Origin of the sequence: Amycolatopsis speibonae (assembly GCF_042647925.1) — a bacterium.
In the GTDB taxonomy this organism is placed as follows: domain Bacteria; phylum Actinomycetota; class Actinomycetes; order Mycobacteriales; family Pseudonocardiaceae; genus Amycolatopsis; species Amycolatopsis speibonae.
In genome coordinates this window covers 1,026-58,696 of the sequence record NZ_JBHRWK010000164.1, presented here as the reverse complement: position 1 = coordinate 58,696, position 57,671 = coordinate 1,026, and the positions used below count along the sequence as shown (strand labels likewise).

31 protein-coding genes and 1 pseudogene (1 of these 32 only partly in view) are annotated in these 57,671 nt (G+C 67.0%); 16 read left to right on the top strand and 16 right to left on the bottom strand.

The genetic code is table 11. The features are described 5' to 3' along the window. A protein-coding gene (locus ACFOSH_RS44535) for an alpha/beta hydrolase (protein ID WP_378247975.1) crosses the window boundary here: on the top strand, nucleotides 1-612 show its 3' portion. The gene continues 294 nt to the left of window position 1, outside the view; only the last 612 of its 906 coding nucleotides appear in the window; its start codon lies beyond the left edge, outside the window; the stop codon is at nucleotides 610-612. A gap of 719 nt (nucleotides 613-1,331) precedes the next feature. Beyond that, nucleotides 1,332-2,078: a TetR/AcrR family transcriptional regulator gene (locus tag ACFOSH_RS44530; RefSeq protein WP_378247973.1), complete on the top strand. Its 747-nt coding sequence runs from the start codon at nucleotides 1,332-1,334 to the stop codon at nucleotides 2,076-2,078. A gap of 445 nt (nucleotides 2,079-2,523) precedes the next feature. On the opposite strand, the gene ACFOSH_RS44525 is transcribed toward ACFOSH_RS44530, so the two are convergent. The 3 genes from ACFOSH_RS44525 to ACFOSH_RS44515 all read right to left on the bottom strand — a co-directional run bounded on the left by ACFOSH_RS44525 (nucleotide 2,524) and on the right by ACFOSH_RS44515 (nucleotide 5,492). After that, on the bottom strand, nucleotides 2,524-3,405 hold the full coding sequence (locus tag ACFOSH_RS44525; protein ID WP_378247971.1) for a cyclase family protein: 882 nt from the start codon (nucleotides 3,403-3,405) through the stop codon (nucleotides 2,524-2,526). A gap of 498 nt (nucleotides 3,406-3,903) precedes the next feature. After that, nucleotides 3,904-4,368 (bottom strand): MarR family winged helix-turn-helix transcriptional regulator, encoded by a 465-nt coding sequence (locus tag ACFOSH_RS44520; protein WP_378247969.1) that lies wholly within the window; start codon nucleotides 4,366-4,368, stop codon nucleotides 3,904-3,906. Nucleotides 4,369-4,559: 191 nt separating this feature from the next. After that, a complete protein-coding gene (locus tag ACFOSH_RS44515) occupies nucleotides 4,560-5,492 on the bottom strand; it encodes a DeoR/GlpR family DNA-binding transcription regulator (RefSeq protein ID WP_378247967.1) in 933 nt (310 codons plus the stop codon). Nucleotides 5,493-5,747: 255 nt separating this feature from the next. Between ACFOSH_RS44515 and ACFOSH_RS44510 the strand changes: the two genes are divergently transcribed. The 8 genes from ACFOSH_RS44510 to ACFOSH_RS44475 all read left to right on the top strand — a co-directional run bounded on the left by ACFOSH_RS44510 (nucleotide 5,748) and on the right by ACFOSH_RS44475 (nucleotide 15,174). Next, nucleotides 5,748-6,893 carry an SIS domain-containing protein gene (locus ACFOSH_RS44510; protein ID WP_378247965.1) on the top strand — a complete coding sequence of 382 codons (1,146 nt, stop codon included), beginning with the start codon at nucleotides 5,748-5,750 and terminating at the stop codon, nucleotides 6,891-6,893. Between the two features lie 3 nt (nucleotides 6,894-6,896). Further along, nucleotides 6,897-7,868: an N-acetylglucosamine kinase gene (locus ACFOSH_RS44505; protein ID WP_378247963.1), complete on the top strand. Its 972-nt coding sequence runs from the start codon at nucleotides 6,897-6,899 to the stop codon at nucleotides 7,866-7,868. Further along, nucleotides 7,865-8,788, top strand: a complete 924-nt coding sequence (locus tag ACFOSH_RS44500; RefSeq protein ID WP_378247961.1) for a DMT family transporter — start codon at nucleotides 7,865-7,867, stop codon at nucleotides 8,786-8,788. The genes ACFOSH_RS44505 and ACFOSH_RS44500 overlap by 4 nt, the downstream gene beginning before the upstream one ends. After that, on the top strand, nucleotides 8,785-9,750 hold the full coding sequence (gene nadA, locus ACFOSH_RS44495; RefSeq protein ID WP_378247959.1) for a quinolinate synthase NadA: 966 nt from the start codon (nucleotides 8,785-8,787) through the stop codon (nucleotides 9,748-9,750). Before ACFOSH_RS44500 ends, nadA begins: the two co-directional genes overlap by 4 nt. Continuing rightward, nucleotides 9,747-11,351: an L-aspartate oxidase gene (locus ACFOSH_RS44490; RefSeq protein WP_378247957.1), complete on the top strand. Its 1,605-nt coding sequence runs from the start codon at nucleotides 9,747-9,749 to the stop codon at nucleotides 11,349-11,351. The genes nadA and ACFOSH_RS44490 overlap by 4 nt, the downstream gene beginning before the upstream one ends. Continuing rightward, nucleotides 11,348-12,211, top strand: a complete 864-nt coding sequence (gene nadC, locus ACFOSH_RS44485) for a carboxylating nicotinate-nucleotide diphosphorylase (RefSeq protein WP_378247955.1) — start codon at nucleotides 11,348-11,350, stop codon at nucleotides 12,209-12,211. The genes ACFOSH_RS44490 and nadC overlap by 4 nt, the downstream gene beginning before the upstream one ends. A gap of 981 nt (nucleotides 12,212-13,192) precedes the next feature. Continuing rightward, nucleotides 13,193-13,972, top strand: coding sequence for a VOC family protein (locus ACFOSH_RS44480; protein WP_378247953.1), 780 nt, complete (start codon nucleotides 13,193-13,195; stop codon nucleotides 13,970-13,972). A 548-nt stretch (nucleotides 13,973-14,520) separates the two neighbouring features. After that, a complete protein-coding gene (locus ACFOSH_RS44475) occupies nucleotides 14,521-15,174 on the top strand; it encodes an NADPH-dependent F420 reductase (RefSeq protein ID WP_378247951.1) in 654 nt (217 codons plus the stop codon). Nucleotides 15,175-15,447: 273 nt separating this feature from the next. Here the strand turns inward: ACFOSH_RS44475 and melA are convergent, their stop codons facing one another. The 9 genes and pseudogenes from melA to ACFOSH_RS44430 form a co-directional block, all read right to left on the bottom strand. After that, complete coding sequence (melA, locus tag ACFOSH_RS44470; RefSeq protein WP_378247949.1) at nucleotides 15,448-16,752, bottom strand: alpha-glucosidase/alpha-galactosidase; 1,305 nt, start codon at nucleotides 16,750-16,752, stop codon at nucleotides 15,448-15,450. Next, nucleotides 16,749-17,171, bottom strand: a complete 423-nt coding sequence (locus ACFOSH_RS44465; RefSeq protein ID WP_378247947.1) for a hypothetical protein — start codon at nucleotides 17,169-17,171, stop codon at nucleotides 16,749-16,751. The genes melA and ACFOSH_RS44465 overlap by 4 nt, the downstream gene beginning before the upstream one ends. A gap of 11 nt (nucleotides 17,172-17,182) precedes the next feature. Continuing rightward, nucleotides 17,183-18,052, bottom strand: a complete 870-nt coding sequence (locus tag ACFOSH_RS44460; protein WP_378247945.1) for a carbohydrate ABC transporter permease — start codon at nucleotides 18,050-18,052, stop codon at nucleotides 17,183-17,185. Continuing rightward, nucleotides 18,049-18,975, bottom strand: a complete 927-nt coding sequence (locus ACFOSH_RS44455; RefSeq protein ID WP_378247943.1) for a carbohydrate ABC transporter permease — start codon at nucleotides 18,973-18,975, stop codon at nucleotides 18,049-18,051. Before ACFOSH_RS44455 ends, ACFOSH_RS44460 begins: the two co-directional genes overlap by 4 nt. A gap of 9 nt (nucleotides 18,976-18,984) precedes the next feature. Next, nucleotides 18,985-20,283 (bottom strand): ABC transporter substrate-binding protein, encoded by a 1,299-nt coding sequence (locus ACFOSH_RS44450; RefSeq protein ID WP_378247941.1) that lies wholly within the window; start codon nucleotides 20,281-20,283, stop codon nucleotides 18,985-18,987. 13 nt (nucleotides 20,284-20,296) lie between these two features. Continuing rightward, nucleotides 20,297-21,184 carry an endo alpha-1,4 polygalactosaminidase gene (locus ACFOSH_RS44445; RefSeq protein ID WP_378247939.1) on the bottom strand — a complete coding sequence of 296 codons (888 nt, stop codon included), beginning with the start codon at nucleotides 21,182-21,184 and terminating at the stop codon, nucleotides 20,297-20,299. Between the two features lie 400 nt (nucleotides 21,185-21,584). Then, nucleotides 21,585-22,787, bottom strand: coding sequence for a cytochrome P450 family protein (locus ACFOSH_RS44440; RefSeq protein WP_378247937.1), 1,203 nt, complete (start codon nucleotides 22,785-22,787; stop codon nucleotides 21,585-21,587). Nucleotides 22,788-22,882: 95 nt separating this feature from the next. After that, nucleotides 22,883-24,424, bottom strand: a complete 1,542-nt coding sequence (locus tag ACFOSH_RS44435) for an ABC transporter substrate-binding protein (RefSeq protein ID WP_378247935.1) — start codon at nucleotides 24,422-24,424, stop codon at nucleotides 22,883-22,885. 50 nt (nucleotides 24,425-24,474) lie between these two features. Further along, a pseudogene (locus ACFOSH_RS44430) lies at nucleotides 24,475-24,981 on the bottom strand (thioesterase II family protein); the annotation flags it as partial. Between the two features lie 472 nt (nucleotides 24,982-25,453). Between ACFOSH_RS44430 and ACFOSH_RS44425 the strand changes: the two are divergent. From ACFOSH_RS44425 to ACFOSH_RS44415, 3 genes are all read left to right on the top strand, one after another. After that, nucleotides 25,454-25,690, top strand: coding sequence for a hypothetical protein (locus ACFOSH_RS44425; protein WP_378247933.1), 237 nt, complete (start codon nucleotides 25,454-25,456; stop codon nucleotides 25,688-25,690). 688 nt (nucleotides 25,691-26,378) lie between these two features. Then, nucleotides 26,379-26,990, top strand: a complete 612-nt coding sequence (locus ACFOSH_RS44420; protein ID WP_378247931.1) for an alpha/beta fold hydrolase — start codon at nucleotides 26,379-26,381, stop codon at nucleotides 26,988-26,990. Nucleotides 26,991-27,330: 340 nt separating this feature from the next. After that, entirely contained in the window at nucleotides 27,331-27,813 is a 483-nt protein-coding gene (locus ACFOSH_RS44415; RefSeq protein WP_378247929.1) for a hypothetical protein, read from the top strand. Nucleotides 27,814-27,840: 27 nt separating this feature from the next. Here ACFOSH_RS44415 and ACFOSH_RS44410 read toward each other — a convergent pair whose 3' ends face one another. Beyond that, nucleotides 27,841-28,794, bottom strand: a complete 954-nt coding sequence (locus tag ACFOSH_RS44410; RefSeq protein WP_378247927.1) for a hypothetical protein — start codon at nucleotides 28,792-28,794, stop codon at nucleotides 27,841-27,843. Between the two features lie 721 nt (nucleotides 28,795-29,515). Between ACFOSH_RS44410 and ACFOSH_RS44405 the strand changes: the two genes are divergently transcribed. Then, complete coding sequence (locus ACFOSH_RS44405; protein WP_378247925.1) at nucleotides 29,516-30,958, top strand: cytochrome P450; 1,443 nt, start codon at nucleotides 29,516-29,518, stop codon at nucleotides 30,956-30,958. 776 nt (nucleotides 30,959-31,734) lie between these two features. Here the strand turns inward: ACFOSH_RS44405 and ACFOSH_RS44400 are convergent. Further along, nucleotides 31,735-34,038, bottom strand: coding sequence for a LuxR C-terminal-related transcriptional regulator (locus ACFOSH_RS44400; protein ID WP_378247923.1), 2,304 nt, complete (start codon nucleotides 34,036-34,038; stop codon nucleotides 31,735-31,737). 281 nt (nucleotides 34,039-34,319) lie between these two features. Here ACFOSH_RS44400 and ACFOSH_RS44395 point away from each other — a divergent pair, with 281 nt between their 5' ends. Continuing rightward, a complete protein-coding gene (locus tag ACFOSH_RS44395; protein WP_378247921.1) occupies nucleotides 34,320-34,565 on the top strand; it encodes a hypothetical protein in 246 nt (81 codons plus the stop codon). Next, the gene (locus tag ACFOSH_RS44390) at nucleotides 34,562-34,900 is read left to right on the top strand and encodes a hypothetical protein (RefSeq protein ID WP_378247919.1); all 339 of its coding nucleotides are present in this window, start codon (nucleotides 34,562-34,564) and stop codon (nucleotides 34,898-34,900) included. The genes ACFOSH_RS44395 and ACFOSH_RS44390 overlap by 4 nt, the downstream gene beginning before the upstream one ends. Before the next feature lie 1,937 nt (nucleotides 34,901-36,837). Here ACFOSH_RS44390 and ACFOSH_RS44385 read toward each other — a convergent pair. Continuing rightward, nucleotides 36,838-37,515 carry a type VII secretion system-associated protein gene (locus ACFOSH_RS44385; protein ID WP_378247917.1) on the bottom strand — a complete coding sequence of 226 codons (678 nt, stop codon included), beginning with the start codon at nucleotides 37,513-37,515 and terminating at the stop codon, nucleotides 36,838-36,840. Beyond that, nucleotides 37,508-56,221 (bottom strand): hypothetical protein, encoded by an 18,714-nt coding sequence (locus ACFOSH_RS44380; RefSeq protein ID WP_378247915.1) that lies wholly within the window; start codon nucleotides 56,219-56,221, stop codon nucleotides 37,508-37,510. Before ACFOSH_RS44380 ends, ACFOSH_RS44385 begins: the two co-directional genes overlap by 8 nt. Between the last annotated feature and the right edge of the window lie 1,450 nt (nucleotides 56,222-57,671).

Here is a 57,671-nt window from a genome sequence, read left to right as displayed (position 1 = left end):
CACTACGGCGAGGGGCGCCCCGGCGTGGTCCTGGTCGCCCACTCCATCGGCTCGGCCATCGCCGTGCACATCGCCGCGCGTCGCCCGCGCTGGCCACTGCTGGGCATCTCGATACACGGCGTCGGGGACCGGTCCCCCGAGCACATCGTCGGCGCGTGGCGCGCCATGCCCACGGACGAGCCGGTAGAACTCCCGCCAGAGCAGCGACGCGCTTTGTTGTACGGCCCGGCGGGGACCGTCGATGCCGACGTCGTGGAATTGGCGAAAGCCTCCGTGGAGACCGTTCCGCTCGGGGAGATGCTCGAAATCGTCGGGGACTGGCCACGGAACGTGGCGAAGCTCGCCGCCGCGGTCGTCGTTCCCGTGCAGTACACGCTGGCCGAGTACGACGGGTTGTGGATCGTCGACGAGAGCCGGGTGGCGACGTTCGCCGGGCACTTCACCTCCGCCCCGTGGGTGGACGCCAGGCTCCAGGCGGGTGCCGGCCACAACCTCGACCACCACCGTCTCTCCCGTGCACTGCACCTGCGGCAACTGGCCTTCGCGAGCGAGTGCGCGGCGCGGGTGCCCGCGGCCCGCGACCAGACGGTTGATTCCGCGAAAATCACGTGAAGCTCAGTGAGGCGCTGCGACTGTCTACAGAGGACGCTTTGCGAGTCGAATCGTCCGATTAGATGCAGTATGTCCATATAGTCAAGGTCGCGAAGGCCTCCTGCTTACCCTCAGAGTCAATGCCAGGAACTTAAGGTTGATGGCGTGGGCGTTTCTGACGTGTTTGCCCTGGTCAGACAGGGCCTTGGGAGGACGGTGGCAGGACCAGGACGGGTCTCCCGCGGGAAGTGAACATGCTCTCGCGTTCTCTAGTACGTGAAGGCCCCCTTCCTTGCGCCTGGCGCAAGGAAGGGGGCCTTCACACAGCAGAGGACTCGGACAAACGACGGCCAACCGGATAATTCGACGCGGCACGAGTCCTTTGTGGACAGCCCCGAGAACCTCAGGCGCTGCCCCTTAAGTTCCTGGCATTGACCCTCAGAGTAGGCAAGGAGGCCTTCACGACCTTGGTTCGCGCCGAAGCGGGTGTACGCGACCGAGACGGTCACGGCCGCCCGGCATGTCGAGTCCTTTGAGAGGGTCTCGCAGACCCGGTAGTACGGGTAGTCAATAATCAATCGGACAATTCGGCACAACTGGTGTCCTCCATGACCCGGTCAAGGGAAGGATTCCTTCGCGGGGTTGCACTTCACGCGATCTTCACGGAATCACTCATCTAGGATGACCGCCAGCAGCACAGATGGCCGGGCGGCGGCCTCACAAACCGAGGGGTGGATGTGGTGACCACGGAAGGCTCCGGGGCACAGGGGCGCTCCGGTGGGCGCCCGGAGTCCCGCCGAGGCGCCGCGCCCCGGCGCAAGCTGGTAATGAGCGAGGTCGTCGACCAGGCCATGCGACTCTTCGCGGAACGCGGCTACGACGGGACCACCCTGCAGGACGTCGCGGACGCGGTCGGGTTGAGCCGGTCCAACCTCTACAACTACGTCAAGAGCAAGGAAGAGCTGCTCGTCGCGATGGTCGAGGCGACGGCCCAGGGCGCGGCGAACTCGTTGCGGGACGTTCGGCAGCGCACGGATCTCGACTCCGCAGAGAAGCTGCGCATGCTCGTGCGCGCCCTGGTCATGCGCCGCGCCGAACGGCCGGAGCAGTTTCGTACGCTCGATCGCAGCGACCAGGCGCTCCCGCCGGAGGTCGCGAAGAAGCACCTTCAGGTCCGTCGGGCCGTTCTCCGCGAGATCACCGCCGTCCTCGAGGAGGGAGTCACCGCGGGCCTCTTCCGCCCCGTCGACGTGCGCATCACGGCACTGTCGATCATCGGCATGTGCAACTGGGTGGCCTGGTGGTTCCACCCGTCTCCGGCGCATCCAGCCGAACCGGTGGCCGAACAGATCGCCGACAACGCGGTGGCAATGGTGGCCAGGGACGCCGGGCGAACCCCGGACGCCCCGACTCCGCTCGGGGCCGTTGCGATGCTCCAGCAGGACCTCGACTACCTGACCCGCCTCCTCACCTCAGGCAACGAGTGAGGCGACCCTCCTCAACCGGTACAGCGCCATGGAGTAGTGAACGTGGTCACCGGCAAGCCCGCCGTTGCGGCACGGTCGTGAGTCGTCATGGCCCAACCAGGAAACGGCACGACACCGCCGAGCACCGGTATCACGTCCTGACCTGTTCCGGCGGGAGCATCGGAGCCGACTCCCCGACCAGGAAGCCTGAATGACGAAACAGACACGAACCGCTGGCGGCCAGTTAGTGGGGAGTCATCTGGCCGTGCGCCCGGTTACGTAGCATGCCTCTCGGCAGACGTGGCCTTAGCCCGTGGAGAACTGCCCGCCCGTCGGCTGGAGTGGCTTCGATCTGTCGTTGCCGGCAGAAGAGTGCGTTGACGAACTGTCTGATGCGGACGGACCACTGGGGCGCAAATACGTCGGTCGGTCCGCACTTTCTGCGGTGATCGACGCGGTTGCGCGATCAGAACACGGCGATGGGGTTGACCGTGACGCCGGTCAGACCATGGATGCGCGGCGGGCCGACGGTGAGCAGGAAGCTGTAGCGCTTCAGCTCCGCGCACAGCGCCGCGAGGTCGTCGAGCTGTGAGCCGTCGATCAGCGGCATCGCCATTCTGCCTAGCGCGACGCCGTGCAGCGGGGACGGTCCATCAGGGTCGAGCGCCGGGTAGGCGTCGCCCCGGTCGCCCGTGTAGAGGGCGACCCCGCGACGGTGCATCCAGCGCACCGCGTCGAGGCTGATCCCCGGTGTCGGCCTGCCGGGAAGAAGCGGGTCGGCGGGCCAGCCGAACCGCACCACCAGCGCGTCGCCCGACCGTACCTCGACGCCTTGCCGCCGCTCGGCGTCTTCGAGGTCGCGCGAGGTCACCGCGTGCCCGGACGGGAGCGGCTCTTCGACAGCGAGATCGAGCAGAACCCCTCGCGTGACGATTCCCGCGGCGAAGGCCGTCGTCGAGCCGAAGGTGACACCCGCGGCCGTCACGACCTCATCCCTCGGTCGACCGGGGTAGACCTCGTTGCCGGTCGACCAGTGCGCCAGCGCGTCGATGTGCGTCGACTTCGCGTGGTGGTTCGTGACCAGCATCAGATCTGCCGCCACGCCTACCCCTGTATGGGACATCAGCTGCTGCACGGGAGAGACATCCACCGTCGTGGCCGCGAATGGGCTGCTGATCATCGGGTTGGGCGTGATCGGCTGCGCCAGCGACGCCCATCGACCGGTCCGCACCTCCGCAGCCGCTTTCGCGCGCACGTCGTCGGTGATGAGGTTGAGTGTGCCGAGTTCGTCGTCGGATCCCCACCGGCCCCAGTTGTCGGGCAGGTCAAGGTCTGTCGGATCGGCCATGTGGCTGGCCCCTCTCATCACGATCCACCGGGACGACGGTCGCCTCGCTACCCCGCAGGGGCAGGGCGGTTCCGCGTGTCAAGATCGACGGTACTTCATCGAGCACGACCAGGATTTGCGGCGGACGGTCCCGCCGGAGAACATGTTGGGCATGCTCGGGGACTCTTGGGCACCGTTATCGAGAACGTGTTCTTACAACGACACCGAGCCGCAACGACCTTGGCAAATGACGGATCCCCGTGCAACTGGCCGCTGGCATGTCCATCCAAAATCCGTGGCGGACCTCAGGGTTCCTTGCTCGAACACAAAAGACCAGGTCAGGGCCCTGGAAGAGCTCCGCGAGAAGCTTCCCAGCCTCGATACACCCGAGCCGCCCTCGGTCAAGCTGTCGGCCTGCCGGTCCACCACTCCCGGCAACAAACTCACTGATACCGCCCTGGAACAAGGTGTTCCGCGAAGGCGACCGATAGCCACCGCAAGGCCAGGTGATCAAGGTGGTCACCCCTCGTCTCCTTCCGCGAGCAGTGCGACAAGCCTGCCGGTCGCGTCACGGAGCACCCGGGAAGTCGTGGCGAGGTCGGCTTCGGAAACACCTTCGAACGCGGTCTCGAGAATGAGCGCGATTGGATCGGGGAGCTCACGCCACAGCGCGGCACCGGCCGGTGTCATCGTCAGCACCTTCTGGCGCTGATCAGCGGCATCAGGTGTCTGCCTGACCAGACCCTTGCGCACCAGCGCCGCGACCACACCCGTGAGCGTCGCGCGCTCGACCTGCAGTATCAGCACCAGGTCGCGCTGCGCGGTCGCCCCGACGGTGCCGAGTTGGTACAGGACGTACCACTGGGTGGGGCCGAGTTCATAGGGACGGAGCACCGACTCCATCACCATCCGCGTCGTCATGTGGTACTTCTTCGCCCACGCCCCGGCGGAGTCGTGCTGCACGTCAGCTTGCTTGTTAGCCACCTTACAATCATACAGGCACAGGTCACCGAAAGCACTCTCGGGGCCGATCTCCGTGCCCTCGGACTGAGCATTGCACTGACCGGTGCCGCTGTTGCCGGACGCGGTCGTGCACGCCGGTTCGACTTCGCCGACTTGATCCACTGCGGTGTCTGCGACCGACGACTGGACTCACCCGAGTCGAAGTTCGTGCCTTAAGCCCGCGTGGGGCTGAAGGGGACTTTCCCCTCGTCTCGCGCGGTGAAGGGCGCTTTACCCGCATCGCATGCGGGGAAAGTCCCCTTCAGCCCCACAAGAACTTGCGCGAGCACATCGACGACCGTCACCCGCACTCCCACCGCACGAATCGCCGCCACGCTGCCCACGTCGGCCGATGAATCCGTGATCAGCTCGTCGACCTCGGCGATGTCCCCGATCCGCGCCAGCGTTCGCTTGCCGAGCTTGCTGCCGTCCGCGATGACGACCACCCGTTGCGCACGGCTGAGCATCGCGCGGTTCGTTCTCGCCTCGTTTTCGTCGTGGGTGGTGATGCCACCCGCCGCGTCGATGCCGTCGACCCCGATGAAGGCCGTGCCGATGTCGATCGACGCCAGCACCTGCTCCGCCCACGGGCCGACGAGCTCGTAGGACCGCGGACGGGAGACGCCGCCGACGACGACGAGCTTCACCCGGGGCCGCAGCACGATCTCCATGGCCGCGTTCAGTGCGTTGGTCACCACCGTGAGATCCGCGCGGTCGGGCAGTTCCTTCGCCAGCTCGCCCGTGGTCGTACCGCCGGTGAGCGCGATAACGTGCGGACCCGCGGGCAGCCCGCGCACCGCCTGCCGGGCGATCGCCCGTTTCGCGTCCCTCGACCGGCCTTCCCGGTACCTGACCGGCAGCTCGCAGGCCACCCCCTGAGCCAGCGCGCCGCCGTGGGTCCGGGTCAGCAGCCGCTGCTCCTCCAACGCGGTCAGATCCCGTCGCAGCGTGGCCTCGGAGACGCCGAACCGGCGCGCGAGCTCACCGACTCGCAGGCGGCCCGTTTCGCCCAGTTCGCGCACCATCTCCGCCATTCGTTCGGACTGGGGCACGCGACCTCGGGGCCGCTCTTCTCCCGGCGGATCGGCGACATCAGAAACGTTCATACTTGCACATTATACGACCATTTCGAGCACTTTCGCGCATCGAACCGACAACTTATCTGCGGCAACGCCTAATCTAGTCAGGTCCGATTGTGCAAACGAACATCCGCGATGCCCGTTTCGACGGCAACTCTTGCCCACCTGACGCGGACGACGTACCAAGTGCAGACCGCCGATGGCTGGCGACCTACCTGGTGGAGTCGGCCGAGTTCCGGCGCACCCGGTCCAGGCGAAAGCCACCGACCCGAAAGGTGATGTGTGTCAGTGCACCAGAAGCAGCCGGACGAAAGCCGCACTGCCGACGAGATCCGGCAGCAACCCGGCACGTGGCCCGCGGTGGCGCGGACCGTCGCCGCCGCGCGGACCGGCATCGACCGCCTGCTCGGCGACGCGCTCGTCGATCCGCGGACCCGGATCATCCTGACCGGCGCGGGGACCTCGGCCTACATCGGGGAAGTCGTGGCCCCCGATCTCACCCGGCACCTCGCCCGGCCGATCGAACCGATCGCGACGACGGACATCGTCGCCGACCCGCACTCCGTGGTCGTCGACGACCGGCCGGTGCTGCTGGTGTCGTTCGCCCGCAGCGGCGACAGCCCCGAGTCGATCGCCGCGGCCGAACTGCTGCGGCGGCTCACTCCCGCGCTGCACCACATCGTCATCACCTGCAACCCCTCCGGCGCTCTCGCCCGCCGCTGGGCCGACGCCAAGAACGCCGTCGTGCTGACGCTTCCCGGCCAGTTGAACGACCGCGGCTTCGCCATGACGTCGTCGTTCACCGGAATGACCTTGGCCGCCTTGCTCGCCCTGGGCCTCGATGTCGATGTGGAGGGCGCGGCCCGGGCGGCGTCCGCCGTCCTCGTCACCGCGGCGAGCCGGGCGGAAGCGGTCGCCGCCATCGATCCCGCCCGGCTGGTCTACCTCGGCTCCGGCGCGTTCAAGGGACTGGCCCGCGAGGCCGCGCTGAAGTGCCTCGAACTCACCGCCGGCGCGGTCGTCGCGGTCGCCGACACCCCGCTCGGCTTCCGGCACGGCCCCAAGTCGGTCCTCGGCGAACGGACCGTCGCGATCGTCTTCCCGTCCGGCGATCCGTACACCCGCCGCTACGACGACGACATCACGCGCGAACTCGTGGAGGCCCTGGGGCCCGGGCGAGTGCTGGTGATCGGCGCCGACGCGGACGGCGACGCCCCGGCCGGCGCCGGCGAGTGGCCGATCCCGGGGATCACGCACCTGCCCGGCGCACTACGAGCCATCGTCGCGGCCATTCCGGCGCAGTCGATCGCCTTGGCGTGTTCGCTCGCGCGGGGCCTGACCCCCGACAACCCGTTCCCCGGCGGCGAAGTCAACCGCGTGGTCCGAGGGGTCGTCATCCACGAGTTCCCGAACCCGGCGGAGGGTTGAGCCATGTTCCTCGGTGTGGACGGCGGCGGGACGAAAACCGCCTTTTGCCTGATCGACGCGCGGGGACGCCTCGTCGCGGAAGCCCGCACGACCGGCATCTACTACTTGCAGCAGGGCATCGACATCGTCGAACCGCTGCTGCGCCAGGGAATCGCCGAGGTTTGCGCCACCGCGGGCATCGACGTCGCCGACCTCTCCTACGCCTTCTTCGGCATTCCCTGCTACGGCGAGATTTCCGCCGACGTGCCCGTGCTCGACGCGCTCCCCCGTCGTTTCCTTGGCGAAGTCGGTTACGCGTGCGGCAACGACATGATCTGCGGCTGGGCGGCCTCCCTCGGTGGCGCGGACGGGATCAACGTCGTCGCGGGCACCGGGTCCATCGCCTACGGAGAACACCGGGGACGGCACTGGCGAGCCGGCGGCTGGAGCGAACTGTTCGGCGACGAAGGTTCCGGCTACTGGGTGGCGATCCAAGGTCTCGGTGCGTTCTCCCGGATGAGTGACGGGCGCCAGCCACCGAGCGCGCTGGCCGATGAGATGCGCCGGACGCTCGGCGTGACCACCGACCTCGACGCCATCGACATCGTCATGAACCGGTGGCACGGGGACCGAGGGAGGATCGCGAACCTCAGCAGGGTCGTCACCCGCGCCGCGGAGGCGGGCGACCCCACCGCGGCCGTCATCCTCGGACGCGCCGGGCGGGAGCTCGCCCTCCACGTCGAAGCCGGTGCCGCCGCGCTGGGGTTCGAACCGGACCAGACCGTGCCGGTCTCCTACTCCGGCGGGATGTTCGGCTCGGCCCACCTCCTGGGTTCCTTCCGCGAAGCGCTCCAGCACGGCAGCCACGGCTACGAACTGCGAGAGCCCTTGCTGCCTCCGCACGTCGGCGCGGCGGTCTACGCCGCCCGGCTGGCGGGCCACTCCGTCCCGCTCGACCGGCTTTCCGCCGTCCCCACCTTGGAGGGGCTGTCATGAGAGCATCGAAGCGCCGCGCCGCCTGGATTCCCTACGCCGGCCTGCTGGTCCTGTTCTGGGGTGTCTGGGGCGCGTTCTCCAGCCTGCCCACCTCCCGCTACGGCTACCCCGACCCGATGGTCTACGTCATCTGGTCGATCACCATGCTCATCCCCGCGTACTTCTCCCTGCGCGGGCAGAAAATCGACCGCCGCCCGATCGCCGCGGTCCACGGCCTGCTGATCGGCCTGACCGGCGCCGGCGGGCAGCTGGCGCTGTTCAAGGCGCTCACCATCGGGCCGGCCTACATCATCTTCCCGATCGTGGCGCTCTCCCCGGCGATCACCGTCTTGATGGCCTTCGCGGCCCTGCGTGAACGGCTCACCGCGCTCAGCTGGATCGGCGTCGCCCTCGCCTTGGTCGCCATCGTCCTGTTCTCGGTGTCTTCGGGCGACTCGCAGGAGACCAGCGGGACCTACCTGTGGCTCGCGATCCTCGTCTGCATCGCCTGGGGCGTACAGGCGTACTTCATGCGCAAGGCCGCCGTCGTCGGGGTCAACGACGCGACGACCTTCGGCTGGATGACCGTCAGCGGGCTCCTGCTGATCCCGGTCGCGCTCGTCATGATGGGCGGCCTCCCCCTGTCGTTCCCGTGGCAGGCTCCCGCCTTGACCGCGATCACGCAGTTGCTCAACGCCGTGGGCGCGCTGTTCCTCGTGATGGCCATGAGCCGGGGCAAGGCCACGATCGTCGCGCCGATCACCAATGCGCTGGCGCCCGTGCTGACCATCGTGCTCTCGCTGATCGTCTTCCGGACCATGCCGACCGGTTTCCAGATCGCCGGCATCGTGCTCGCCCTCGTGGGCTCGTCGTTCATGGTCTACAGCACGGAGAAGAGTGGCGAAGAGCCGGCCGCGCAGCTGTCCGAAGCCGCGTCGTGACCACGCGAATCCGGATCGCCGAAGACGCCCTCCCCGAGCCCGGCGAGAGCACGAACCGGAAGATCCTCACCGTCACTCTCAACCCCGCCATCGACGTCACCTACCGGGTCGCCAGGCTGGCGGTCGGCGAGACCGTCCGCGTGGCGAGCGTGCGCAGCCGCGCCGGCGGCAAGGGCGTGCACTTCATGGCCGAGACCGCGAAGATCCTGGCCCCGCTCAAGACCGTCCTGATTCCGGACAAGCGGGCTGGCTGCTCGCTGGCGGACTCGATCACCGGGGCACAGCTACGTGAGTGGAAGCTCCAACACCCCGGGGCGATGGTGGTCTCCTACGTCAACACCACCGCAGAGGTCAAGGCGGAGACCGACATCTGCTGTACGTCGTCGAACGCGGTGGACGTCGTACGTTCGGTCCCCGAGGATCGCGACGTGCTGTTCCTGCCCGACCAGTTCCTAGGTGCACACGTCAAGCGCGAGACGGGCAGGGAGAACTTGCACGTCTGGGCGGGTGAATGCCACGTCCACGCGGGCATCAACGGTCCGGAACTTGCCGCGCGCGCGGCGGCGGACCCGGACGCCGACCTGTTCATCCATCCTGAATGCGGATGCGCGACCTCGGCGCTCTACCTCGCGGGCGAAGGTACCGTCCCGGCGGAGAAGGTGAAGATCCTTTCGACCGGCGGCATGATCGCCGCCGCCCGCAGCACCAATGCCAAGTCGGTCCTGGTGGCCACTGAGATCGGCATGCTGCACCAACTGCGCCGGGCCGCGCCGGGGGTCGACTTCCGGGCGGTGAACGACCGAGCCTCGTGTCGATACATGAAGATGATCACGCCTGCCGCTCTGCTGCGCTGCCTGCGCGAGGGCAAGGACGAGGTGCTCGTCGACCACGAGACCGCCGAACGCGCCCGGGGCGCCGTGCAGCGGATGATCGAGATCGGTCAGCCCGGCGGTGGCGAGTGAATGCCCCGCGCTGGGAGGCCCAGGTCGACCTGGTGGTCGTTGGCACCGGAGTCGCAGGACTGACCGCCGCACTGCGCGCACGTGAACTGGGGCTACGTGTCCTGGTGGTGACCAAGGCGTGCGACGCGGACGGCAATACCCGCTGGGCCCAGGGCGGCGTCGCCGTGGTGCTGCCCGGCGAGCATGACGAGGGCGACACCGTCGAGGCGCACGTACGCGACACGCTCGTCGCCGGAGCGGGGCTGTGCGACGAGGCCGCAGTCACCGCTATCATCGCCGCCGGCCCGTCAGCGGTAAGCCGGCTACGCGAACGCGGCGCGGTGTTCGACCCCGCGCCAGGCGGAGGGCTTGCCCGGACCCGCGAGGGCGGGCATAGCGCGTTCCGCGTAGTGCACGCCGGCGGCGACTCGACCGGCGCCGAGATCGAGCGCGCGCTGTTGGCCGCGGTGACCGATGGCCACGTCCCGATGCTGGAGCAGCACACCGCGGTCGATGCCGTGCGTACCCCTCTGGGCCAGGTGTGCGGGCTGCTGCTGCTCGACGGCAACGGCGTCCCAGGTGTGCTGACCGCGCCTGCTGTGCTGCTGGCCAGCGGCGGGCTCGGCCAGCTCTACCACGCAACGTCGAACCCCACCGGAGCCACCGGCGACGGGCTGGCGCTGGCGCTGCGCGCAGGCGCGGTGGTCGCGGACCTGGAATTCGTCCAGTTCCACCCGACCGTGCTTTACACCGGGCGCGGCGCGCGCGGCCGGTGTCCGCTGGTCACCGAGGCGATACGCGGCGAGGGCGCGGTGCTGGTCGACGCGACTGGCGCACGTGTGATGCGCCATGTGCACCCGCTGGAGGATCTTGCGCCGCGTGACGTCGTCGCGGCGGCAATCACCCGGCACATGGCAGCAGCGCCCGGCGGCGTCGACGACCATGTGTTCCTCGACGCCACAGGCATCTCCGACTTCGCCACGCGTTTTCCGACCGCGCACGGGGCATGCGCGGCGAGGGGCATCGACCCGGCCCGCGACCCGATCCCGGTTACGCCGGCAGCGCACTTCTCGTGCGGCGGCATAGTGTCCGACGTGCATGGCCGCACCGGCGTCACAGGGCTGTACGCCGCCGGCGAGGTGGCGCGGACCGGACTACACGGCGCGAACCGCCTCGCGTCCAACAGTCTGCTCGAGGGGCTGGTCGTCGGTACCCGTGCGGCTGAGGCGATCGCCGCGGACTTGGCGACGAGACCGCTGGTCCGACACGGGGAGACGCCGGAACTGCCGTTCGCGCCGGTGGCCGACCGGGACACGCTGCAGCGCGCCATGAGCCGGCACGCGGCGATCGGCCGCGACGCCGAGGGGCTGGCCGCCGCCGGCTCGGTGCTCGATCTCTCCGCTGTGAATCAAAAGCTGGACAGTCGGCAGCGGGTCGAGGACGCGGCACTGACCGTAGCCGCGCGGGCGCTGATCACGGCAGCGGCAAAACGCGAGGAGTCACGCGGGTGCCACGTGCGCACCGAGTTTCCCGAGCGGGACGACATGCGCTGGCAGCGCAGCCAGGTGATCCGGCTCGACCCGTTCGGTCAGCCCGTGCCGGCCGATCTGGTAGTGGCGTGAACGCCGGACGCCGACCTATCGGGGCGGGCATCGGACTCGACATCGACGACGCGCGGCGAATCATCGCGTCCGCGCTGGCGGAAGATCTCCGCTACGGCCCGGACACCACAACAGTGGCCACGGTGCCTGCGGCCGCCGTTGCGGTCGCCGAGCTGACGCCGCGCGCGTCCGGTGTCCTGGCCGGGATTCCGGTGGCACTGGCGGTATTCGAGGCAGTCACCGACGTTGAGGTCCTCGACCTCAAACCGGACGGCGCCAAGGCCGTGCCCGGCGAGCCCGCGCTTGTCGTTCGCGGTCCGGCGCCAGGTCTGCTTACCGCCGAACGGACAGCGCTGAACCTGCTGTGTCACCTGTCCGGCGTCGCAACACTGACTGCCGCATGGGTGCACAAGATCGCCGGGACCGGCGCGGTCGTACGGGACTCACGCAAGACACTCCCAGGCCTGCGACTGCTTGAGAAGTACGCAGTACGCTGCGGCGGCGGCACCAACCATCGCCTCGGGCTGGGTGACGCGATCCTGATCAAAGACAACCACGTCCAGAGTGCCGGATCGGTGGGTGCGGCGATCCGGGCGGTCCGGGCGCACGCACCGCACCTGCCATGCGAGGTGGAGGTAGACTCGTTGGCACAGCTGGACGAGGCTCTCGACGAGGGGCCGGAACTGGTGCTGTTGGACAACTTCAGTGTCCCCGACTGCGCCGAGGCGGTGCGCAGGGCGCGCGGCGTAAAGCTGGAGGCGTCCGGCGGGCTGACCCTCGATGTGGCTCGGGCCTACGCCGACACAGGTGTCGACTACCTCGCCGTCGGCGGGCTGACCCACTCCGCACCGGCGCTCGACCTGGGCATGGACCTGTGCTGAATAGACCGTCGCACCCCTTGGCGACAGCCCACGTTTCGGATGGGTGACGTCGCCCGAAGTCAAGTTGAGACTGATGCATCCGGGTGCCATCCGTCCTCAACCACGCGAGATCGCCGTCCGTGGAACGAAACCCAACGTCAAGCAAGCAGGATCACGGAACACAAGTGACCGGAAGGCCTTCCGTACGCGACATGCGCAGCGTCACACCCAGTACGCGAAGGTTGTTCACGACGGGCACTTCACCGCCATCGTGGCCGCCCTGATCGAACGTGCCGTTGGATACGGCGAGCGGAATATCATCACTATAGGGGTGCTCGTTGTCGGCAAGCCATTTCCGTGCGCGCGACGCGCCACGAGTGATTCGGAAACGAGAACAGATGCCATCGAGACCCCAGCGATAGGCGCGGCGTGTGACCTTCGGTGCGGATGCGACCGAAGGTAGGTGCGTGGGGTCAACATGTCGATCTTTCGGCGTGGAGACGCGGACCACTTTACGGCGGCGCAGTCTGTGGCGACAGTAGACTTTCGTCTATCTATTCACTGCCGCACACAGACAGTTCGGCCTTACTATTTGCCGATGTCAGTTTACTGATGATTGCCAACAGGGCAGGGCGTGGCCGATACCCGGGAACCTGGCACTGCCACGGCATGGCCTGACGGGTTCTTCATGTCACCGGCATCGGCAACCGCCACACAGCGGAACCATAGTTCAGGAGCCTTTGGCGCGCCTGCGGTCCGGCGAGGTTGACCTGTCCGGCTGGTCGAGCCACGTTCGGTTCATTCAGCAAGGCTGCCCTTGGTCGGCGGGCAACCGACTGCTGAAAGGCGACCCTCGCGGCCCCAGTTCGGAGTTCGTCGCGCCTCTCGATTCCCCGGGCCTGGTTGGCTCCTCGGATCATCCGAACGTGCGCCCCGGGATCTGGCGATATGAACGGTATAGTCACGATGCCTGTGCACCCCCACTCGACAGGAGGGAAACGGATGATCGGCACCGATTTTCGCAGCGGGGCACCCATCTGGATCGACCTCGGGAGCCCGGACACGGACGCTGCCACGGCCTTCTACGAAGCGGTTTTCGGATGGCGGTTCGTCTCCGCGGGGCCGGATGCGGAGGAGCACAGATACGGGTTCTTCCAGAAGGACGGGAAGACCGTCGGTGCCCTCGGATTGCTGACTGAGGAAGGGGCCACATCAGCCTGGATGACGTATTTCCACAGCGATGACATCCAGGCCACTGCCCGCGACGTCGTCGCCCGCGCCGGCACGGTGCGCGGCGAGCCCTTCGCGGGGAGGAGAGGGTGGGTCGCTCAGTTCACCGACCCCCAGGGCGCCGAGTTCGCCGTACTGCAGCCAGGGCACGGCCTGGAGAAGGCGTCCGAGGACGACACTCTGGGGTGGGTAGAGCTGCGCTCCGGCGTGCCGGAGACATCGATCGCCTTCTACAGTGGCCTGTTCGGCTGGCGTTCCGAGGAGATGCAAACCTCCGGCACGACATACCGGATACTCAGCGTCAAAGACGGCGACCAGCAGGAGGGGGCTTTCGGTGGCGTGGTCCAGATCCAGGGCGATGAAGAGGGCCCGCGCTGGGTGCTGTACTTCGCCGTGGCCGATGTCGACGCGACCGTCACGGCGGTGCGGGACAATGGTGGGGCGGTGCTCGTGCCCGCCGCTGACATTGCGGGAGTCGGGCGAATCGCCTGGCTGGCAGACCGGAGCCAAGCGGTGTTCGCGGTGCTGAAGCCGAGCCCGCCCCAGGGCTGACTGCCAGCAGCGTTGACCTTGAGGTTTTTGGGCGCGGTGGAGATGTCGATGTCGGCCTCGCACATCGTGCCGGCGGCTGCCGGGTCGGTCATCGTTGAGGCCTCGCGGAGGACGCCGTGGGGTCGGCCGCATGGGAAGGCCTGGAGGATGTTGATGTCGACGACGGGTCTGCCTTGGCTGCCTTCATGCCTGCGCGAAGCTCAGACCCGCGGTTCCCACCGAACCGCTCACCGCCGGCCAGTTCGAACACGGCCGACGCGCCGGCGGGCTTGGGCTGACTCGATTAACCACGTGTCCACATCGGACAGACCGCGCTCGGTGAACGCGCGTTGCCCGGCCTTCCAGCGCTCGGCCAACTCAGTGATCACCCGCGGGGAGAGGGACGCCGCCCGTGATTGGACGGACGACACACTCACAGCCGAGTGACGGCGCTGGACCAACGGCAGCGACAGACGTACCCTGATCCGCGGCCGCGCAAAAGGTGCACAAGAGGTTTGGTGAGTACGACAGGCTCGCCGTCGGCACAAATCCATTCTTCGAGGAGACTCATGAGGATTGCTGTCCTTGGTACCGGCGAGGTCGGACGCCGCCTGGCGTCGCGGTTCGTGGAGACCGGTCACGAGGTGATGCTCGGCTCGCGTACCGCTGACAATCCCAAGGCGACGGCCTGGGCCGCGGAAAGTGGCTCCGCGCATGGCACGTTCGCCGGCGCGGCGGCGTTCGGCGAGGTGGTGGTGAACGCGACCGGCGGGATGGTGTCCCAGGCAGCGCTGGACGCGGCTGGGGCGGCGAACCTGGCGGGGAAGGTATTGATCGACGTCTCGAATCCGCTGGAGTTCTCCGAGAGGTTCCCGCCGAAGGTGGTGACGTTCGACGGCCTCGGCGTGGCCGAGGTGCTGCAGCGCCGGTTCCCGGACATGCGGGTGGTCAAGACGCTGAACACGATGGACAACACGGTGATGGTGAGGCCGGACCGGGTGCCCGGCGACCACAACGTGTTCCTGTCGGGCGAGGACGCTGACGCCAAGGCGGTCGTGGCAGGGTTGCTGCGGGACTTTGGGTGGCGCGACGCGCAGATCATGGATCTCGGCGGGATCGAGACCTCGCGCGCCGTCGAGCAGCTTGTCATTCTCTGGCTCCACGTCAACACCGCGCTCGGCCCGGGGCAGAACACGTTCAACTACTCGGTGCTGCGGGGCTGAGACTGACTGGTGTCAAGGATATGGCCTAGCTTTTGCTACGCCATATCCTTGACACCTCGGCCGCGGTCAACGTGTCCGGGTGTTCCTCACCTGACAGACGCATCTGATTTTCGTCTGCCACGAGCATGGGACCACCACCGGTTGTGTCCATGTGGCGTCCCGACCTCCGATCGTGGTCCGGCAGCTCACGCGGGACGCGCGCCCAGTAGTCCGGCTGGCTGGTGGTCTCGTCGAGGACGTGGGACATGGTTCCCCTGTGTTCGAAAGGCCGGTTCAGAGGACGGCGCGCAGCGCGGGCTGGAGCCGATCGCCGTGCGCGCGGACCAGGTCGTCGCACAACTCCCAGATCCGCTCGACCGGCAGCGCGGCCGCCGTGGCGGGGTCGGTCATCGCGGCGTGCCGGATATGGCGCGGGTCGTCCTCGATCGCGGCGCGCACGACGAGGTCGTTGGCGCTCAGATAGGCGCGGTTGAGGGCGGCGAGTTGCGGCGGCAGCGCGCCGATCCGGGTCGGCCGGACGCCGGTGCCGTCGACGAGGCACGGCACCTCGACCACTCCCCCGGACGGCAGGTTGTCGATCAGGCCGCGGTTGACGACGTTGCCGTAGACCGTGCGCGGTGTGCCGGTGACCATGCTGTGGATGATCTGCGGGGCGTACTCGCTGGTGCCTTCGACGGGCAGCGGCTCGCCGGCCGCGACCGCACGCCGGGTCCGCTCGTACTCGGCCTCGTTCTCCGCCACGATGTCGAGATAGGCACCGACCGGCAGTCTCAGCCGCTCGATTTCGGTGTCGTGCTTGAGGTACCAGGGCACGTACTCGGCGGAGTGCTCACTGGTCTCCGTCGGGTAGAAACCGAGTCGCAGGAACATGTCGAACCGGACCCGCCGCCGCAGCTGCTCGTCCGACCCGGCGAGTTCGGCCAGCCTCGGGTAAAGGTCGGTGCCGCGGTGCTCGAACCGCAGCACCCAGGCCTGGTGGTTGACCCCGGCCGCGACGTACGTGACCTCCTCGAACGGCACGCCGACCAAGTCCGCGAGCCCGTGCACGGTCCAGTACACCGAATGGCACAGCCCGACGACGCGGGTCGACCCGGTCACCTCGGCCAGGTACTGGACGTTCATCGCCATCGGGTTGGTGTAGTTCAGCAGCCACGCCTCCGGGCACACCTCGGCGATGTCCTCACCGAGCTCCTTGAGGAACGGGAAGGTGCGCAACGCGCGGAAGATCCCGCCGATGCCGAGGGTGTCGCCGATGGTCTGACGCAGGCCGTACCGCGCCGGGACGTCGAAGTCGACGCGGGTCGCCTCACCCATCCCGATCTGCACCATGTCGACGACGAAATCCGCGCCCGCCAACGCTTCCCGCCGATCGGCGTGCGCGGTGAGCACCGGCTTCACCCCGCGCTCGGCGGCGATCCGCTTGGCCGCGGCCAGCGCGGTCGCCAGCCGTTCCTGGTCGATGTCGTGCAGTGCGATGTGCACGTCGCCCAGCTCCGGATAGCCGAACAGGTCGGCGAGCAGACCTTGGGTGAACACGACGCTCCCGGCGCCGACGAAGGTGATCTTGGGGGCGGTCATACGAGTTCCGATCCAGTGCGTTCGAAGTGGACGAGGACGTCGTCCCACGTGGCCTGACCCGGGGTGCCACCGCGGGCGCGGACGGAGAAACCGCCGCAGACGACGCCGCGGCGCAGCGCCGTACCCAGTGGCGACCCGGCGAGGAATCCGGCGTTGAAGTTGCCCACCGCGCCGACTTCGCCGCCGCGGTGGGCGGACGCGCCCTCGGCGCCGTCCTTGACCACTACAACGGGGCCGCGCGCGGCCAGCAGCCCGGCCGTTTCCTTCGCGTCGGCGGTGATGGCGCCGGAGCCGCCGGGGGTGAGGACACCGGATTCCGCGAGTTGTTCCCGCCGGCCGAATTCCGGGTCCGTCCTCAGTGGACCCATGATGACGTCGGGGTTGGCGTCACCGACCACGAGCAGGTCGAAACGGTGCATGAAAGGGCGTCCTAACCTTTGAGGCCACTGGATGTTATGGACTGGATGAAGGTCTTCTGTGCGCCGAGGAAGGCGAGCAGTACCGGCAGCACGGTGATCACGTTGCCCGCCATCACCGCGGACCAGTTCGTGTGGTGCTGGCCCTGGAAGGTAGTGAGGCCCAGCTGCAAGGTGTAGCTGGTGTCGTGGTTCAGCGCGATCAGTGGCCACGTCAGGTCGTTCCAGGTGCTGAGGAAGGTCAGCACGGCCACGGTGCTCAGCGCGGGCCGCGACAGCGGCAACACGATCGTGAGCAGCACACGCAGCCGCGAACAACCGTCGATCCACGCCGCCTCTTCCAGCTCCCTCGGCAGGGAAAAGAAGAACTGGCGGAAGAGGAACACCGCGAAGGGTGTCACCAGCGACGGCACGATCAGCGCGCCAAGACTGTCGATCAGGCCGAGCCGTTTCATCACCAGGAACATCGGGATCATGGTCAACTGGAATGGGATCGCCATCGTGGCCACCATCAGCGCGAACAGCACGCGCGAGCCGGCGAACCGCATCCGCGCGAAAGCGTACCCGCCCAGCGTGCCGAAGACCAGGTTCGACAGCACGGTCACCGCGGACACGATCAGCGAGTTCGTGAACCAGCGCGGGAAAAGCGCGTTTTCGAGCACGTATCGGTAACCCGAGAAGTCCACTTCGGACGGCCACAGCGCTGGCGGGAACCGGTTGATCTCGGCGTTGCTCATCACCGAACTGAGCAGCAGCCACACCAGCGGCCCCGCGAACACCACCGCCAGCGGCACCAACAGCAGATGCCAGGGATCGAACGGCAACCGGGGCCGCCGCGCGGCGAGCAGGACACGCGGTGCAGACCCGCCGATCCGGGCGGTCATCGGAGCGCCTTCCAAGGACGGCGGAGCACGCGGACGACGAGCACGACCACGAGCAGGGCCAGTGCGAGCACATACGCCGAAGCCGCGCCGTAACCGGCCGTGAAGTTCTTGAACGCCTGCTCCCAGACGAAATAGACGATCACCGTGGTGGAACCGAGCGGACCGCCCTTGCTCGTCACGTACACCACGTCGAACACCTGCAGCGACGTGATCAGCTGCCACAGCACGAGAAACGCCGTCATCGGGGTGACCGCGGGCAGCGTCACGTGCCACAGCACCCGCCAGGTGCCCGCGCCGTCCAGCCGCGCGGCCTCGATCAACGACGGCGGAACATCCTGCAACGCGGCGAGGTAGACCACGACACAGAACCCGGTCCCGCTCCACAGCGTGATCCCGACCAGCACCAGCAGCGCCTGCCCCGGATCGGTCAGGAATCCCTGCGGTGACAGACCGAGGTGGCGCAACAGGGAGTTGGCCGCGCCGAACTGCGGGTCGAGGATGAAGGAGAACAGCACCCCCTGTGCCGTCGCCGACAGCACGAACGGGACGAACACGAGCGTCCGGTACAGCCCGATCAGCCGGATACGCCGGTTCAGCGCCTGCGCCAGCAGGAATCCGAACAGGATGCTCAGCGGAACGTAGAGCACCGTGTACAGCACGGTGTTCCCGACAGCCTGGGCGAAATGCGGGTCCTGAGCGAGGGCCGAATAGTTGTCGAATCCGACGGACCGGCTCGGCGTCACGAGGTCGTCGGCCTGGAACGACAGCACGAACGACCAGGCGACGGGCACCACCCCGAGACCGAGGATGATGAGCACGGCCGGTGAGACATAGGTCCACGCCATCGCGGTTTCGCGGCGTCGACGGCTTTTCGCGGTTCGTCGTACGGGTATGACGGTGATCGGTCTCGGCAATCCGGGCATGACGGCTCCCTATCGGGGGATGATCAGAGCGGCGTCCGCCGCTTTCGCGCATTCGCGCAGCGCGTCGGCGGGTGTGGCCTCGCCGAGCAACACGGAGACGATCGCGGTACCGAGCGCCGCCGAAACCTGCGGGTAGGCCGGATGCACCGGCCGGACCTTGGCGTACTCGAGTGTGCCGACGAACACCGGCAGACCCGGTGTTTCGGAGGTTTTCTCCTGCCATGCGGGCAATTCCTGCGTCCGGCGGCTGAGCGGGAGGCTACCCGCGCCGATGTCCCAGCGGACGTCCTGTGCCGGATCCGTCAACCAGGACAGGAAGGTGCGCGCGGCCTGGACACGGTCCTCGCCGTTGTCGAAGACCGTCCAGGTGTCCGGGCCGGAGATGGTCATCGGACGGCCGGAGAAGCTCGGCAGCGGCACGATCTCGTAGTCCATCCGGGCTTCGGTGATGTCGGGCAGTTGCCAGGGCCCGGTGACGACCATGCCGATGTTGCCACCCGTGAACGCCTGGTACATCTGCTCGCCGCCGGGCTTCGGGTCGACATAGACGCATTTCGCCGCGGCGAGGTCGCGGACCACCTCGAGCGCTCGCACGCCCTGGTCGGCGAACCCGATCCCGCGGCCGCCCGCGCCGATGACGTCACCGCCGAGGTCCCACACCATCGGCCACAGCCGCCACACGGTGTCCTCGTCACCCGATCCTGGCCAGCCGGTGCCGAAGGTTCCGCTGCCGGCATCGGTGAGTTTCCTCGCCGTGTCGACGAATTCGGCCCACGACCATCCCGCGGAAGGCAACGGCGTCCCTGTCTTCTCGAACAACGCCTTGTTGCACGCCACCGCCAGCGAATCGAGCGCCGACGGCACGGCCCGTATCCGGCCGTTGACCGTCACCGCGTCCCGCGCCACGGCCCAGAAACCGGGTCCGGCGTCGACGAGATCGGTGACGTCGACGACCTGCGGGCTCCGCGCCACACTGGCCAGATCCGGACCGAAGACGTAGGCGATGTCCGGATAGGATCCCGACGCGAGCGCCGCGGTGATCTTCTGCAGCATCGCGTCGGCGAGCACGCCGCCGCCGAGATCGATCCGGATTCCGGGATGGGTCCGGTGGAAGTCCGCGACGAGCACGTCGAGGACCTTCTTCCCGGTGTCGGTCTGGCCGTGCCAGATCTCGACGGTGACCGGGCCTCCGGTGCTTCCGGCCGGCGCCGGGGCACAGGCTCCCATGGTCGCGCAGAGTGTCAGTCCGCCGAACCCGCGCAAGAAACCCCGCCGGTTCAAGGCTGCGGACGAGCCACGGACGTCCATCACATCCTCCTGGTCAGCAGGTCTTGCGGACGTAACCGGACGCGCCCGCGGGGAGGACATCATGGTCACGGCGGACGATGCTGAGCGAACCGCCCCACTTGTCGCAGGCGTTGGCGAGACCGGCGTCGGTGTACTCGATGGCGATCACGTTGTCTCCGTACGCGGGGATGTATTCATCGCAGTTGTCCTGCTCGCCGCACTCTTCTACGACGGCGAAGTCCAGCCCGTTGGCCTGGCGCTGCCCGGCCAGTTCCGAGGCGTTCTTCTGCCCGATCGCCAGGCCCTTTTCGTGAGCGTGAGCGGAAAGCAACCGGATGTAGGCCTGGGCGTCGCCGTCCGACAGCAGGCCATTCGAGCGCGTGAAACTGTCGAAGTTGTCGAGCTCGATCGCCTGGTAACCCTTCGCCGCGCAGTCATCGGCCCAGCCGTTCACCTTCGCCGCGACCTGCTGCCGCTTGTCCGTGGTCCGCAGATCGAGCAGGGCTTCGCCCCATTCCACGTCCATCACGATGGCGCCGTTCGCGCCGCGGAGCGCGAGGTCTCCCCACTCCCCCTCGGCGCGAGGCTGGGCTTGGAAAGCGTTGATGTAGCAGATGTTGTAGAGGCCCGCCGCGGGCGGGGCGGTGTGGTCGCGGCTGACGACCCGAACCCCGGATGGCGGCGCGTAGGGGCTGCCGATCTGATAATCGAAACCGGCCTTGACCGGCGGCGGGGCGAAGGCATGTGCGGGCGTGGGTGCAGGTGCGGGCGGGGGTGCGGGCGGGGGTGCGGGCGTGGAGGTGGGTTCGGGTTCGACCGTAGCCGAGCAGGCGGCGCCGGCCACGACGACGACGGCGCACAGGGCGGCGACGGCGAGAACGCGGGAAGTGTGCATCATCGAACTCCGGATGAGGGTGGGCACGACCCCGCCTCAGACCACATACACGTCCTGGCGACTCAGTCCGGGCTCGCAGCGAAGGCCGACATACCGGCTGGGCGTACCTCTGACGTCGGGGCGTCCATTCCGACGTGCTCAGCAGTAAATATGAGCATCATCGAAAATGTCAAGTGCTCGATAGTGCACTTTTAGGTGATCCTACGGACATGTTCGAGCACAATGGGTGATTTCTTGGGTGATCCATCGGCCGCTGACGATCTGCGACCGCGTCGGTCGGCCACAACCCTGAACGCCATGAGCGACCGTCCCGAAGTCACGGACGTCGGTGTCCTGGCCGCCGAGCTGCACGACTCGTCCGATCCGGCGTCACCCGGCCCGGCGGACAGGAACGAACCGGGGATGAGCCACTGCGTGAAGTCGGCGGTCATCGCAGCCTCAGCACCAGGGATTCGAGGCCGTGCATGGCCGTGCTGTCACGCCAGCGCAGATCGTCCACGGCGGACACCACCTCGATGTCGGCGAACCGGTCCAGCAGACACCCGAAGGCGATCTCGCCCTCCAGCCGGGCCAGCGGCGCCCCGAGACAGAAATGCACACCATGACCGAACGCCAGATGCCCGCCCCGCGGCCGGGTGATGTCGAGCCGGTCGGGGTCGGTGAAACGAGCCGGATCGCGATTGGCCGCCAGCCACGACACCATGACGAAGTCACCCGCCGGGATCACCACACCCGCGATCTCAACCTCTTCGGTGGCGTACCGGGGTGAAGACAGGATATTCGGCGTCTCGTGCCGCAAGAACTCCTCGACCGCTGCCGGCATCAGACTCCGGTCCCCCCGCAACAGCGCGAGCTGGTCAGGATGGCGAGACAGGCTCAGGACACCACCACTGATCAAGTTCACCGTGGTCTCGAAACCACCGATCAGCAGCACGACCGAAACCGCGATCAACTCCGCCGAATCGAGCCGGTCACCGTCCTCGGTGGCATACACCAGCCGCGAGAGCAGATCGTCGGAAGGACTTTTCCGTTTGGCCGCGATCAACCCGTACAGGTAACCCGCCATCTGTCTCGTCGCCGCGCCCGCCACCTCGGTCACCCCGCCGTCGACCATCGTCTTCGACCACGAAGTGAACCGATCGTGGTCCTCGAACGGCACACCCAGCAGCTCGATGATTACTCGGATCGACAGCGGGTAGGCGTACGACTCCAGCAGCTCCACCGAATCCCGGCCCGACATCGCCTCGAGCAGTTCGTCCGCGATCTGCTCGATCCGCGGCCTCAGCGGCGCGATGGCCCGGCCGGTGAACGTCTTCGCGACCAGCTTGCGCAGCCAGGTGTAATGAGGCGGGTCCAGATCGAGCAGATTCATCGCGAAGTCCCCGAAAAACGGACTCTCCTCGTACCCGCCCAACGCCATCCGATGCATCCGGTCGTACACCCGGTGGCTACTGAAACGGGGATCGGCCGCGACAGCCCTGGCCTCCTCGTACCCGGTCACCAGCCAAACGGGCATACCGCTGGGCAACACGACAGGGCGGATCGGTGCGCACTCACGCAGCTTCGCCCCGACTCTGTGCCCGTCCTGAACGAAGTCGTCACCGAGCACGAGCGGTCCAGTTTTGTTCATGGCTTTCTCCTTATGCTGCAACGGTTCAACCACGACGAAAGTCAGCAGCGCCACCAGGACGACGCATGCCGAAAGCCGTCGCGGGAAAGAACGGATCACACAAGGCCGGCCTTGCCGAGGTAGGGGTACTTGGCCTGATCGCGGACTTCGATCCCCGCCACGGTCTTGCGCGCGAGGCTCAGCACGTCGGCCTGGCCCCACACCACGGTGTTGCCCCGGTCGAACATGACCTCCTGGACTTCGTCCCACGCCTTGGCACGTTCGGCCTTGTCCGCGCTGGCGATGGCCTTGCGGAAGGCCGCGGTGAACCCGTCGTCGTTCAGAGCGAGCGACGGGTCAGCGCCGAGCCTGCCGTACATCACCGCCAGCGGGACCGCGCCGCTGGAAAACGCGATCCCGTTCGCGGCAGCGACCGCGCTCGGCTCGAGGAACTCCTGCGGACTCACGATGTCCACTCGTATCTTCAGCCCGATCTCCTTGAGCTGCTCGGCCAGCAACTGAGTGGACGCGTTGTAGCCGACTTCCCACTCCGCGGTGCGGATCACGATCTCCGCGACGTCGGCACCGGACTCTTTGACCAGCCCCCTGGCCTGGTCGACGTCGCGAGCCAGCGGTGCGCGCGACATGAAGTGCTCGGACTCGGCGCACAGCAGGTCGTTGCCGGGCGTCCCGTAGCCCAGAAGGACGGCGTTCACCAACTCTTGCCGTGCAACCGCCAACCGCACCGCCTTACGCGCCCGCGGGTCGTCGAACGGCTTGATGGTCGTGTTGAGCACCCACCCGTAGGCCGTCCGGTTCGTCTCCCCCGCCGTGCGAATCTCGAAGTCTTCAGGAAGACTGGATTTCCCCATGGCGAAAGGGATATCGCCCGCGTAGTCGGCCTGGCCGGTGACGACCGCGTTCACCCTGGCCCGCGGGTCGCTCAGGCTCAGCAGCACCAGTTCATCCGCCGGGGCCTTGCCCGCCCAGTGACCGTCGAACCGTTTGAGGCGTGACTCACGGCCGGCTTTGAAAGCCTCGACCTGGTACGCGCCGGTGCCGATGGCCGTGGCGCCGGTGAAGGTGGCTCCGTTCTTCACCATCTTGCCGGGAAAAGCCGCCAGGAACAGAGCCGGATCGCCTACCGGCTGACGGGTGGGGACCACGACCGCGAACCGGTCGCGGATCTGGGCCTTGTCGAAGTCGAAGTACGCCGAGAGCTGACTGAGGTAGGCCCGATCGGGGGAACTCATGAAGCGGAAGCTGTAGATGACGTCGTCGGCGGTGAAAAACGAACCGTCGTGCCACTTGACGCCCTCACGCAGCCTCACCACGAACGAGGTTGCTCCCGGACCGACCTCGACCGCTGTCGCCAGCGCGGGTGCGACCCTGCCGCGTCTCAGTGTGAACAGCGAATCGAACACGACGTCGCCACGGACGAAGTCGGCGGGCGAACCGCTACCGAACGGGTCGAGGCTTTCGGCTGCCCCGCCCCCGGTGAAGACCGCGCCCAGCGCACCTCCTTGACGGGGCACGGCGGGACCGGTGTTCTCCCCCGGTCCGGTCGTGGGAGTGGCCGCGCTGCAGGCGTTGAGCAAAATCCCCGCGCCTGCCGCGAGCCCGGCCGTTCGCAACACGACACGACGGTTGATGGACATGGGAATTCCCTCCGTGAGTTCAGCGGGGCGGAAAGATTGCGCCGTGCGGCCCAGCGCTCCGCCTGAGCGACGTTCACCTCGGTGTCTTCGCTCCCGATCACCGAGGTGACAGGGCAGCTGGGCTCCATACCCGGCACCTGCCGGTATGTTTCGGCGAGCCGTAAGTCCTCACGGATCGCAGGCATGAGGACCGACCGGGCGTCCGGGTCTTCCAACAGGGCCTCGTCCGTGCCGTCAAAGCCGACGAGTTCCTTCACCACGGCATCGTCCGGCATCAAGTGCATCGCTCCACCCTGCGGATCCGATGGTGCTCGACGTCCTGAAACCACGAGCCGCGCGGACGTCACACAATGCCGGAATTCCAGGGTCCGAGCCACCTCATAGGCCACGAGTGCGCCGAGGCTGTGTCCGAAAAGGACGATCGGCCGGTCGTCCAGCGAGACCAGGTCCGAGGCGAGGTTCTCAGCGAGCGTTGACATCCCCGCTGTGAACGGTTCGACCAGCCGGTCCTCCCTGCCGGGGTGCACCACGCGAGCCATGGCCAATGGCCGGGGCACGCGACAGCGCAACCACTTGGTCCGCCTGATCACAACAAGTCCCTCTCGAAGGTCACGCACAATGATCAAGATTTTCACCGTGCCGAGCACCGTCGCCCGCTATCTGACAAGAGTCGATTTCATCTACTGTGGCGGTGAACACGTCGGAAATCCCTCGACTTGTCAACCTCCCGACCGAATCCTTTGCACGCCAAGAGATGCGATCCCTCCGGGCGGACAGTCCGCACTCAGTCGAACCATGCGGAACCCAGGTTGGCCCACGCAATCAAGCGCACCCGTCATGACAACCCGTCCGGTCCAGCGATTGGGGACTATCGGGCAAAGAGGCATGCTCAAAGTGCAACTTTTGTGCGCGGGTCATAGACCGGTCGAACACCATCAAGTGCTGACGCGCCCGCTGTGACACACAAGTCTGTTACGGACGAGGCGAACGGGCCGACCTATCAGAATGACCGACAGGAGGAGCCGGTAGATGGGGACGGATCGTGTTGTCCAGTTGCTTTGGGCCCCTCGCTCTGTTGCGTTCGACAACACCGACGGCACCCGGGAAATCTTGGCCTACTACGGCTTCGCTCTGGTCCGTTCCTGTTCCGGCCGGGCAATCGCCGCGACCTGGGTGCCCGTCGGAGAGAATCCCACCTTCGCCGACGACGAAGCCTTGATCACGACGCTACGCGCGGCCTGGGCCTGGGGCGGCGGGGTTGCCTGAACCATGAGCTTCGCGAAGTTGCGCTCGCTCAACCGATCGGCCGCGCGTGACTGGAGTGCTCCCACGACCGAGATCAGTGCTACAGTCCCGATGATCACGACAGGCAGCGCCCAGAACGCGAGGTTCCGGCCCACTGCCTACAGCAGAGCGACGATCACCACCACTGCGGTGAGAGAATCGTCAGGTCGCGCGAACAGTTGCCGCGGTCAACGCGTCGACAGGTGCCGGACGCTCACAAGCCACCTGTCCGAATCCCGGAGTGGAGCCATTGGTGCAGCTCCTCTCGACCTTGGTGCACATCGGCTGTCAGAACCGGGTTTTGCGGCGCCGGATCTGACAATCTTGCCTTGGACAGGGAAACGCCGGGGCGGATCTTTCGCCTGGGAGGAGCGCCCATGGAGAATCTCGATCCGGCCTGGCACACGACCGAAGCCGAAGGGGCCGTCGGAACCGAGCCTGCCGAGCCACACCAGAACGCACCGTCGCAATCGACTGGAGTTCGTCGACTCGGGTTGCTGGCCAGCCTGGTCGCGATCACACGGTTACCTTTGTTGCACGAGGCTCAAGCGGTCGTTCAGCGCCATGCGCTCGAACAGCACGCCGTGTGGCGTTGTCCACCGTCGAACATGGCGGGTCTCCCGTTCTGCTGGTGGGAGGGCTGGGCAGCACACCAGCCCTGTTCACTCCCATGCGAGATCTGCTGCGACGGCTCGATTGTCAGGTCGCGATCGCTCCGGTCCGCCTCGGCATCGGGTGTGGCGAGATGACCGCGCGCATGATTGAGAACGCCTTGGCGGATTTGACCGAGGCGGAGTCCGCTCCGGCCGTGGTCATCGCGCACAGCCGCGGCGGACAGCTCGCCCGATCCGTGGCGGTACGGAGGCCAGAGCTTCTGCGGGGCCTGATCACCCTGGGAGCTCCGCTGACTCGCATGCTCGCTGTCCATCCGTTACTGCTCGCGCAGGTCGCGGTCCTTGGTATTGCTGGGGCACTCGGCGTGCCCGGGCTCCTTCGACCCGGCTGTCGTTGGGGGGCGTGTTGCGCAGGCCTGCGGGCCGACCTCACCGCCCCGTTTCCGGAGTCCTTGCCTTTCCTGTCGATGTACTCGCGGGACGACCGCGTCGTCGACTGGAGAAGCTCTTGCGATCCGGCCGCACGTCACCGGGAAGTACCTGCGAGTCATGGCGGTCTGATCTGGGATCCCAGCATCCTGGCGACGGTCGTGGACGAACTCGTGCACATGGTCACCGGCGTGTCGCCCGCCGTCCACGACGGCGCCGATCGCCGGTCCGCGGCCTGATACCGCTGCCGAGCACAAGAGTCAGCAAGGGCAAGGGGTGGTCCCCTTCACGCCACAGGAAGCCGGAGTCGAAACCTCGCACCATATTTGACTGACAGGCCGCCATCTCCGGTAACACCGTGTAGTCGACCATTTCGCCAATCGATGGCTTCTCACTCCTCTCGATCATGCGCCCGAGTGGCTCAGCGCTGTCAGGCGCTTGGGCACGGAGCGGATTAGAGAGTCCATGAAGAACCATCGGTCATCTTGGTTTCAGTCCCGGAGCAGCGACGCACTTGCGATGAGTGACCACGGGCCGGCATTTCAACCGCACGCCTGACACAGCTGAATGGAGTGGAAGATGACCAGCCTCGCATCAGTCAATGCCGACATCAACGCCGCCGTCCGGTCGGCGACGTTGAGTTACTGGAGCGATTTCGGCTGGCCTGTCCGGGCCGCCGGAGCCGCCGTCCTGCTTTCGTTGCCGCCCACCATGGCGGCACTGGCCGTCTCCGCCGACCTGGCACGACCGTTGCTCGAAAGGGTCGAGTCAGCCGGCTTCCACGGTGGAGTACTCCGCCTGATGGAGGAAAACAGCCATTGGGTCTTTCTCGTCACCCGTCCACGGCACTGGCGCGTGGCGCCCGGCCAGGCGATTCAGTTGCTGCCGGAGAGCAGTGATCTGCGACTTCCGTGCGGACTCGAACTGCCCAACGCGGCGGTTTGGCTGCGAGAGCCACAGTCCACGGACGATGCGCTGTTCGACGGCGATCTGCTGCTTGGCGAACTGGCCGACATAGTCGCGGAGTGGCCTGTCTGGCACGCCGACCGCAGCGCCGCGTAAGACCCGAGCACCGGTTCATGCGCTCTCTCAGCCACCGAGTGGGCGGCCGGTCTCGATGAGATGACTCACCTCGGGTGCGAGTTGGTTGACTGCCCCGAATCTTTTGATCAGCTCGGCTACACCGGCTGTCCGCAAGCCCGCCGTTGTCAGCTCACCATTGAAACGCATGCAGTACGTGCGGGGCGCGTGAAAGGCATGTGCCCCTCGCAAGGCCTCCTGCTGGCCGGCGATCATGCTTCGCCAGGCGTCCCCCACCGACAACCGGGACAGCGCCAGGCGATCGGGCAGAACAACCTCGAGCGCCGCGTGGTACTGGTGCTCGGACGCCTTGCGATGCGACAGTGACCGGGCACTGTGGTCCGCTACCTCGCCAGGGTCCTCGTAGGGCTCGAAGAGATGGCGACGGACTTTGAGGATGCACGGATCCTGTGCCAACCCCGGCGCGAACTCGTCCGCCACCCAGGCGTGGAACGCGTCCGGTGTCACACCGTCGGCGCGTTGAAGAAAAACCATCAGTCGCAACACGCCAGGGTCACCGCACGGCGCCGGGTCGGCGAGGCGGTCGACGACGGTGCTCGAGCCGTCGCCGAGCGAGCTGTAGCCGACGGTCTCCTCGAAGATCACCGGATCGTCCTGGATGAGCGGCCCGATGTTGGCGACAAAGCGGGTGACGTCCTCGTCGGTGAGGAACGTCGGCTCGGGAATACCGTCGAAGCGCAATTCCTCCGGCAGCCACCAGTCGACACCCGGAACCCTCGGCCAGAGGTCGCCTTCGTCGTAGGAGACCCAATGGGTCCACAGGGAGTGGATACCGGGAAGCCGACATGCGACCTGCACGTGGACGTCGCGCCAATAGGCGTAGAAGTGGTCGACCGAAACCGACCGGCGACGACGCAATGTGTAGAGCAGGGTGAGCGCGGTGTGGGGATCGCGGCCGTCCGCCGGGACAGCGCCTTCGGCCTGGTGTAGTGCGGTTGTCATCGATCCATTCCTCCTTGGAATGCGTCGGCGATCGCGCGCTTCCGCCCACGGTGTTCGCCGACACAGAGGTGAGCTTGACGATCATGTCGACGTCGTCCGCGGTCACGATCGAGTAGCCGATGCCGATCCATCCGGGACGGTGGCGTCTGAAGCGCCACGCCCAAGCGGTCTGGGGCGTCGTTCACAGAACGGGACAGTGCGGCGCCGATCGGCAGGCCGGAACCCGAGTCGCTGATCCATTCGGCTGAAATAACGGCCCGCACTGCGGTGCAGACCGGTGAACGCGGGTTCCTCGGCGAGATGTAATGGATGGCCGTTGGTGCGAGTGAAGCCGGAAGTCGGTGCAACGCCATATCTCCGTCCCCTCGACAAAGCGGCGACGCAAAGCTAAACCCGTGCCGTGCTCCAGAGCAAGAACACCAGACCAAGTGAACCGCTCCGGGTTTCGATGGAGGCTCCTCGTGTGAGTGAGGCGCGCTTTTGTGCTCGGAGTGACAGAATAGACCTGCTCAGGTGACTGCCGCACGGCCGCCTCGCACCGCTGTTCGACGGGACCGCTGTTCGACGAGACGGACGTTCGCGGGTCGCGGCTTGATCCACAATGGAACGCGATGTATCTCGACCGAACGCTTTGACCGCAACAGCCAGATACTCGACACAGACAAGAAGAAGCCCGCGACCAAAAGGTCGCGGGTCGCATCCTCCGGACAAGGAGTGATCCGTGAAGACCGACCGTGCGATTCCCCTGGCGCGGGGAGCAGTCCCACTTCTTGGCCACGCACGGGCACTGTCCCGTGACCCGATGCATTTCCTGAAGTCCCTTCCCGAAGATGTCGACTTGATCGGACTCCGACTCGGCCCCAACCCCGTCGTCCTCGTATGTGACCCCGAACTGACCCAGCAGGTGCTCACCGACGACAGCACCTTCGACAAGGGCGGGCCACTCGTCGATTTGGTCGCGCCGCTGGTCGGCGACGGCCTCGCGACCTGCCCGCGAAGCCGGCACCGACACCCGCGCCGTCTGCTCCAACCGCTGTTCCGCCCCGGCCGCTTGGAGGACTACGGCGAGAAAATGGCTGCCGCGATCGACTCCGTCATCGGCGACTGGCGCGACGATCAAGTGTTCGACGTACCAGCCGAGATGCGCAGGCTTACGATCCGCGTCGCGGTGGAGGCACTGTTCTCCGGTACCCTCGCCCCCGCCGTAGCCGATCAAACCGCAGACGACTTCACCGCGGTTCTCGTCGGAATCGCCCAACGAATGGCAAGGCCACCCGTCGCCGACCGGCTCCCGACCCCGACCAACCGTCGTTACTACGCTGCCCTCAAGCGTGTCCGGGAGACCGTCCGTGACGCCGTCGAACGTCGCCGGGCCGACGGTACCGGCGAGGACGACGTGCTGGCTCGGCTGCTCACCACAGGAGCCGACGGCAAACCTGTCCTCAGCGAAAGCGCGATAGTCGACCACGCCATCACCTTCCTCATCGCACCCACGGCGACGATCGCGAGCGTGCTGGGATGGGCGTTGCACGTACTGGCCGAGCATCCCGATATGCAAGACCGGCTACACGCCGAGATCGACGTCTTGCTGGCCGACAAGCCTGCTAGCTCCGACGTTCTGGCCAAGCTCGAACTGACTCAACGCATCGTCACCGAGTCCCTCCGGATGTACCCGTCGCTCTTTTTCGCGCCACTACGCATCGTCACCACCGACACCGACCTCGGGCAGCACCGCCTCCCGGCCGGCACGGTCCTCGCCTTCAGCCCATGGCTCGTCCATCACCGAAGCGACCTGTACGAAGATCCGGAGCATTTCGACCCCGATCGGTGGAAGAACACCGAGTTACCCATGCCCTCCCGCAACGCATTCATCCCGTTCGGCTCGGGCGCCCGTCAATGCATCGGCCTCGACTTCGCTTACCAAGAGATGGTCCTCGCCCTTGCCACCATCGCGTCGCGCTGGCGCCTCGAACCGGTGGCCGGCAGTCCTCTCCCTCCTCGCGCGGCGGCCAACTTGACAGCACGAGGCTTGCGCGTGCGCACTGTCCTTCGGCGACCGTCCGGAGCGGAGAAGTGCTCGAGGCCCGTCGACCTCGACGGTCGATCGGTTCGAACACCTGACGGAAACCACAGGCCGACCCAGCGACCGGGATGGCTCATCTAGTGTCGCGAGTCGGAAGTTCGCGCCGTAAATGGGTGATGGAGTCTGGTCACTCGTCGCTGGATGAACCCCACCTGCCGCTCGCGGTCCTGTCAGGACCCGAATTCGCCGACAGCGCCGGACCTTTCGCGACACGTGATGGGTGGCTGGGCGCGCGGTACGCCGAACAGTGTGGCGTAGTGCCGGACCGCGGCCCTCGCTGTGTGGATTTTGGTGCGTTGGATGATGCTGTTGGCGAATTCGTGGCCAAGCGAAACTCTCCTGGCGTGTTGCTGGGGACCACGCGCGTGACTGGACGGCGATCACGTGTGTTCGGACGGAGAACTCGCGTGACTGGATGGAGAACTCGGCCGCGGTCGGACTGGGCCGCGTGTTCTCCACCCAGTCACGCGTGATCTCCGCCATGACACGCGTGATCTCCCTCCAGTCACGCGTGTCATGGCGGAGATCACGCGACGACCCGGAGGTCCTTTCGCTTAGCCACGAATTCGCCAACAGCATCGTTGGATGACCCGAAATCCACACAGTCCCGGGCGAGGAGCCCGGTGGCCACCTGGTCCGGAGGGGGTGTGTGGAAATAGGGACACTCAACGTCCCTATTCCCACACACCCTTCACCCGGCGTCACCTTTGCCTTGCCCAAGAACCCGAATCGCCACTCACGGTAGCGAATCATTAGTGGTCGCGGCCCATCCGGCGAGCTGATGTCCCTCTCTGGAAGCTTCGAGCACCGGTTCCCGCGACAGTGATGACGGTCTTACGACAACGCGAGATCTGTCATCACCGGTCCCGGTCTCGTAGTTGCTCGGTGAACCACCCGGCCAGTTGGATGCGGTTGGTGAAGCCGAGCTTGGCCAGGATGTTCTGCACATGGCCCTCCGCAGTGCGCTCGGCGATCACCAACCGAGTGCCGATGTCCTTGTTGGACAACCCTTCGGCGACCAACTCGGCGACCTGCCGCTCCCGCCGGGTCAGCGACCCCAGCGGATCGTCAGCGGTAGCCCGTGGTGGTGCCGGGGCAGCGGGCCGGGGGACCTCGCCAAGGGCGCAGGCGATCGCTTGGGCGCGCTTGAGACCGGCGCCCCTGTCGAATGCGGCCTGGAACTCCTGGTCACCCAGGGCACGGCGCGCCTGTTGCTCACACGCGTCGTGCGCGGCGCGGAACTTCGGAAAGTTGGCCAGCGGCTTGCCGCCGGCCGACGGGTAGAGCTTTTGTACCGCTCCCAGCAGCAACGCGGCCTTCTCGCTCTCACCGCGGGCGCTTGCGATCCAGGCCAGCCGCTCGACGAGCACCGCCGCTCCCAAGGAGTCCTCGAAGGTGAGCATGCCTCGCAGGGCCTCCTTGGCGTGCGTGCTCGCCGACGCCAGCTCGCCCCGCTTCCACTCCGGCAGGGACAACGAGAACAGCGTGTATGCCCGTGCCCACCGCTCGCCGTACTGGTCGCAGAGCGCACATGCCTTCTTTGCCAGCGCGATCGCGCGGTCGAGGTCACCGCTGTATGCGAGTATCCCGCTCAGCCGGTGATGGGCGAGGATCATGGTGCTGCTCGGCTTGCCAAGGGCTTCGAACTCGGTCAGGGCTTCCTCCAGCAGAGCCCGCCCGCGCGGCAGGTCACCTCCGGACCATTCCGCGGTTCCCAGCGTGAACAGGGTCTGGGCCAGCACGGTCTGATCACCGTGCGACCGGGCCCACTGCCGGCACTCGGTGGCCATGTCGATGGCGGCGACATGGTCCTGCGCGACCGCGAGGTCGGCGGCGGCCCACAGGGCGGTGGCCCACGCCTGGCTCGGCGTGTCGTCCAGCGCGAGCATCTGGTCCAGCCAGTGCCGTCCCTCGGCCACGAGACCGCAGCCGAACCAGTAGAAGTGCAGGGCCGCGGCCAGCCTCAGCCCCACCTGGGACTCGCCTGGGGTGCTCGAGCAGAATTCCAGGGCAAGCCGCAGGTTGGCATGCTCACGCCGGGTCCGGGTGGCGATCTCCAGCTGGTTGGCACCGAACCAGTCGGCCGCGCCCTGCTCGGCCAGCGCCAGGTAGTAGTCCCGATGCCGCCGACGCAGCATCTCGTCGTTCTCTATGGCCCTCAGCTTGCCTCTGCCGTAGTGGCGGACGGTGTCCAGCATCCGGTACCGAATCCTCGCGCTGTGCGCGTCGTCGTCCCTGACCAGAATCGACTTGTCCACCAACCCGGCCACCAGGTCGATCACCTGGTCTTGCGCCAAGCCCTCGCCGGCACACACCGTCTCGGCCGCGTCCAGATCACACCCGTCAGCGAACACCGACATCCGTACCCACAGCTGTTGTTCTACAGATGAGCACAACTCGAAACCCCAGTCCAGCACCGCCCGCAGCGTCTGATGCCGTGGCAGCACGACAGGACTGCCCGAGGTGAGCAGCTGGAACCGGTCATCGAGCCGGAGCAGGATCTGCTCCGGCGTCAGTATCCGCACGCGAGCCGCGGCCAGCTCGATCGCCAGCGGCAGCCCGTCCAGCCTCCGGCAGATCCGCGCAATGGTCGTCCGGTCGGTCTCGGTGACCTCGAACTCGGGCACCACCGCCGTCGCCCGCTCCACGAACAGCCTGATCGCGTCATTGGCAGCCAGCTCACCCGACGTGACCAGGTCCGGATCGAGCAGCGGCAGAGGCAGCACCGGCAGGATGTGCTCGCCAGGGGTGTGCAGAGCCTGCCGGCTGGTGGCCAGGATCCTCAGCCGCGGTGCCGCCGCCAGCAACTCACCGGCAAGCACCGCGCACCCGTCTCCCAGATGCTCACAGTTGTCCAGCACCAGCAGTACTTGCTTGTCTCGCAGGTGGCGCACCAACGCCTCACGCAGCGACCGCGCGGACTGATCACGAAGTCCCACCGCGTTGGCCACGGTCTGCTCCAGCAAGGCGCCGTCCTGTAGCGGGGCCAGCTCGACAAGCCACACCCCATCGGAGAACGCCCGATGTGACTGCGTGGCCACCTGCAGTGCCAGCCGGGTCTTGCCCACCCCGCCCGCGCCTGCCAAAGTCAGCATCCGGACCCCGGGCAACACCTTCTTCACCGCGGCCATCTCCCGCCGACGCCCGACGAAGCTGGTCATCTCGGCCGGTAGGTTGCCCCTTTGACGTGTGGACACCACTCCGCAACACTAGCCCCGAATTCGACGCGGCGCAGTTCGCCCTGACGAGCCTGTTAGGACAGCCTCGCCGACCGGAGCATCGCCTCTCGAACGACCGGCTACCCGGACTCAGCCTACGCAGGCCAGGTAGGTACTCAGGTAGGTACTCAGGTATCTCCACGGTGGCGCCTGGACGCTGTCCAAACGAGACTTGATCCAACTTCCACTGGTCACGTTCGAGGTTGAGGTCGGAGGCGAGAGAAATGACCGTCGCGTCTTTCAACGCCGTGATTGAGATGAACTCGTTGTACCTGAGCCGACCCGGCACGGGCGCCTCGGACGAAGCCGTTGCCGCCTGGTATCGAGCGAAGGGCAGGCTGCACGAGAGGGTCGCTGCCCAGGGCGGGTCAGATGCCGCTCAGGAACTGGCCTACGCCGCGACCAGTTACGAGCATGCCCGCCGCCTCGAGCAAGGGTCCGCCGCGAAGCAGTCGAGGTGGGCGGCATGAACGCGCTGCAAGCCCGGCTGGCGTTCGAGGACCGCGTCGAGGACATGGGCGTACTCGACGCCGACGATCGTGTCACGTGTCACGTACACGGCAGGTGGATCCACCAATGCGTGGCCTCCCCCATCCACGTCAACCCGGTCACCAGGCACCGGTGGTGCCGTGACTGCGAAAGGGCGTTGACCGTCGTCATCGACGAGCTCGCCGGCGTCGTGACGATGAATTGCTCACGTTGTGGTGGCGGAGTGAGCGGGGCCACTGCCCACCTTCTCACCGCCTGCCGCGCCAGCCTTCGAGCCTCTGGTCGAGACGCCCGCTCCACGGCCGAGGCGGCCTAGCTTGAGTGTCCTGTAAGTGGTCGAGCTGCGGAGCTCCGCGATCAGCACCTCGTCGCCCTGGTCAATACGCGCTTCTCGTCAGCGTCGGCATGGGGTTCGACACCCACTGCGATGATCGTCCAAGCATCGGCCTGAACCGGGAGCAGTGGCGACGACGGTAGCGGGGCCGTCCGGCCGCAGGAGACCGGGTGATTCAGCGGCACTCGTCGCCATGACGGTCTTCGGCACTTGACACGTTCGACATCCCCTTCGCCGGACCGCGCCGAGCGGGGTCCAGGAAACTTTGCCGGGCGCTTCGCATGGCTTCCAGCGCATTCTCCAGAGCTGAAGCTCGCCGAGAGCGCACGCGGACTGGCTCTGGTGCACGAGATGCCCTTCGCGGGCGTCCACGCTCCTCCTCAACGGGTTTCGTTGTGACGGGTCGCCGCAAGTTCGCCAGGAGAGCCGGAGTAGGCCTGGCGGGTAGCGTCTCGGCATCGAGGATTTCCGGACCGGCACGTTCTCCCGGCTCGGGCGGCTCGGGCACTGGGCTCGGGTCCGGTTCGACCTCACTTCGGGCGGATTCCTTTGAGCCACTGTGCGGGGAACGAAGCTTCAAGGTCAGTTCACGGATGTCCTGCTGGTCATCCGGGTGGATGATCCGGCGCCGTCGACGAACCGGCGAGGGCGGGTTCCTCTGACGCTCTTCGACGGTCGTGACCAGAACCTCGGATTTGACCCGGTAGTTCTGCACGTATCTCACGGCGGAACGCTTCTGCTTCCGACCGGCACCGAACGGACGAGATCGGACAAGGCGGCTCATGTCCGGATCGATGCTTTCATCGACCTCATGGCTCGGACAAGGACCGCACCAGGGGCATCCCTTGACGGCGCATCGGCACAAACGCCTGGCAGGACCGGATTCCAAAGCCATACCCAAGGCTACGACAGCTGGCTCGGAAGCAGGCGCAAAAGCCGGGCGGCTCTGCCCTTATTTCCCCTGAATCAAGGTCAAGCAGACACCAACCGATGACGTCGTCGCGGTCCGGAGAAGGATCGTCGCACTTCCAGGAGCTGCTGATCGACCGCGACCGCATCGCCGTGCGTGCGATCAACACCGGAACCCTGGCCAACCGTCTATTTGAGGGGAACGTCAAACGTGTCGTGTCGCGGGGTCGTGGCGGCTCCTGCGTACGCGTTCTCCGGGTAGTGAAGGCCCCTCCTTGCCTACTCTGAAGGTCAGGGTCCCGGTTAGGTGTGGTGGTCACAGGGACTCTTCGTGCGGGACTGTGTGGATGAGGCCGGCACCGCGCCCGAACACGACACCGTCGTAAACGTCCCCTGTGGACACCCACTTGACCAGCGGGTATGCGACTTTGCCGGGCCCTTGCCCTGAGAGCAGGGTCCCGGCAAAGTCGAGGTCTTGCAGGTCAGGTGGCTATTCGTCACTTCGCCGTCGCGGGGCCGCACGCGCCGGTGGCGGGGCTTGATCAACGGAGGATCAGGGACACTCAACGTCCCCGATCCTCCGTTGATCAAGGACAAGTCACCCAGAACCCGGCGCACACCCCAAGCGCTGCGAGCACTATCCACCCACGCTTAAGTCCGGATCACCAAGAGCAGCACTGACCAGCGGGTATGCGACCTTGCCGGGCCCTTGCCCTGAGAGCAGGGAAGGAGGCCTTCACTCCACCGCTGGCCACGCCCACGAACACGACACGTTTGCCTTACCCCCTCAATCCACCCTCGGCGACGGCCGTTTCGTGAAGATGACGAACCTGCACGACTCGGCAGAGCCGCACCGGTGACTGGAGTGGGGTGAGGATACGAGACTCGCACTCGGGAGGGGGCTGCCCCGCCCGGGCAGAACTCCGGCACCGGGGACCGCTCAGTCACACGGACGCCTCTCCACCGGCGTCCCGAATACCTGGGCAACGGCCCCTGGCGGCGGTGACGTCCTATTCGGATTCGGGCTTGTCCGGACGTGATTCCGACGCCTTCGGAGCGGCCGCGTCGTCCGCCGTGGGCTCCCACGTGACGACGCGCAGGCCAGAAACATCCTGGTTGCTTTTCGCGTAAAGCCCGGCGATCTGCTCGTCGTCCATGTCCAGCGTTTCGCGCATGAACTCACCGTCCAAACGCACCGCGGCCGGGCCAGCCGGGTTGAACAACACGTCGACCCCGTCAGGGAGCAGCTCCACCAGTTCACCGAGGTCGATCCGCCGCCAGTCCGGCGACGCGAGCCGCTGACGATGCGGCTCACCGGTGGCGACGACGACACAAAGGATGTCGTCCGGAGACTTGGTGATCAGAGGATTCCCGTCCCCGTTCATCGCGATGTCGAACAGCGTGTCGCGCAGCAACAGCTGGATGTGCTCAGCCTCTGCCCCGCCTTGCATGACCAGCCGCAGCACGGCGTCGAGCGGATCCGACGGCGAATTCTCGTCGGTCGGCACGTAGTCCGGATTGGCCCGGAACTTGCCGAGTTTCCCTTCCTCTTCCAACGGCCACAGACCGACGACCGACTCGATCGGCGGAGAGTCGTTGACCGAGGCCGGACGCCAGGCCGGATCCATCAGCAGGAACCAGTTCTCCAGCGGGCCTTCCGCCTGTGTGTTGTCCGTGGAATCAGTCATGGTCACCATGATCCTCCTTCGTCGTCGGATGGGCTTCCCGGCTCGCCGACAGCCAGGCCGGCCGCGTCAATTCCGCTTGATAGGTGAATTCTCCGAGGCTGGACGATTCACCGGAGAGCCGGAGCAGCTCGCCCGCCAGGGGCGGGAGAACGACGCGCCGCTGCACGCCTGCCTCGTCGGCCGCCCGCAGCGTGACGGTGTGCACCTGCGAGGCCAGTTCGGGATCCGCCGCGAGGAAGGCGAGCACTGTGCTCCATAAATCGTCGGCCGCCGCGGAGCCCTCCACCATCCCGGCGACGGAAGCCAGGTCCAAGTGCCCCGGGTGGTCGAGGAGTCCGTCGAGGAGCACCTGCAGCACCTGCTCGCTGAGGTCGGCCGGTGAGACCGAGCCGAAGGAGGCCGGAATCTCCCCTCCGGACACCTCCTCATCGAAGCCGGAGTCATGCCGCTTGACCGGCTCCGGCGTGGCAACTTCCGCCCCGGAGTCCGTTCGCAAGCCGCGCACCTGCTCGGTGAGGTCGGCCGGTGAGACCGAGCCGGAGGTAGCCGGAATCTCCCCTCCGGACACCTCCTCATCGAAGCCGGAGTCATGCCGCTTGACTGGCCCCGACGTGGCAACTTCCGCCTCGGAGTCCGTTCGCAAGCCTCGTACCTGACCGGCAGGCTCGCTCCCGGTGCCCGACTCGCTCGCCGGTTGTCCAGGCGCGAGTAACGCGAACGCCTTGTTCAGCGCGTTGACGACAGACGGACTCCGGTCCGTGGCGATCCGGCCGATCTCCCTCTCCCCGAGTTCCGCGGGCGGGAGCACGATGTCGAGCGTCACCCGGCGCCGTGCATCCACATTCGAACCGGCACGCTGGGATTCTTCGGCCGGAACAACGTGGGTGACGATGTCCGCGGGATCGACGGGAAGGCCGAGCCTGGTCATCCGTCGTGCTTCCGACTCCACCTCCGCTTTGAACTCCGTACCGGCGATATCGGCGTGATCCTGGCTTTCGAACCAGGTGATCGTCACCTCAGGCAGGGCGGCACCGTTCCGCAGCCGCCACGCCGCCGCCCTGACCACACGCCGGACCGCTTCGCGGACGTCGTGGTCCGCGACTCCGGGCAGAATCCCGCCGTCGGCGGAGAATCCGATCGTCACCGACCCGATCCTGCTCGCCGCGAGATCACCCAGCGGTACCGGCGGGCCGGAAGGTACCGCTTCGGTGAAGAGCCCATCGCGCGATACCGTGCGAGTGCTGGTCATATCATCCACATGGACGGTATCGGTGGCACCGAATACCTTGGCCCGCTCCTGCACCAGCTTCTGCCACTCCACTTCGTAGCGACGGGTGAACGTCACGCGCACATCGGCCGTCGACTTGTTCAGGCTGCACTGCCCGAGCACGACCGGGCTCCTGGGATCCGGAGCGGCCCGCCGGTAGGCCTCACTGCCATACACGACGTGTGCCGCCGTCCGGGGGGTGAGGACCGCCACATCCCCGAACCTCAGTGGCCGATCCGTCTTCAACGCCACCTCCATCCCTGGAAGCCCGCCATGACCGTCGAGGAACCAAGGCCGCTGCGGGCTGCCCGACCACGGAGAAAGGTAGGGCGTCCACCGCTTGACCGTCGCGCCGCTGGTGTCCTGCTCGGTCGTCTCCCGCAAGAAGTACGACTGCCGCACCGCGGAATCACGCAAGGCGGGCAGAAGCATGTGGTACGGGGATATCTCGTCCCGAGGGAAGAACTGCCCGTGTACACCGAGACGGTCGTTATCCATGACGTAGCTGAGGACCCTTGCCGGTGTCGGAGGGGACGGGGCTGCGAAATCGAAGGCGTCCCGATCCAGCCTGATCCCACCGTCGGTGGACAGGTGAATACGGGCCCAGGACCGGTAGAGGAAACGCTGGTAGCCCCCGTCTTGCATACCTTGGGCGATCTCGCCGAACCCAGCGACCATGCCGTTCAGCGCGGCGATCACCAGCGGCTTGTGCTTGGGCGAGCCCTTGCTCCGGCCCAGCATCGCCCGCAGAGCGGGATCCGCGCGCACGATCTTCACCAGTTCGGACGGGGTGATCGAGAGGGCCAAGCCGTCCTTGCGAATGGCTTGGTAGCCCTGCGGGCCCGCCCCGGCGAACAAGAACACTGGCAGCCCCTTCCACGGGGAATTCACCGTGTAGGGGCCCGAGTGGCCGTCCTCGACCAGGAACTCCCGCAGGCCATCAGCGGTGGCGTGCGCAGCCCACTGCTTGGCGCGCGCGTAGTCCACTTTGTCCCCGGGGTAGCGCACGAAGAGCCCGACCCGCGCGCCAACGGAGTTCACCAGCACTTCGGTCCGCACATCCCCGGCGCGCAACTCGGAGACCTTCACGAACCCGGGTTGACCGGTCGTGGTGATCCGGTTCGATTCCACCTTCGCGTCAGCCGTGGGCGCGTACACGTCGTTGTACAGGCCCTCTCCACGCAAGGCCCCGGCGAAGTCGAAGCCCAGCCCCCCGAAGTTCACACGTTTACCACCGTCCCTCGCCACCAGCAGCACCGGTCGATTCGGGTTCGCCTTGAGCGCCGCCTGGAACAGCGGATCACTCAGGAGCAGCTCCCCGAGTTTGCGGCCGTCCAGTTCCAGCAGAACACCGTCTTTGCCGGAAATCCTGGCGAACGTCCCGTCCGGTGAATCCACGGCCACGATCAGTGGCTTCTCCGATCCCCACTCCCCGGTCAGGACGGCTGTGCCCTTGTCGACGGCGTCGGAGAAATCCTGCAGCGTCGTCGTCTCCAGGGCCTCGTCGGTCACCGGGAAACCCCACATCGATCCCTGCATTACGAGTCTCACGTCCTGCCACGAGACCGCGCCGCTTTCGGTGAACTTCGCGCCCCGAGGGAGCTCCGCGAACATGGTGGAGGTGAAATCGTAGATACCGGCGTAGTCGTGGGCCTCCCACGGCCCGGCCAGCTCACGCAACCTCGCCAGCAGGCTGGCGTTGGCCTCGCTCTCCGCGCCGATCGCCGCCCCCGGATTCTCCGTGAACACGAGAAGGGGAGGGCGGGTCTTTCCTCCGGTCATGTGCCGGAACATCGAGGACCGACAAAGGAGTTCCGCCGTCGCCGACGGGCTGATGTCCCAGACGCTGCCATCGGTCAGTGGCGTGCCGAACCTGCCGTCCTCTTCATCGAGCAGAAGCTCGACCGGGCGGGTTCGCTTCCCGTCCGTCGCCGCCGCCCAAGCCTGCATCGTGTTCCACTGTCGCTTACCGTCGCTCGACACCTCGGATACGAAACGCATGGTGTGGTCGTTCATCAGCGACGCCCGGCTCTGTAACCCGTCATTGATCCGAGCCTGCGAGGCGAACGCCATGCCGAACTGGCGCCCGTCCGCGCCCTTCAACGGAATCCAGGCGATGTCATCAGGCCGGATCTCCGCGGCCAACGAGATCTTTCCGCCTTGGGCAGGCACCGCCCGTCCGGAGGCGTCAAGAGCCAGCGGAAGGGACGCCGCCAGTACCGTGCGGAACGGCCCGTCACCCCGCAACGCGTCGGCGAATTCCTTCGCCGCTCGCTTGGCGGCTTGATGGTGTGCCGGATCCGCCCCGACGATCGTCACCGGCACATCCGGAGTCAGCGCGAGCGCCCTGAATTCCGGCGAATCCAGCACGTGCCGGGCGAGGGTAGCCCCGTCGACCACGGTGCCGTTGAGGAGGAAGCCACCGTCACGTCCCTCAGCGAACACCCGGAACGTCTTGCGTTCGCCCTCCCCTGGCATCGCCTGATGCAGACTTTCCCAGTGCGCGCTGTGCGAAGTCGCGGCCGGATCGAAACCGATCGCGCCCACCGACGAGGCCGTCGGCCCGTGCACGGATCCAGTGAGCGTGCTCGGAGTCGCCGGCCCGGTCTGTCCCACCGGACCGGCCGCGGCGGGCTGGAGGTCGCCAGGCTCTCCGTAGGTCATCGCCAGCGAACTGGTTTCCGCTCCCCGGTCGCCGCTGATGGGGGGCTCCGCAGTACCCGCGGCCTTGTCCGGAGCCAGCAAGGAGAATGACTTGTTGAGCGCGGAAAGGGCGTCGCTCGACGGAAACCCGACGAGCGGCCGGCTGGCGTCCTCCCCGAGATCGTGACGTTGCATGACGACGTCGATCCTGCCGTTCGGCCCCGTTCGGGTTGTCCTCTCGGCGCCGACGATCGACACGGTGATGTGCTCCGGTCGAAGTCCCAGCCCCAGGCGTGCCGACTCGGCGCGCAGCTCATCCTGGAATAGCTCGCCCAGGGCGTTCGCCCGCTCCCGGCCCGTCCAGCGGGCGAGCCTGGCGGCACCCAGGTTCCCTCCTATAGTGCCGAAGCCCGTGATGGTCACCTGGGGCAAATCCACGTTGTTCCGCTGCCGCCACGACGCGGCTCTCGCGACCTTTCGCGCGATCTCACGCACGTCCTCGACCTGAGACTCCGGCACGTTCTTGGTCTTGGTGGGGAAGGTGACCCCCACCGGCTCGATCCGGTTCGTCGCGAGATCGGCAAGCGGGACCGGCTGGGCCGGCTCCCCATCCGGCAGTGCCTCGGCGTACATACCGGCACCCAGGACGATTCGGTAGGCATTGTGGAGACCTTGGCGGACAACGGCAGTAGCACCGTAAACCGGACCGCTTCCGCCCGCGTTCCCTGGCCGGGCGAGCGTGACATCTTCCGCCGGCGTCGCGCTCCCGTCGTCCGGGGCCACCAATGATCTGCAAGCCGCGAGCACCACCCTGGCCGTGGGATCGAGGCCGGCCTTCTGGAACAGCGCCCCGCCGAAAATGATTCGAGCCATCTTGGTGCCCTTGCGGATCACGCTGTCGCCGTAGTGCCAGGGCCGGTCGGTCTTCATGGCCAAGGCGAAACCTTCTGGCTTCCCGTGCCCATTCACGAACCACGCCGGGACCCTGATGCCCGCCCACGGCGCGAGGACCGGAACGTAGAGTTTGGTCGTGCCTCCGTCCGCCGGATTGTCGAATTCGCGGAAGTAGTACCGCTGTGCCACCGCGTCGGTGTTTCGCGCGACCAAAAACTGCAGATGCGCGTCAAGCTCGTTCCGGGGGAAGAACTCTCCATGCAAGCCGAGGGTTTTGTTGGTCATGCCGTAGCTGATGTGGTCGTCCACCAGGGGGTCCAGGGGGAACTGCGTCGCGAGGGGCTTCCCTGTCGTGCTCAGGCCACCGTCATCGGAGAGCGCCAACGTGCCCGGCGGGTGGTGGATGGTCCGCGAGTAGCCGCCGAAAGCCAGCGATCGAGCAAATTCTTCAACCCCTCCGGTTTCCCCGTTCAGCGCGGCGAACACCAGCGGCCGGCTCTCAGGATTGCGTTTGCTGCTGTCCAGCGCCTTGCGCAGGCCAGGATCGTTCCGGACAATCCAGCCGAGTTCCGCCGGAGTGAGTTCCAGGGGCACCCCGTCCTGCCGGACAGCCCTGGCGCCGCGGAACACGAACATCGGCAACGTGCCGCGCTTCCAGGGCGATTTCACCACATCGGAAGGGGTACCGGCCGAGTAGGTCTTCAGGCGGTCGGCCGTGGCGTTCTTCACCCAGGCCTCAGCCCGGGCGAAGTCGGCTTCGTCTCCGGGATACCGCACGAACAGCGCCACCGGCTCACCGTTCTTGTTCCGCAACAGATCGGTCCGCACATCACCGGCACGCAGCACGGACACCTTCACGAACCCGGCCCGATCACCCAAGACGATCCCGCCGGCTTCGATCCTCGCTGCACCGGACGGCGCGTAAACATCGGTGTAGAACTGTCGCGCCCGCAAGGCCCCGGCGAAATCAAAACCCAGCTGCCCGAAATTCACCCTGGCTCCGCCGTTACGTGCCACCAGCAGCACCGGCCGACCCGGATCACTCTCGAGTTGCCGCTTGAAAGCAGGATCGGCGAGCAACATCTCACCCAGCTCCTTGCCACCGAACTCGAGCACAGCACCCGCCCGCATGCCGATCCGGGCGAATGTGCCGTCCGGGGAATCCACCGAGACGATCAAGGGCTTCTTAGACCCCCACCGCCCGGCCAGATCAGCGATGCCGTTCCTGACCGCGTCGAGGAATTCCGTCAGCACCGCAGTCTCGTCCGCGGGTTCACGAGCGCCACCGGGGACAGGGAATCCGAAAACGTCGTCCGACGACACATGCACCAGCTCCGCCAACGTCGGCGGAGGCCCCTCGACGAATTCGGCGCCTCGCGGCACGTTCAGCATCGCTTCGTCGTCGACGCTGTACATGCCGGTGTAACTGTAGGTCTGCCAGGGCCCGGTCAGTGCGCGCAGCTTCGTCAGCAACCGTTCGGTCTCTTCACCTGTCGCAGCTCCCACCCCCCTGCCGGTCTTGGTGAGCACCAGCAAGGGCGGCCGGGCACTGCCGGCGGTCAACGTCTGGAACATGCGGGAATTCGCCATCAGCTGCGCGGTCACCTCAGGGGGGAGGCTCATGACGGTCCCGTCGGTCAGGGGTACCTCGAATTTGCCTCCGGCGCTGTCCAAACGAAGCACGAGAGGGCGCCTCCGCGCACCATCCGTGGCAGCGGCCCACACCTGGGTGGACAATTCTCTCTGCCCGACGCCAGCCGCGTTGGCCGAGATCTCGACCACAGCCCGCAGGCTGTGGTCGGTTGTGCTCTTCAGCCTGGCCGCAAAGTCGGTGCTGGACGCGAAACCCATGCCGAACCGCCGTCCGTCTGCGTTCTCGAACGACACCCACCGCACATCGTCCGGCCGGATCTTCGATACGAGCCCGAAGAAACCTGTCCCCAAGACAGCTCGCCCGGCGGCGTTCAATTCCAGCGGGCCGGTCGCGGCAATCACCGCGCGATACGGCCCGTCGCCTCGGAGAGCCTCGGCGAACTCCTTCGCCGCCGCAACGGTCGGGGCCGGATGCTCGGGATCCGCGCCGACCAGGATCACCGGCACCGAGGGGTCGCCGGCGGCCTGCTGCTGGAACTTCAGCGAGTTACGGACATGGCGGGCCAGGGTGACACCGTCGATCGGCACGCCGCCGACCAGGAACTTGCCGTTCCGGCCGGTGACGTAGACGTAGAAGGGCTTCGCCAGGTTGCCGCGTTTGCCCAGGCCGGCGTGCAGACGTTCCCACTTCGACCGCTCCGGGGAGGGACCCGCGTCGAAGCTGACACCGCCGGCCGAGACCGCGGTCGGTTCGTACGAAGACCCCTTCGGGACAGCGTCCAAGGTCACATCGACGGTGACCGGCCCGGGCATTCCCGGACCGATCACGATCTCCGGCGTCGGCTGACCCGGGTCTTCACCCAGCTCCGCCCGCAACAGGTCCGCGACTACCCCCGCGTCCCGCGGGCTACCGGAGATGTCAACACGCACACCCAGACCATCAAGCCGCTGGAACACGGTAGCGGCACGCAAAGCCCTCGCCAGCGTCCGAAGGTCGGTCCGGTCGGCCGATCCGGCCAGTCGCGGCAGCTCTGAGTCCACGGTGAAAGCCCGCTGGCCGACGAGTTCCGCCTCCGTGGCGTCCCGCGACACTTCGTCCAGGACGATTGAGTCTTCGCTGGCGGTCTCGTCATCCGGTCCGACGTCGGCGATACCGGTGTCTGGGGCGAAGACCACAGCCCCTTCCGCCGGTTCGGCGCCATCAGGCAACGGCCGCACCGTCCCGTCCGGCTGGACCTCCACCCGAGTATCGAAACCATCGACAGCACCCCTGAAACCGGCTTCGCGAAGCAACCTGGCCAGCGCGACCAGCCGGTTGCCATACTGCGGACTGCTCGCCCGGCAACTGAGGAACACCAAAGACGACCGCTGGCGCCGATCCACATCGCCCAGCGATTCGAGACTCGAAAGCAGCGGCACCAGCGTACGCTCGTGGATCGACAAACTCGAAAGCAGCAGCACCACCGTACGCTCGTCGATCGACACGATCCGCCCGCTCCTGGTACGAACCGAGAAACCATTCTCCCCATGGTGAAGCGCGACAACGAACCCGTCTCCCTCCACAGGACGATTCTCAAACGCCTCAACCAGCACCTCACGTTCCCTGTCGGTATGAGGAAACCCCATACCCACCACCACACCAGAACGCGAACGCAACAGGACGAAATCCACTTCGGACGGATCTACCGCGGCCTTGTACGGAGCCAGCAAGGCGAATGCCTTGTCGAGCGCGGAAACGGCGGCTCTCGTCGTAGCCTCGATGAGCGGCCGGCTGGCTTCCTCCCCGAGATCGTGACGTTGCATGGCGACGTCGATCCTGCCGTTCGGCCCCGTTTTTGTTGTCCGCTCGGCGCCGACGATCGACACGGTGATGTGTTCCGGCCGAAGTCCCAGACCCAGACGAGCCGACTCAGCGCGCAGCTCATCTCGGAATATCCAGCCCAGGGCGTTCGCCCGCTCCTGTCCCGTCCTGTGGGCAGCTATGGCGGAACGCATCCCTATCCTGCCGAAGCCCGTGATGGTCACCTGGGGCAAATCCACATTGTTCCGCAGTCGCCACGACGCGGCTCTCGCGACCTTCCGCGCGATCTCACGCACGTCCTCGACCTGAGACTCCGGCACGTTCTTGGTCTTGGTGGGGAAGGTGACCCCCACCGGCTCGATCCGGTTCGTCGCGAGATCGGCAAGCGGGACCGGCTGGGCCGGCTCCCCATCCAGCAGTGCCTCGGTGTACATACCGTCATCACTGACGATTCGGGCGCCATCGTTGCGACCGAAGCTGACAACGCCCGTAGCACCGTAAACCTGACCGCTTCCGTCCGCGTTCCCTGGCCGGGCGAGCTTGACACCTTCCGCCGGCGTCGCGCTCCCGTCGTCCGGGGCCACCGTTGATTCGCAAGCCCCGAGCACCACCCTGACCGTGGGATCGAGACCGGCCTTCTGGAACAGCGCCCCGCCGAAAATGATTCGAGCCATCTTGGCGCCCTTGCGCATCACGCTGTCGCCGTAGTGCCAGGGCCGGTCGGTCTTCATGGCCAAGGCGAAACCTTCCGGACTCCCGTGCCCATTCACGAACCACGCCGGGACCCTGAGGTCCGCCCACGGCGCGAGGACCGGGACGTAGCGTTTGGTCCTGCCTCCGTCCGCCGGATTGTCGAATTCGCGGAAGTAGTACCACTGTCCTACCGCGGAGGTGTTTCGCGCGGTCCGAAAATTCTTATGCGCGTCAATCTCGTTCCTGGGGAAGAACTCTCCATGCAAGCCGAGAGTTTTGTTGGTCAGGCCGTATCTGATGTGGTCTTCCACCAGGGGGTCCAGGGGGAGCTGCGTCGCGAGTGGCTTCCCTGTCGTGCTCAGTCCACCGTCATCGGACAGCGCCAGCGTGCCCGGCGGATAGTAGATGGTCCGCGACAAGCCGCCGTCAGCCAGCGATTGCGCGATTTCCTCAACCCCTCTGGTTTCCCCGTTCAGCGCGGCGAACACCAGCGGCCGGCTCTCAGGATCGTGCTTGCTTCTGTCCAGTGCCTTGCGCAGGCCAGGATCGTTCCGGACAATCCAGCCGAGTTCCGCCGGAGTGAGTTCCAGGGGCACCCCGTCCTGCCGGACAGCCCAGGAAGTACGTGGGGCCACTGGGATACCCCAGGAAGTACGTGGGGCCACCCTGGCGCCGTGGAACACGAACATCGGCATCGTGCCGTCCCTCCAGGGCGATTCCACCGCATCGGAAGAGGTACCGGCCGAGTAGGTCCTCAGGCGGTCGGCCGTGGCGTTCTCCACCCAGGCCTTAGCCCGCTCGAAGTCGGCTTCGTCTCCGGGATACCGCACGAACAACGCCACCGGCTCGCCGTTCTTGTTCCGCAACAGATCGGTCCGCAGGTCACCGGCACGCAGCACGGACACCTTCACGAACTCGGCCCGATCGTCCATGGCGATCCGGCCAGGCTCGATCCCCGCTTCACCGGACGGCGCATAAACATCGGTGTAGACTTGTTGCGCCCGCAAGGCCCCGGCGAAATCAAAACCCAGCTGCCCGAAATTCACCCTGGCTCCACCGTTACGTGCCACCAGCAGCACCGGCCGACCCGGATCACTCTCGAGTTTCCCCCGGAAAACAGGATCGGCGAGCAACATCTCACCCAGCTCCTTGCCACCGAACTCGAGCACAGCACCACTCCGCATGCCGATCCGGGCGAATGTGCCGTCCGGGGAATCCACCGAGACGATCAAGGGCTTCTTAGACCCCCACCGCCCGGCCAGATCAGCGATGCCGTTCCTGACCGCGTCGAGGAATTCCGTCAGCACCGCAGTCTCGTCCGCAAGCTCACGAGTGCCACCAGGGACAGGGAATCCGAAAACGTCGTCCGACGACACATGCACCAGCTCCGCCAACGCCGGCGGGGGCCCCTCAACGAATTCGGCGGCTCGCCGCACCTTCAGCATCCCGTGGTAGTTGAAGTCGTACCTGCCGGTGTAACTGTAGGTCTGCCAGTACCCTGTCAGTGCATACAGCTCCGCCAGCAACCGTTTGGTCACTTCACTCTTCGCCCTGCCGGTACTGGTGAGCACCAGCAAGGGCGGCCGGGTACCGCCGACGGTCAACGTCTGGAACCTGCGGGAATTCGCCATCCGCCACGCGGTCTCCTCAGGGGTGAGGGGCTCGACGGTCCCGTCGTCCAGGGGTACCAGGAAGTTGACTCCGTCGCTGTCCAAAGCAAGCACGAGGGGGGGCCTCCGCGCACCATCCGTGGCAGCGGCCCACGCCTGGGTGGACGATTCTTCCTGCTCGGAGCCGTCGGCGTTGACCGAGGTCTCGATCACGGCCCGCAGGCTGTGGTCGGACGCCCTCTGCAGACGGGCCGCATGGTTGCGGCCGGACGCGAAACCCATGCCGAACCGCCGTCCGTCCGCGTTCTCGAACGACACCCACCGCACATCGTCCGGCCGGATCTCCGATACACGCACGTAGGAACCTGAGTTCCCCACGACAGCTCGCCCGGCGGCGTTCAATTCCAGCGGGCCGGTCACGGCAATCACCGCGCGATACGGCCCGTCGCCGCGGAGAGCCTCGGCGAACTCCCTCGCTACCGCAACGGTCGGGGCCGGATGCTCGGGATCCGCGCCGACCAGGACCACCGGCACCGAAGGGTCGCCGGCGGCGTACTGCTGGAACGTCGGCGAGTTACGGACATGGCGGGCCAGGGTGACACCGTCGATCAGCACGCCGCCGACCAGGAACTTGCCGTTCCGGCCGGTGACGTATACGAAGAAGGGATTCGCCAGGTTGCCGCGTTTGCCCAGGCCAGCGTGCAGACTTTCCCACGTTGACCGCTCCGAGGTGGAACCTGCATCGAAGCTGACACCGCCGGCCGAGACCGCGGTCGGTTCATACGAAGACCCCTTCGGAACATCGTCCAAGGTCACATCGACGGTGACCGGCCCGGGCATTCCCGGACCGATCACGATCTCCGGCATCGGCTGACCCGGGTCTCCACCCAGCTCCGTCCGCACCAGGTCCGCGACTACCCCCGCGTCCCGCGGGCTACCGGAGATGTCAACACGCACACCCAGACCATCAAGCCGCTGGAACACGGTGGCGGCACGCACAGCCCTCGCCAGCGTCCGAAGGTCGGTCCGGTCGGCCGATCCGGCCAGTCGCGACAGCCCTGAATCCACAGTGAAAACCCGCTGGCCGACAAGCTCCGCCTCCGCGGCGTCCCGCGACACGCCGGCGACACCGGTGCCTGGGGCGAAGACCACAGCCCCTTCCGCCGGTTCAGCGCCATCAGGCAACGGCCGCACCGTCCCATCCGACCGGACCTCCACCCGGGTGTCGAAGCCATCGACAGCGCCCCTGAAACCGGCTTCGCGAAGCAACCTGGCCAGCGCGACCAGCCGGTTGCCATACCGCGGACTGCTCGCCCGGCAACTGAGGAACACCAAAGACGACCCCTGGCGCCCACCCACCCCACCCGGCACATCAAGACTCGACAGCAAACGCACCACCGCGCGCTCATCGATCGACACAACCTGCCCGCTCCCGGTACGGACCGAGAAACCATTCTCCCCATGATGAAGCGCGACAGCGAACTCACCTTCCACCACAGGACGATTCTCGAACGCCTCAACCAGCACCTCACGTTCCCTCTGGCTATGCGGGAACCCCACACCCACCACCGCACCGGAACGCGAACGCAACGGAACGAAGTCCACATCGGACAGATCAAGATTTTCTACCGGAACAGGCTCAGGTCGCGACGCGGCCGACACCCCGGATACCGGAGCGACCGGTTTCGTCTCGGCGTAGGACCTCGCGACGGTGAACATGTTCCGCAGCGCGTGGTGAGCGTCATCCAGGATGACGTGTCCCCGGGCCGCGGCTCCCAGGCGGTCGTTCAGCATCCTGTCGTCGAGGAGCGCGATCATCTGGGCGCGCCAGGCCGCTCCGGGCCGTTCCCCCTCAAGGTGAGCGTGGTAGGCGAGTGCGCTCAAGACGATGTCGTGCAACGGGAACCGGCGCGCGAGTTCGTCCGGTGTCAAGCCGGCAGGCGGCATGACGTGGTGCAGCATGCGTGTCCGCAACGCGACGATCTCGTTTCTCGGGATCTCCGCGAGCAGGTTCGCCAACTGCTCCACCTGCTGCGTCAACGACGCCTGCGAAGCCTCGTCGAACTGCGCGAACTCCGCGAGACTGTCCTCGTAGGCCGGCGGCTCCTCGACCACAAAAGACTCGCGGTAGGCCAGCACGCCGTCCGAGTGCTGCGCGCTGCCCGAACCCTGCGTTTCGTCATAGATCGGCAGATCCGCTTCCCGCAGATCCTCACTGTAGAAACCACGGCCCGGCTCGGGGAACTGGCCGAACGGGATTTCCGGCGCCGCGGCCCGCAAGTGCCGGCTGCTCAGCCGGACGGCTTCGGCCGCCTGCCGGATGTCGCCCATTTCGGCCCAGGCGTAGGTCGGGTGCTCACCGTGGACGAGCAGGTCGGTCAGCATCGTCGTGATGGCTTCGTGGAACGCCTGCCTGATCCGTTCCGGCACACCTCCGGGCACCGTCGGCGGCAATGTACCGAGCAGATCTTCCGCTTCCTGCCGGCGCAACTGCTCCCGCCACCACAACTGTTCCTGCCAGCGCCGACGCTCTTCCGCGGATTGTTCGATCTCCCGGTCCTGCTGCTCTTCCGGGGCCGGGGGTTCGTCGCGCCGTCGTTCTTCCAGACGTGTTCGTGCCCGGCCGACCCGCTCTTGGAACCACGCCAGCTCCGTTTCGGCCCACGCGGCGAGGTCGTCGAACGCCCGCAACCGCTCGAACCCTGCTCGAAGTTCCGGGGCCAGGCGTTCGGCATCCGAACCTCGCGACAACGCCAGAGCCACCGAGTCGGTCATCGACTGCCACAACCGTTGCTGCTCAGCGGCACTAGGGCCATACCCAGCCCGGGGAGGGGTCCGTTCGCCGAGCAGAGCCGCCGCCTTCTCCCGGAACGGCGCCGTCCCCGCAGTCACCTGCCGGGCCTCGGCGAGCAGCCGCGACTCGAACTCGGCCACCGCCTCGGACAACCGTCCCGGCTCGGGGGCGAGCCCGGCTTCCGGAACCAGGTCGCCCGCCCACTCGATCGGCCCCTGAGCGTCGGCCACGTACCGCCCGTCGGCCTGGCGCTCGAGGTGTTCGTCGGCCGGCATGGGGGAAGTCGATGAAGACTGCTCGATCACCGGCACGGAAGCGGGGGCGGGGCGGGAGGACTGCAATCGGGCCAGCGCGAGCGGCACGCCGGCGTAATGCGTGCGGACGCTCGGCAGCTCCCGCAACGACTCGGCGCTCTGCCGCAGCTGCGCCACACCCGGATCGTCCCAAGCCGCGCGCGGAGAGACGCCCGCCGAGACCAGGTCGGTCAGCAGGGTGGCGAGGCCGTCGTGGATGAGTTGCCGAGCGGCGGTGTCCGCATCGGTTGCCGCACGGGGCAAACTGCCGATCAAGGACTCGACCACCTGGCGGGCGGACTCCACCGTCCGCGCCGCGGTCCGCTCGCGCTGCCGCACCCTCTCCGCGGCGGCCTCGACCCGTTCTTCCCACCGCGACCACACACGCTCGGCTGCCGACCGGCTTTCGGCAGGCGCCGGTCCGGCCGGCTGCTCGCCGGACGCGGTCCGATCGGCACCGCCCGCCGGTCGAATGTGTCCCTGGATCTCGCTCGCGGTCCGGGTGTAATACGTGGCTTCCGCCGGACCGCGCAACGCCTCCAGATCCTCGCGGAAGGCCGTGACGTCATCATCCTCCCAAGCGTCCGCACGACTCGCGCCATCGGAGATCAGATCCGTCACCATCGAGATGAGACCGTCGTGCAGAGTCTGGCGTGTCCCCGCGTCCGCTCCAGCCGGCCCCGACGGCAACTCACCCGCCCACTCCGCAGCTTGGGCCTGCGCCTGCCTGACCGGCACCGCCGATGGCAGCAACCCCATTTCCCGATCGTCGAGCCGGCCGTCGGCCCCCAGGATCGACGCCGCCCAGATCTCCAACGTCCGTTCACCAAGATCATCCACAATGGACGATTCGTCGTCGTTCATCCAGGACGCGGCCTCCCGCACCCGTTCCGTCGAGGAGGTGTCCGCGAACGTGGCGTCGTCGAACTGCTCGCCGAACTCCGGCGTCCGCTGAACGGCGGACTCTGCCAGCTCGGCCTCCAAAGCCGCGATTTCATCGAACGGGGGCCGCATGTAGTGCCACCGGTGGCCCGGCCCCCGCAGCGACTCCGCGGCCCCGCGAACCTGTGCCACAGTGGGGTTTTGCCAAGCAGCCTGGAACGAGACCCCGTCCATGAGCACATCGGTCAGGAGTGCCACAAGGCCTTCGTGGAGGAACCGGCGAGCACGCTCATCGGCCCCCGGATCCGCGTCAGGCAACGCACGCACCAACCGCTCCGCCTGCCCGCGAACCCGCTCCACGTCATCCGGTGCATGGGCGGCACGCACTTCTAACCGCTCTTGAGCCTCCGTGATGCGCGCGGACCACGTCCGCATCGCGTCCCGGGCGTCGGCTGCCAGCGAATTCTCTGCGGTATCAGAGAACACGCTGGAATCGGACGCGTCCGCCTCAGGCACAACCTGCGCGGCAGCGGGCAGCGCCGGGCCGAGAATCTGCATCGCCGTCAGCGTGTAGTGCGTCTCTCCCACCGGACCACGCAACGCCTCCAAATCACCGCGCAACCGCGCCACATCCGGTGTGTGCCAGGCCAAACGTCGCTCAACACCACCCGCGATCAAATCGGACAGCATCGACACGAGACCGTCGTGCAGAAGCTGACGTGCTTCTCCGTCTGCGCCGACGACCGCCGACGGCAACTCCCGCGCCAATTCCTTGGCCTCCGCCCTGGCCCGCTCGGCCAGCGCCGCAGAATCCGGTGGCCCCTCCTCCAGGTCCTCGATCCGCGCCGAGGCCGCCAAAATCGGCGTCAACCACTCCTGCAGCACCGACTCGGCGCGAGCACCCAGATCCAGACCCGTACCGTCCGCGACTTCGCCGCCCGCAACCTCGGCATCCATGGCAGGAAGAGCCGGTCCGAGAATCCGCGCCGCCGTCAGCGTGTAATGCGCCTCTCCCACCGGACCACGCAACGCCTCCAACTCATCACGCAGCCGCGCCACATCGGCGTCCTCCCAAGCCGCTTCGGGAGCCACCCCCTCCGCGATCAGATCGGTCACCATGGACGTCAGACCATCGTGCAGGAATTGAAGCGTGTCCCCGTCCGCGGCGGAAAGCACGGAGGGTCGCTCACGCACCAGTCCCTCGGCCGCCGCACGCGCCGACGCGATCGGTACCGCGGACGGCAGCGAACCGTCGCCCCGCTCCACGACCCGACCGGACGCCTCCAGCAGCACCTCCGACCAGACCGCAAGGGCGACATCGGCCAGGTCGGCTTCGTCGTTCGCCACCGACTCCTCCCGCTCACTACCCGCGTCGGGCAGGGCGTCATCGCTGGAAGGGATCACGAATCCGTGGCCCACCGCCGCGCCGGAATGCGAATGCAACGGCATGACGTCTGCCTCGGACAGGCCGATCTCGGGGTAAGGCCCTCGTGAAGACGGCACGACGGAGCGTCCCATGACCTGCCCGTCCTCGGAGGGCGTGCCGGGCGAGGACATTTCGTTCTCGGGCGCGAAGTCGATCACCACCTGCGGAAGGCTCTCCGAGTCTTCCGCGACCTCCTGGACGGTTTCGGGCAGATGCGCGTGCGCTTCGTCGAAGAGAGACCGCCAGTTCGCGAAAGTGTCGAGTGACGAGTCGTACGTCGGGAAGAAATTGCCGATCTGCCCGCCGGACGAGCGGCGGGCGGGTACCTGGAGAAGACCGTCGTTGGCAGCCTCGCCCGCCGTGCTGCGCAAGTCAACGGGCGAAACATCGCCGATCGACGAAGCGACGCCCGTCAGGCTGCGCCCCCGAGCAGGACCGGTGGTCGAAGCGTCTGCCTGGTCAGCGTCAGCCCCCTCCGGCTCCGGCACCACGGACGCGTCATCGTCGGTGAGAGAGGGGAAGAGCTTCGCGCTCGCACGAGCGCCCCCCAGGTCCGCCCACTTGACGAGCGCCTCCGGAGTGAGCAAAGCAGGGCGGAGGTTCCTCGGATCACTCAGCACGAATACAGGCCGGCCATCCACCGTGGTGGCCTGCAAATGAACCGAGTGATCCGGGATGGACAGCACAGCGCCACCTTGTGCCGCCACCTGCCGCCAGAACGATGTGAGCTCATCTCCCGTTCGCAGAGTCTCGGCGAGCACGAGAGCCGGACTTGTGCCGCCGGTCATCGTGTCCGAGCCGAACGGCGAACCGTCGGCCCCAGGTGCGAGCAGGCCCTGCATCCTGTCCACATAGGACACGTGGTCGACCTGGCCGCGGCGCCGGCTCCACCGGTCCACGATCAGCGGCGAAACCAGCGCCTTGCTCAGCACGCCGTCACGCAGGTGCTTGCGAGTGAGCACCGGCACCCGGTCGACGTTCAGATCCGCGGCGGCGAGTTTCTGCATGGACCGGGCCCAGCGTGCGGTCAGCTCGTGCCATTCCCGCCGCACGGCCCCGTCGGTCTGATCCGCGTTCACCAGACTCAGTGCGCGTTGCTCCAGGGTGGCGAACTCCGCCCTCGCGTCGGCGACCCGCTTCCTGACCATTTCCTCCTGGGTGCGACCGAACGGCCGGTCGGACTTGGATCGGCTCTCGGCGCTCGCCTGAGCGAGGCCGCGTTCGGTGGCGTCCGCTACGGCACCGCCCACCTGCAGCAGGCCCGCGAGGGTCGGCACCCTGCCACGGACGCTCATGTCGATGGCAGCCGGAGCGGATGTGCTGAGGAAGTACTGCTCCTCATGCCCAGTGGCGGCGAACAACGCCTCCGTCATCGCGTCAGGGTTCGTCGACAGCGCCATGAACAACGGATTCGCGGTCACCCTGGTCCGGGCGGTCGTACCGAGGTTCACCAAGCCGAGGATGGCCAGGCGCACCGGCAGATCGGCTTCGGACGGAAGGTCCAGCCCCACCAACGGCGACGTGGACGACGTGAGCGGGTCCACACCGCCGGAGATCTCCGAATTCAGCACTTCCAGCAGATACGCAAGCCGGGCGGGCGTCACCGGCTGAACGGCCCGCCGGTCCACTTCCGAGCCGCCGTGGGAACGCTTCGGACGATGCGACTGTTCCCGAGTGGGTACCAGGGAAGCAGCCAGCAAGGCTTCGTTGACGAAAGTGCGGACGCGGGACCTGGCGGATTCGGACAGCGCGGCAAGGGAACGGTCGAGCGCGATCAACCGCTCCCTGGTGTTCTCGGCCAGGGAGTAGTGCTCCAATTTGCCCTGACCGGCCATCGCGGTGAACTCGGCGATCTTGCGCAGCAATTCGGAGCGAGGCAACTCCAGTCCTGGCAGTCCATGGACGACCCGGTCGTAGCCGGTGACGGCTTGGCGCTCAGGGCTGCTCGGAGCATCGTCGAAGACGGCCTCGACAGTGGCTCGGTGCCTGTCCAGCGGAGACTGTAACCTCGGCCCGGCGGCTTTGGGTTCGACACTCGCGGGTGACCTCGTCTCCGACTCGGCAACACCGTCCGGAACCGACCTGCCGTCGATCGCGGCGAGCACGTCCGCGGTGAACATTGTCGCGTCCTGAACGATTTCCGGCAGCACGCTCTCACGGCCGAGTCTGACCACGTCCCGAGAGGGTGGGTCCTCTCCGGGAACACGGATCTCACCATCCCGATGGATCTCCACCGGACCGGTCGGACCCGACACGGCACCCCGATAACCCCGGTCCCGCGCCAACCTCCCCAACCGACCTGACAAATCACCCGACAACGGATCAGCAACCCGGCAACTCACCGCCACCAAATCACCACCCCGCCACCCACGACCACCCGGCAACTCACTACTGGTCAACAACCGATACACACCGAACTCATCCAGCCGAACCCGCACACCATCCGACCTACGCCGAACCCAGAAACCACCATCACCGCCATGCCCCACCACCGCATACGCCCCCGCCGCCCCCGCACCCCGAACAAACGCCGCCTGCACGACCTCGGCCTCATCCGCCGACCACGGGAAGAACACACCCACCACACCACCAACGGCATCCCTCAACGCCACAAAATCCACATCCGGCAAATCAACCGAATCACCCCTCACCACATCCGACAACAACACCGGATCCCCCACCGGCACCGCCCCGGAAACACCCGTGAAATCCCCGGAATACTTGGGATCAAAACCCATTTCCTCAACCGAATCACCACGATCCGAACTGGTCAGCTCATCCGGCCGGCTCAATTCAGGCTGAGCAGCCAACCTCGCCTGCCCATCCCCATCGTCCGCCGAATCCCCCGGCCGCTGCTGCGGCCTCGCCGGACCACCACTGGCAAGCCCGTCGGGCCCGCGGCCCTCCGCTGCCCCCGCGGGAGGATGCGGTTCCAGTTTCCCCGCAGCCCCCGCTCGCTCCCCAGCCGACCGCGCTCCATCCGAACCACGCCCAGCAGACGACGTGTCGGGAAGAGAGCGGCCCCGCTCCAGTGGCAAGTTCGACCTCGATGACTCGACGTCAGCAGGACGTGGACCAGCATCAGTCCGTAGCGGTGCGGCAGGCTGCTCAGACGGTTTCGCACGGGCCTCACCACCCACCTGAGGAAGCCCCGGTGACGGCGGCTGCTGAGCAGGCGACGGAGCGGAAATCGGACTCGACGGCGGAGTAACCGGCGACGTCAACGACGCACCCGACGACTCGGACGGCACCTGCTGAACAGACGACGCAGCAGAAGACGGACTCGACGGCGGCGTCAACGGCGCCCCCGACGACGACAAACCAGACGACACCCCCGACCCCGGACCAACCGGCGGCGTCAGCGGCGCGCCGGGCGTCGACTTGGACGGCGGCTGCTGAGCGGGCGGCGCGGTGGAGGTCGGACTCGACGGTGTCTGCGGGGCAGGCGACGTGGTGGATGTCAGGTGGGACGGTGGAGCAGCCTGCGCCACCGATGTGGCGCCGGCCTGGGTGGATCCCGGCGGCGGCGTGGACGACGGTCCCGGCGTAGCTGTCGACGGCGTTTGGGTGGGCGGTGCCGCGGAGATCGGGTTCGTGGGTGGTGTGGCCGGTGTCCCTGGTGGGGTGGTGGAGGAAGTCGTGACAGGCAGCGGGGGGCGCGAGACCGGTTCGGCTCCGGCGAGCGGGCGTGCCGTCGGCACCTTCTGCTCACCACCCGGCGTACCAGACTGGCCATTGACCGAAGGCTGCTGCGGGTTGTCACCACGCAAAAACTGCTGCGCCTGCGTAGACCCGCCATACGGCGCACTGCTACTACCCGAAGCCGGAGCGCCACTCACCACCGGAACCGACGGCCCGGCACCAGACCCCCTACCACCACTCGACGGAGCGGCATTCGACGACGGTGCACCATTCGGGGACGGGGCCGCATTGGCCGCGGCAGCGGTCGGGGACGGGGCCGCGTTCGCCGCGGGTGACACGGGGTCGGCTTTCAGGGCTCCGCTGCCCGGGCCCGACGACGTGACCACGCCACCACCATCGACACCCGAACCGCCGGCCGCTTCCGACCGGCCCGCACCGCCGCCCAGCCCCCCTTCCCTGGCCGCGGGCTCAGTGAACAACCGGCCGAGCGGTGCGCCGGCACTGTCCGCGACCGAAACCTGCCCACCGACCGGAACCTGCCCACCGCCAAGAGCCTGCCCACCGACCGGAACCTGACCCCCGGTGCCGGCAACCTGAGACCCCCGAAAATCGGTGGAG

Bases quoted from the DNA above. Each gene is read 5' to 3' on its own strand.
- ACFOSH_RS44525 (WP_378247971.1), bottom strand. From the start codon at position 3,405: ATGGCCGATCCGACAGACCTTGACCTGCCCGACAACTGGGGCCGGTGG.
- ACFOSH_RS44515 (WP_378247967.1), bottom strand. From the start codon at position 5,492: ATGAACGTTTCTGATGTCGCCGATCCGCCGGGAGAAGAGCGGCCCCGA.
- ACFOSH_RS44505 (WP_378247963.1), top strand. From the start codon at position 6,897: ATGTTCCTCGGTGTGGACGGCGGCGGGACGAAAACCGCCTTTTGCCTG.
- ACFOSH_RS44500 (WP_378247961.1), top strand. From the start codon at position 7,865: ATGAGAGCATCGAAGCGCCGCGCCGCCTGGATTCCCTACGCCGGCCTG.
- ACFOSH_RS44480 (WP_378247953.1), top strand. From the start codon at position 13,193: ATGATCGGCACCGATTTTCGCAGCGGGGCACCCATCTGGATCGACCTC.
- ACFOSH_RS44475 (WP_378247951.1), top strand. From the start codon at position 14,521: ATGAGGATTGCTGTCCTTGGTACCGGCGAGGTCGGACGCCGCCTGGCG.
- melA (WP_378247949.1), bottom strand. From the start codon at position 16,752: ATGACCGCCCCCAAGATCACCTTCGTCGGCGCCGGGAGCGTCGTGTTC.
- ACFOSH_RS44465 (WP_378247947.1), bottom strand. From the start codon at position 17,171: ATGCACCGTTTCGACCTGCTCGTGGTCGGTGACGCCAACCCCGACGTC.
- ACFOSH_RS44460 (WP_378247945.1), bottom strand. From the start codon at position 18,052: ATGACCGCCCGGATCGGCGGGTCTGCACCGCGTGTCCTGCTCGCCGCG.
- ACFOSH_RS44455 (WP_378247943.1), bottom strand. From the start codon at position 18,975: ATGCCCGGATTGCCGAGACCGATCACCGTCATACCCGTACGACGAACC.
- ACFOSH_RS44450 (WP_378247941.1), bottom strand. From the start codon at position 20,283: ATGGACGTCCGTGGCTCGTCCGCAGCCTTGAACCGGCGGGGTTTCTTG.
- ACFOSH_RS44440 (WP_378247937.1), bottom strand. From the start codon at position 22,787: ATGAACAAAACTGGACCGCTCGTGCTCGGTGACGACTTCGTTCAGGAC.
- ACFOSH_RS44435 (WP_378247935.1), bottom strand. From the start codon at position 24,424: ATGTCCATCAACCGTCGTGTCGTGTTGCGAACGGCCGGGCTCGCGGCA.
- ACFOSH_RS44425 (WP_378247933.1), top strand. From the start codon at position 25,454: ATGGGGACGGATCGTGTTGTCCAGTTGCTTTGGGCCCCTCGCTCTGTT.
- ACFOSH_RS44420 (WP_378247931.1), top strand. From the start codon at position 26,379: ATGCGAGATCTGCTGCGACGGCTCGATTGTCAGGTCGCGATCGCTCCG.
- ACFOSH_RS44415 (WP_378247929.1), top strand. From the start codon at position 27,331: ATGACCAGCCTCGCATCAGTCAATGCCGACATCAACGCCGCCGTCCGG.
- ACFOSH_RS44410 (WP_378247927.1), bottom strand. From the start codon at position 28,794: ATGACAACCGCACTACACCAGGCCGAAGGCGCTGTCCCGGCGGACGGC.
- ACFOSH_RS44400 (WP_378247923.1), bottom strand. From the start codon at position 34,038: ATGACCAGCTTCGTCGGGCGTCGGCGGGAGATGGCCGCGGTGAAGAAG.
- ACFOSH_RS44395 (WP_378247921.1), top strand. From the start codon at position 34,320: ATGACCGTCGCGTCTTTCAACGCCGTGATTGAGATGAACTCGTTGTAC.
- ACFOSH_RS44390 (WP_378247919.1), top strand. From the start codon at position 34,562: ATGAACGCGCTGCAAGCCCGGCTGGCGTTCGAGGACCGCGTCGAGGAC.
- ACFOSH_RS44385 (WP_378247917.1), bottom strand. From the start codon at position 37,515: ATGACTGATTCCACGGACAACACACAGGCGGAAGGCCCGCTGGAGAAC.